Below are 57,671 nucleotides of genomic sequence, written 5' to 3'. Positions count from 1 at the left end.
AATTTCAACAGATCGTCCTACAGGCTCAGCCATAACTGCCGTTCCGTTATGAGAAACAACCGATTCCTCGCTGTAGCGGTTATCAATTAGCGGCTTGAACACCTGTACTTTTTGCTTGGCATATGTTGCTCTTCTTACACGGCGGATCAATTCTTCTGATTTCCCAGAGAACATGCTTCCGCAAATTAATTCGATCCAGCCATTTTGTTTCATCACATACATGGCTCGCTCCCCCTTTCGCAACAATCTTCCCCTTAGTATGTACGGATTTCATTCTTACAAATAAAACGTTCTTTTCAGGAGCTGCTAACTCCTTTTAAAGCTTAAAATAAAGTTTCTAAGCGTATAAAAAACCCGGCCCATCAACGGACAGTTACCGAGTTTCCAATCATTTCTCTATAAAGAAAAAAAGGGCAAGAAAGACTCCTGCCCTTTTACTTGCAACAAATTACTTAAGGTTGTATTTCTTCTTGAAGCGGTCAACACGTCCACCAACATCAGAGAACTTCTGACGTCCAGTGTAGAACGGGTGAGTGTCAGAACTTACATCCACTTTGATTACTGGATATTCGTTACCGTCTTCCCATTTCATCGTCTCGTTTGAATGCAACGTAGAACCAGAAAGGAAGCTAAATCCGCTTTGAGCGTCAACAAAGATAACCTTCTTATAATTCGGATGAATTCCTTGTTTCATGTCAATTTCACTCCTTCTGCCCTGTTTCCTATGCGGAAGCAGAGTTAAATAAACACATAAAAACAGTATAACAGGGACAAATCCCATTTGCAACCATACTTTTTCGTTAGTTTGTTACGGTTTTAACGCGCTTTGGAGCGCCTTTTTTCTCCGATTCAAAAAGCTCGAAAAACTCTTCGTTGTTTTCCGTTTTTCGCATGCGTTTCATGAATTTATCTACAAAATCGAACGAGTCATCCATCGTCTTACGGATTGACCATAAGGCTTCAAGATGATCTTTTGCGATAAGCATCTCTTCTTTTCTCGTACCGGAACGGCGAATGTCGATCGCAGGGAAAATACGGCGCTCAGCCAGCTTGCGGTCTAAGTGAAGCTCCATGTTTCCTGTTCCTTTGAACTCCTCGTAAATCACGTCATCCATACGTGAACCTGTATCAACAAGTGCTGTTGCTAAAATCGTTAAGCTGCCGCCTTCTTCGATGTTACGGGCAGCACCAAAGAATCTCTTCGGACGATGGAAAGCAGCAGGATCAATACCACCTGATAGGGTACGGCCGCTTGGCGGAATAACCAAGTTGTACGCACGCGCCAGACGTGTAATGCTATCAAGAAGAATAACAACGTCTTTTTTGTGCTCCACCAGTCTCATCGCACGTTCTAAAACAAGCTCTGCTACTTTAATGTGGTTTTCAGGCACTTCGTCAAACGTTGAACTTACAACGTCACCTTTTACAGAACGCTCGATATCGGTTACTTCCTCAGGACGCTCATCGATAAGCAATACGATCAATTCGGCTTGAGGATTATTAGTCGTCACGCTGTGCGCGATCTCTTTCAGCAAGCTTGTCTTACCCGCTTTAGGAGGAGCGACGATCAATCCACGCTGACCAAAACCAACAGGCGCCATCATATCAATGATACGCGTTGAAATGTTGTTGCTCGTTGCCTCCATAACCATTTTCTTTTCAGGATAGAGGGCTGTTAATGCAGGAAAATGCACTCTTTCCTTAGCCGTCTCAGGATCCTCTCCGTTAACCGCATTAACTTGTAAAAGTCCGTAATAACGCTCGTTTTCCTTTGGAGGACGAACCTTACCTGATACTTTATCTCCGTTTCTGAGATCAAATCTGCGAATCTGAGACGCAGATATGTAGATATCCTGTGAGCTCGGAGAATAGTTGATCGGACGTAAGAAGCCGAATCCTTCGTTCGGGATGATCTCCAATACACCTTCCATGAATGAATAACCATCAAGTTCTGCTTGTGCTTTTAAAATAGAAAACATCAATTCCCGCTTTGTCAGTTTTCCGTAATATTGAATATTAAATTGTTTTGCAAGCTCATAAAGCTCTCTTAATTTTTTTGTTTCTAATGTAGCTAAATCAATCCCCATAGTGACACCACGCTTTTCTTATTTTACTATTTACTTTTTTTACTAAAATTTTGGGATTTATATATGTTGGTTTGGTTTTGGTTATTGGAAGGAGTTCCTTGAAAGTTAAGGGTTTAGTGGGTTGAAGAAATTTTTATTCTAAATGAATCATACTTCTTATTTTAACCACAAAAATGCTCTTTAATCAAGTCAGGACAACTTGCCGGCCACTGCCATAACGTGAATTTACATTACAATCCTGGTTTTTGCAACTTTACTTTATGCTCAACCCTTGTACCTTTGAATGTGGTTAATTTCCGTTCCAGATGCTCGCTTTCCGAGGGGCGTGCGGTGAGCCCCCTGCCACTCTGTGCCTTAGGGGTCTCACCTGTCCCGCTCGTCCCTCAGGAGTCTCGCATCTTGCACTCCAATTAACTTGCTCTATGACGACAATACAAAACCAAGTTCAATCTTTTGGGAAGAACCTAACGGAAAGACCGGACGCAATGTCCGGCCTTCTTATCCCATTATGGTTTGATTACAAGGTCTGGTTTTTTCTTTAGGCTGTGTCGGCCGTCGATGAAACGGACTGTGCCTGATTTTGCACGCATAACGACAGATTGCGTCGTTCCCGTAGATCCGTCGAAGCGAACGCCTTTTAACAGCTCACCATCTGTAACACCTGTAGCTGCAAAGATCGCATCGTCCCCTTTTACGAGGTCGTCCATGTACAATACGCGGTTTACGTCTTCGATTCCCATGCGTTTACAGCGTTCTAATTCTTCGTCGTTTTGAGGAAGAAGTTTTCCTTGAAGCTCTCCGCCAAGACACTTTAAGGCAACAGCTGCGATAACGCCTTCAGGTGCTCCGCCTGATCCGAATAAAATATCCACACCTGTATCATCGAATGCTGTATTGATCGCAGCGGCAACATCACCGTCAGAGATCAGTTTAATTCTCGCACCCGCTTCACGGATATCCTGGATGATCTGCTGATGACGAGGACGGTCTAAAATTACCGCAACTAGGTCTTCAATATTTTTATTTTTCGCTTCTGCTACTGCTTTTAAATTATCGATAACTGGAGCGTTGATGTCGACTTTCCCTACGCTCTCACGTCCTACTGCAATCTTGTCCATATACATGTCAGGTGCGTGAAGCAGGTTTCCATGGTCAGCGATCGCCAGAACTGCAAGTGCGTTCCACGTCCCAGATGCCACGATGTTCGTTCCCTCAAGCGGGTCAACCGCAACATCTACGCGAGGACCATAGCCTGTCCCAAGCTTTTCACCGATATAAAGCATAGGAGCTTCGTCCATTTCTCCTTCACCGATAACAACGGTACCTTTCATAGGAACCGTGTCAAAAACGTTTCTCATGGCAGTTGTTGCTGCTTCATCTGCCTCGTCTTTCTTGCCTCGTCCCATCCAGCGTGCTGATGCAAGAGCTGCCGCTTCTGTTACACGAACAAGCTCCATTGATAAACTTCTCTCCATAATGTGGTTCCCTCCCCATACTTAAAACGCTTACATATTTATCCTTAAGAAAAATCACCGGTTGGGGTGATTTCTCTTTTTACACTTATGAGTTCTTCATTTCTTCCATTTCTTCTACATCCATATTTTCACGCCACACTTTAGCTCCAAGTCCTTTTAACTTTTCAACTAAAGATTCATAGCCACGGTCAATATGCTCAAGGCCCGAGATTTCCGTTACACCTTCAGCCATTAGACCTGCTACAACAAGCGCTGCACCTGCACGAAGGTCAGAAGCTTTAACTTTTGCCCCTTCAAGCTTTGCTGGCCCATTTATTATAGCAGAACGGCCTTCAACTTTCACATTCGCTCCCATGCGGCGAAGTTCATCTATATGTTTAAAGCGTGCACTGTAGATCGTATCCGTTACAATGCTCGTTCCTTCTGAGCTTGTTAAAAGCGAAGTGAACGGCTGCTGAAGATCTGTCGGGAACCCTGGATATACGAGCGTTTTGATATCAACACTCTTCAATGGGTCTTTCCCGCGGTAAACTAAAACCTGATCGTCTTTCGTTTCGATGAAGACACCCATTTCTCTTAGCTTGGCAATCAATGATTCTAAATGCAGAGGAATGACATTATCCAATAAAACCTGCTGGCCCATTGAAGCAGCTAAGATCATGTACGTTCCGGCTTCAATACGGTCAGGAATAATAGAATGACGGCATCCATGCATTTTTTCGACACCATCGATACGAATTACGTCCGTACCTGCCCCTTTGATCTTCGCTCCCATGCTTGTTAAGAGAGTAGCTACATCGATGATTTCAGGTTCTTTCGCTGCATTCTCAATAATCGTCTGCCCTTTTGCTCTTACTGCTGCAAGCATGATATTGATCGTTGCTCCAACACTTACAACATCCAGGTAGATACGTGCTCCAACAAGCTCGTCTGCGCGAAGGTAGATCGCACCTTGCTCGTTCGTCACTTTTGCACCAAGCGCTTCAAAGCCTTTAATGTGCTGGTCGATCGGACGCGGTCCAAGGTTGCATCCGCCAGGCAAACCGATTACAGCTTTTTTAAAACGCCCAAGCATCGCACCCATCAAGTAGTAGGAAGCGCGAAGCTTTTTTACCTTTCCGCTCGGAAGAGGCATCGCAATCATGTTTTCAGGGTTAACCGTAAGCGACTGATTTTCGTCCAGGTAAGCTTCTCCCCCGATTTCCTCTAACAAATCACGCAGAATACGGACATCTGATATGTTAGGCAAACCTTCAATGGTAACGGTAGATTCTGCTAGTATCGTAGCGGGGATCAAGGCCACCGCACTATTTTTTGCTCCGCTTATTTGGACCGTTCCTTCTAGAGGATAGCCCCCTTCAATCATCAGTTTTTCCATGGTAAACTCCTTTCAGTAAGAGTCACAAAGACAGTCGTAATTGTGAGTATATTACCAGTTTCGTTAATTTTATTATTTACCAAAATTTTCTTTTGATGTATTAAAATTGTGCTCGGCTTTGTTGCTTTTGAAGGTGGTTGATTTCCGCTCCAGGTACTCGCTTTCCGCGGGGCGGGCGGTGAGCCTCCTGCCGCTTTGCGCCGTTAGGAGTCTCACCTGTCCCACTCGTCCCGCAGGAGTCTCGCACCTTGCACTTCAATCAACTTGTCAAAGTTGAACGAACACAATACATTGAAAGCAAAAACTTTTATAAAGAAAGAAAACCAAATTACTTTCTGTTCGCTGCATCCCAATCAGCTAGGAACTTTTCAATACCTTGATCTGTTAATGGGTGCTTTACAAGGCCTTTGATAACGTTCGGTGGAATCGTTGCAATATGAGCTCCGCGCAATGCTGCTTCTGTTACGTGAACAGGATGGCGGATCGATGCTGCAATGATTTCAGTCGGGATCTCATGAATCGCAAAAATTTGTGCTACTTGTGAGATAAGCTCCAATCCATCTTGACCGATATCATCTAAACGGCCTAAGAATGGCGATACATAGGTTGCACCAGCACGTGCAGCTAATAATGCTTGGTTTGCATTAAAAATAAGCGTTACGTTCGTTTTGATATTTTCATCAGAAAAAGTTTTAACAGCTTTTAGTCCATCAAGCGTCATTGGTACTTTTACTGTAATGTTCGGCGCGATCTTAGCTAATTCGCTGCCTTCTTCTACCATTTCTTCATAAGAAGTTCCGATCACCTCAGCACTAACAGAACCCGGTACAAGACTTGTGATCTCCTTCAAACGCTCATGGAAATCAACGCCTTTTTCTTTCGCTACTAAAGACGGGTTTGTTGTTACTCCAGATAAAATGCCCAGGTCATAGGCTTCCTTAATATCGTCAATGTTTGCTGTATCAATAAAGAATTTCAAAACAATCACTCCTGTTTTTTAGGTTTCTCGTTCATTTATATTCTTTTATAACACACACTTCTTCATACACGTTAGTAGTGCGCTTACATTTTTCTTTTTAAATAAGTACACTTTATTGACGGATTTACCATGTCCCAAGTTACACACTATTATAGTGTAAATGAAACCGCCTATGATGTATAGGCGGTTTCAAAGAAAGGTTCATATTAGTATTTTTTGACCAGAAAATTACGCTTTGTTGGAAGAACCGAACTCACGCATTTTTCCTGCTACTGTTGATTGAATCGCATCGCGAGCTGCAGTCAAGTATTTACGTGGATCGTACTTGTCCGGGTTAGCTCCGATATATTCTTTAACAGCTTTATGTGAAGCAATTTGGTTTTCAGTGTTTACGTTGATTTTAGCAGTTCCTAAAGAGATCGCTTTTTGGATATCTTTTGTCGGAATACCAGTACCACCGTGAAGAACTAGAGGTACACCCGTTAGTTCCATAACTTCTTTCATGCGGTCGAATCCAAGGTTAGGCTCACCTTTGTAAGGTCCGTGAACAGAACCAAGTGCAGGTGCAAAACAGTCAACTCCTGTTTCACGAACAAGCTGATCACATTCAGATGGAACAGCGTATGCAGCTTCAGCATCGTCAACGATTAGATCATCTTCTTGTCCACCGATACGGCCAAGTTCTGCCTCAACAGAAACACCGTGGATGTGAGCAAGCTCAACCACTTTTTTCGTTAACTCAATGTTTTCTTCTAAAGGATGATGAGAGCCATCGATCATGACAGATGTGAAACCTGCATGAATAGCTTCAGCACACTTCTCAAAGCTTGAACCATGGTCTAAGTGGATCGCTACAGGAACAGTTACTCTGTACTCTTCCATAAGTGCTTTTACCATAGCAACAGTTAGCTTAAATCCACCCATATAACGAGCAGCACCTTCAGATACACCAAGAATTACTGGTGAATTCTCTTCTTGTGCAGCTTTAAGTATAGCTTGAGTGAACTCAAGGTTGTTCAAGTTGAATTGACCAACTGCATAATTTTCCGCTTTTGCTTTTTCAAGCATTTCCTTCATTGAAACTAAAGGCATGTTACATGTCCTCCTTTGGATATTGGCACGAGCAGACCAACTACGTTTTTGTATTGTATATTGCTGAAATGTACAAACAGCAAAAAGAAGCCATTATAGTTTACCTTTCATGGCGTCTTGCTAAACATTTCATAATGCTCATTTCCATTCTAGTATAGCATACCAATATCGCCCGGAAACCGCAACACATCAACGTTTTCGGGGTGTAAACGCTACCATCGGCGACACGTCAGGCTTTTAAAGATTTTTCTTAGGAAGGTGTATTTAATGGAAGTTCTTTCCTGACCGCAGCACGGATCTCATCGATGTCGAACGGTTTTGCAAAATGAGTAATGGCTCCCAGTTTCATGGCTTCATGAATCATGTCCAGTTCACCGTAAGCAGTCATGATAATAACTTGGATCGTTTCGTCATGCTTCTTCACACGGCGAAGAATCTCCAGGCCATCCATTCCTGGAATTTTCATATCTAAAATAACAAGATCAGGGCGGTCCTTCTCCACAATAGACAGAGCTTGTACACCATTAGCAGCCTGATACGTCTTGTAACCTTCTTTTTGAAAGATTTCATTTAAAAGAATTCGAATGCCATATTGATCGTCTACAATTAAAATTTTCCCGCTCATTATTGCTCACCTCATCTGAGTTCATTTGCAAATCAACTTATCAGTATCTATTTCTATATATCCAAAGAATTTCCTGCTGTCCATCCATGAAATGTCATGTTAAATTCAGTATACTAAACGAAAGAACTATTTTGCGATAAATTGATATTCGTGCAAAAGGAGTACATTTGATGCTTAAAATATTTTCAACTCAAGTTTCCGGATTATTAAAAGCGATATCCGATAAAGAAGAGCAATCTGTCGAGGAGGCATCCCGCCTGCTGGCCCATTCCGTTTTGTCTGAGGGAACAGTTTATTTTAAGGGATTCGGCGAAATGGGAGCAGTCGTAAGCGAGGCGCTTTTTGGTGAGAATAAATTCCGGCGCGGTGCAGAGTTTACGAATGAGAATATCGACGGACTGCTGCCAGTTGATAGTGTTGTGGTGACTTCTCGATTTATAGATGACGAAGAAGCAGTGGCTTTTTGTGAAAAATTAAAACAAAGTGCTGATTGCCATGTTATTTTGATGGGTGGTCGCAGAAAAGAAGCTGAGAGTGAAGGTGGATCAGTCGCTGCCGCAGATATCGTGATCGATACAAAGGCGGTTCGCGGTCTAGTCCCGCTCGACGATGGCTCCCGTATCGGATTTCCGTCCGGATTAACAGCATTATTCGCTTATTACGCACTCTTTTTAACGACAGAAGAAATTTTAGAAGAATATGACGATGAATAAGATGAAGCCTGGCTGTGTGCCAGGCTTTTTTATATATAAAAAAACAGAAACTCGCCGTAAAAAAAACATCACCGAACAATTTTTTGTTTTAACCGTACAAAAATCAGCGGTAACCGTACATTTTTTCCCCCTAACCGCACAAAAAACCGGCAGCCTCCTCAACAAAAAGGGAAACTACCGGCTAAACGCCTGTCTATTTAGTTCTTCAACTGTGTAACCGCACCGATAAAGTCGCGGAATAGTGCTTGTGGTCTTGTTGGTCTTGATGTGAATTCCGGGTGGAACTGAGACGCAACAAACCAAGGGTGATCCGCTAGCTCGATGATCTCAACAAGTCTTCCGTCAGGAGATGTTCCTGAGAAGATGAATCCTGCCTTCTCCATTTGCTCGCGGTATTCATTGTTGAACTCGTAGCGGTGACGGTGTCTTTCATAAACAACCTCGTCATTATAAGCATCGAACGCTTTCGTATCCTCTTTAATTTTACAAGGGTACAGTCCAAGACGAAGGGTTCCGCCTAGATCTTCGATGTCCTTTTGTTCAGGAAGCAAATCGATTACTGGGAACGGTGTTTCAGGCATAAGTTCTGCAGAATGAGCGCCTTCAAGTCCTAAAACGTTGCGTGCAAATTCAACAGACGCAAGCTGCATGCCCAAGCAGATTCCTAAGAAAGGAACTTTGTTCTCACGCGAAAATTGAGTAGCTAAAATCTTTCCTTCTACCCCTCTGTCGCCGAATCCGCCAGGTACTAAAATACCGTCAGCATCTTTTAAAAGGTCGTTAACGTTTTCAGCTGTAACCATCTCAGAGTTGATCCAGTCGATGTCGATATCTGTGTCGAAATGGTAACCTGCGTGGCGCATCGCCTCAACAACTGAAATATACGCATCTTGAAGTGCTACATATTTTCCAACTAATGCGATCTTCACTTTTCCTTTAAGGTTCGTTACTCGGTTGATCAGTTCTTTCCACTCAGCCATATCTGGTTCGTGTGTTTCAAGCTTCAGATGCTTGCAAACAAGCTCGTCCATCTTTTGCTCTTGAAGATCGATCGGCACCTGGTAAAGAGTATCAGCGTCTCTTGCCTCGATTACCGCTTTAGGGTCGATGTCACAGAACAATCCGATCTTATCTTTCATCTCTTGAGGAACTGGCATCTCTGTACGAACCACGATAATGTTCGGCTGAATACCAAGACTGCGAAGCTCTTTTACACTGTGCTGTGTCGGTTTCGTCTTCAGCTCGCCCGCTGCACGGATGTATGGAATAAGTGTACAGTGGATGTACATGACGTTTTCAGAACCTACATCACTTTTAATCTGGCGAATCGCTTCTAAGAACGGCAAGCTCTCGATGTCCCCTACTGTTCCGCCGATTTCCGTAATGACTACATCTGCGTTCGTTTCACGGCCAGCACGGAAAACACGTTCCTTGATCTCGTTTGTGATGTGAGGAATAACCTGAACCGTTCCACCTAGATACTCACCGCGACGCTCTTTGCGAAGAACCGTAGAATAAATTTTCCCTGTTGTAACAGAGCTGTATTTGTTTAGGTTGATGTCAATAAAACGCTCATAGTGACCTAAGTCCAAATCCGTTTCAGCGCCATCGTCTGTTACGAAAACTTCACCATGCTGATAAGGACTCATCGTTCCAGGGTCCACATTAATGTACGGATCGAATTTTTGAGTCGTAACTTTCACTCCGCGATTTTTTAATAATCGGCCTAATGAAGCCGCCGTAATCCCTTTTCCTAATGAAGAAACAACCCCGCCTGTAACAAAAATATATTTTGCCATGATTCAATCCCCCTAAATTTTCTAAAATAAGTATGTGCTTTAAACCGTTTTTCTACTATCGGGAGTGGCTCGTATTTTTGTACAAGCACCATCCAATCCGTGTAAAAAATAAAAAGCAAAAGACACTTCCCCTATGGTTAGGGGGCACTTTTGCTTTGAGTTCATATATAATTAGTCTTTTATATAAAAAGATACAGGAATAGCCCAAAAAGAATATTACCGGACTCCACAGCTCATGTCAAGATGCTTTAAAGGAATCATTTCGCAGGAAAAAATGAAACAAATTGCTGCACCAGACTAGCTAATCCAGAATTTCTGCCCATATATCCACGAATTTTGGCGGTGAATCCAAAAATTTTATACGTGAATCCAAAAGTTTCGGTCTTTAATCCACGAGTTTTACCTCTCAATCCACATTTCTGCTCTTTAGAAAAAAAGAAAAAACCAGCACCCTCTCAGGCACCGGTTCTCAAGACTTAAAGATCTTCCTCTTCCTCTTCATCGAGGTCTTCATCTTCTTCATCTTCATCGTCGAAGTCTTCATCATCTTCGTCAAATTCTAATTCTTCGTCATCATCATCGTCATCGTCATCATCTGCAAGATCGTCGTCTTCTTCAACGAACTCACCTTCTACTTCTAACTCATCGAAATCTTCATCATCGAAGTCCTCTTCAAAGTCATAGTCATCCTCAGATGCTTTTTTACGTTTTGTTGGTTTGTTGGTAGCACCTAGTTCTTCCTCAGAGCTCTCAACTGGGTACCATGTTTTTAATCCCCATTTATTATCGCCTAATGAAACGAAGCGTCCATCGATATTCATATCTGTGTAAAAATACGCAATTCGGTTTTCAACTGCAGTTTTAGACAACCCTTTAATTTCAGCGATCTGCTTAACTAAATCGTAGAATTGAACAGGCTGCTTCTCATTCTGCAAAATTTCAAATGCGATTTCGACCATAGACATTTCAACGACTTGTTCTTTCGTATACGTGTTCAACATAGCCACATCGGCACTTCCTTTCCTTCTCCACACTCATTTATATCAACACATTGTGCTCAATCTCTAGAAGAATCATACTCTTCATTATAAACAAATCCTATACGGATATGCCAGTGGTAATCTCGCTTTTTTCAAATTTATTGAGTTATCTCATTTTTTCAATCGGAACATTAAAGAAAATCATAAAAAATAGAACGATGAAAACGGAAAGAAGCCAAGCAAGCAACGGACGTTTAAAATGAATCCTTAACAAAGTGAACATTATTACATTGAATAAGACGGACCAATAGATACTCCATCCATTATGATAGGAGAAGAGCTCAAATCTTGCTAAGATCCACTCGACAGAAATAAAAATAGCTACCCATCGTAAAATATATACCATTTTTTTAAATAGGTTATTTTCAGGAAAACGCGGCAGAAAAACAAGAACAGTGACAGGAAAAACAACAAATGAGTGAACCATCTCAATCATTGTATGATTTGGAAGCAATGCTTCTTCATAAAGCCACATGGGATGATTGTATGTAAGGATATTGTATAAAAAATTTCCTATGATCATAAAAAGGATCGTTGAGTAATACTTCTCCCAATTCCTCCAGTCTCCCCATTTCCACCCAATGATTAACATGATTCCTGCAATAAAAAAGTTCATTTGTTGTTGTCACCTCAATTTCTTTCCATTCGTCCTTTTGTTCTGCTATTAAATGATTCCTTACTATTTTCAACATAATTCACAAAAAAATTACTGATACTAGTAAGAACTTTCCGCTCAAGAGGTTTTGCATCTATGATCTTAAGTATTTTTATCCTTTTAAATTTAATGGTATTTATCTTCTTTTTCATTTTTGGCAAGAAAGAATTGCATATTCTTGAGGTCACGGCTTACTTCTTTTTTGCTGGTATTCCCGTGCAGAATCTTTCTGCCCTTTTATGTTTAGATCTAGAATGGATTACTATTTCAAGTTCTCAAAGTTTAGAATGGGCTGAAGTTATCAACCGGTCTGTGCTTATTCCCATCCTTGTGGTTTGGTTTCTTAGTCTTTTCATTCACACCTTTTCATCCTATAAAAAATTGGGCTATCTACTCTTTTTCACCTGTCTGTTAACCGGTATTGAATACTTGAGTGAATCGTTAGGATTACTAAATCATGCTCATTGGCAATTTTGGTGGTCGTTCGCTTTAAACGCATGTCTGCTTTTCATTGCTATACCATTCATGTTTTTTTTTAGATCTCACTTCTATAAAGGAATTAAAAAATATGTTTAACTTCAGTTGGAACGAATGGTTCGTTATCCTTACCACTTTTATAAGCATTGTATTGTTCCTTCCATTTTCAAGAAGGTTTCCACTAGTAGTGACTATTTTGATATGGGTATATACCGTCATTTTTATAGAGACTCTGGATTATATCATGGGTGCTAGACCGTTTAATCTGTATGATTTCCTGGACTCATCTAAATATGAACCTATTCTTGTTTTTTATCACTTTGTTGTATATCCCATATGCTCCTATACTTTTTTATATTTTTATGACACCTATCAACTAAGAGGCTGGAAACTTGTTCAATACTTAGCAGTTTGGACTGGCATATCTGTCTTTTACGAATGGCTGTGTTTGATAAATGGTGTATTGACCTATAGAGATTGGAACTTGCTATACTCCATTCCTACATACCCTTTGGCAAGTTTGCTTTTGATCGGTGTATTTCGTTTCATCAAATCCAACCTTCCTCCTGAAATAAAAAGTCAAATGGTGATAAAGAATCAAATGAAATAATGACCCTGCCAATTACACAGCAGGGTCCAAACGATTATCTTTACAACTCCAAGCCATCTACAACACCGATCTCCGAAATCATCACATCAACTTTTACATTCACTTTCATATTTTTGTATTGCTGATTCCATCTCTTTTCATCCCAGTGCCTCGTACGGCTTCTTGCTTGTTCACCAAATGCTAACGGATCTATATTCTTTCTTTGAAACTTTTTGATGAGCATTTCTGCTTCTTTCTTCACCTTATTTTCCATCAATTTTTCTGCCTTTTCTGCCGTTTTTGAGGATACTCCCTCCCCTGTATATTCACGGATAAAACCTTTTATCTTTAAATGGAGGGTAACTTCTGGAGCTTTGTGTATATGTGTGACATCAAACTCTTTTCTTGTACTTATACCTTGGATCGAAAAGTATTCGGTCTTCCCCTTTTCCTTTGTCTTCAGCTTATACCCCGCCATTTTTATATTTTCAAACAGCGATTTAAATACGAACATATTTCGAAAAGGGATGGAGTCGACCATCTTCGTTCCTTTAAACAGAGCAAGTCCTTTTATATTAATGTCATCATCCTTCAGTTCTATGAGAGGCAAAACCGGATCCATTCCTTTTGTATAATAAGAAGATAAAAAAAGATGCAGGTTTGAAGTAGGTATCAAACCACGCTCCATATTGTGGCTCAGCTGTTTTTGAATATAACTGCCTGTGTCAAACTCCTCGAACGTTTCTTGAAGCATTTCTTTCACTTCACCATCTACAACCGTTAATAACAGCCTTGAACCGACGCTTGGATCCCGATGAAACGTATCAATATAATCTTGGATCCCTGCTTCCGCCACTTTTTTACTATAGAGAGCAACTTCTAACTTACCGTTCACTACCGGCTTGTGTGATTTATGGTTCACATTACTTAAAGCTTCCTTACTTAGATTGCCTATCGTTGAAACCGTCTTGTTCGATATCGTCTTATCAGGCTTTATCAGAGGCATTACTGCCGTTGCTTCAATCTTGTTCTTGCCTTTAGAGTCAAAGCCTACTGCGGTAGCCACTTCCAGCTCATCGATGATCTCTTTCTCAATTCTTCCGAAATACGAGACAATAATACAAACTAGCAAAGTTAAGATTATCTTTTTCTTCATGTTTTTTTCCTCACTTTATTTATGAAAGAAAAACAGACAAACAGGAATGGGATATACCCATATATAAAATAAAGGCCTATTTTTGAAACCCGGCTGTTTAACAGGTCGATCGATGCCCGGTCTCTGAGCAGCGTGTTAGCAATTAAAGTAATCGTCAAAATAGCGATGAGCACCTTTTTTTGCTTCACATTGAACAGCCGCTTTGCTGTCCGGCTTGCTGCCCAAAATGCTAAACAAAGGTTAGGTAAGATAACGACGACCCATGAGGCGATGCCGATATATTCAAACCGCTCAACAAAGGGAAACTTGATGATTTTCCACATTGTTAAAGTTGCCCATATCGTTCTTTTTAAGTGTTCAGGTGTAAAGTATACAAGGGTGATTAACATTAAATACAGATATAGGATGACTGTAAAAAGATTGCCGTAATGTGCCCATTTTTGCGAGGTTTCAGGTTTTTTAATAAAAGGATAGTACACTAAAAGAAGTTCGAAACCTAAATAACTCAAGGTCATTGTTTTAAAAGAAGAAAGGGTTTCTTTTATGGAATGATCGAATACGGGAAGCAGATTCCTGAAATTTGCAAATTCAAGCGGTGCCAAAAAAGTAAATATCAGATAAAAAGGAATTACAACTCCGAGGAAACAAGCACCCACTACTGTACGGAAACCTCCTGCGATGATGTAATAAATGGCAATTAAATATACGAGCGAGAACGTCCACGTTTTCATTAGGGGAAACATCCACACTTGCAAGACCTCTATAAAAGTACGAAGGATCGTAATTCCTAGCGCAATTAAATACAGCATAAAAAGGAAAGATAACAAACCACCTATCCACTTTCCGAAAACATTTTCATGAATGGAAATGATATCGCCTTGCTCTTTATTCAGCATTTTGTACATGATCCAAATCACAATGTGAATGGTTGCACCTGCTATCAAAACGGTAATCCAGGAATCTTGTTCCGTATAAATCGCCACGTAACGCTGGAATCCAAGTACCCCAACCCCAATTTGCATGCTATGAACAATGAAAAAGACTAATGATGGATTGATCAGGTATTGATCTTTAACAGGTACTTTCATAAATAGTCTTCTCCTTGTCAAAATTTATTCATCGATATCCTTGTTTTCATCCGCTTTTCGTTTAGAAAACATGACAGTGTCAGGCGATTGTAATTCAATCGGCCTTTTTTCCTGCATCTTGAAAGGAAGACGGACAAAAGCGTCCTTCAAGTCTTCCAAACGCGGGGGATAGATGGGTTCTAAATACGGTCTGCCAAACGACGTTAAACGCAAAATATGTCCCATTAAAAAGATAAATGCTATGCCTATACCGATAAGCCCCCAAAGTTCCGCAAGCAGCAGAAAAGGAAAACGAATTAAACGAATGGCGTTACCCATTTTGTAAACGGGAGTTGTAAAAGATGCCAAAGCTGCCAAAGCTACGATGATAAGGAGCACGTTACTCGTTAATCCCGCTTCAACCGACGCGGTACCGATAACGATCCCCCCTACGATACCGATTGTCTGACCTACCTTTGTAGGCAGCCTTGCTCCCGCCTCACGTAAGAGTTCAATCGTAAGTTCCAATATTAACGCCTCTAAAAATGGAGGCAGCGGTATTAAACTCCTTGATGAAACAAGTGTTGCCATTAGATCTTTTGGTATTAATTCATAATGATAATTCAGTACTGCCACATATACCGGTGTTACTAAGATAGAAAATGATACGGCGAATAAACGGATAACTCTTAAAACAGAAGCCAACTGCCAATTGATAAAATAATCTTCCAAAGCAGAAAAGAACTTAACCAACGTAGTCGGACCAATCAGAGCATGCGGTGACCCATCTACTAAAATGACGATGCTTCCTTCTGCCAAAACACCCGCTACCCGGTCCGGACGTTCTGTGTCGATCAGCTGCGGAAACGGAGAATTATCATTATCGGAAATCATTTGAGCAATATAAGAACTATCCAATATCTGATGGTACTTTAAATCTCCCACTCTCTGCAGAGCCGTGTTGATGTTTTCTTCATTTGCGATTCCAGATATATATAAAACAGCCACCCTTGTACAGGAAAGGGTACCTACTGTAAATTCTTTAATCTCTAGCTGGGGGATCGGAAGCCTTTTTCTAACTAGATTTAGATTCGTTGTTAACGACTCAACAAATGATTCTTTTGGACCAACAACACTGAATTCTTCTTCAGGTATCGTTACTTCCCGCGCTTTATTCATCTCTGCTTTAACGAGTAATCCCTGATTGTCATCTTCTTTTAAACGGATGAGCAATGACCCTGTCAGCATCATTTTCTGAATGGTCTCAAGGTCATTCGTGATCATGACATTCTCAATCGGCAGAGCCGCTTTAATGTCATCCAGTTTTTTAGTGGATAATTTATTTAAGAAAGGCAGGATATCTCGATGTATAATCTCTGCGTCTATTAGTGAACCGAAGTATGAAATCCAAAAAGGTACTGGAGATTGGGGATTATGAAAGTCTATAAAATCACCAGACTACTTGAAATGCTGAATAATTTTGAAAAGAGAATGCTCTTCCTTTTTTGTTTCTTTCCTAAACCAGTTCATGATGCACTCCCCTCTCTAGTAAATTTCCTCATGCTGTTATTCGTTTTATCTTTTACTAAAATACAAGTGATTATTTAGTGAAACTAAAAAAGACCGAGCTCTAGGAACTCAGTCAATGGATGCCTCTCTATAATCACGCTTCAACCAAAAATAAACACAAACGTTTAAACAGTAAATAAGAAAATAAGAAATAAAAGAGTGAAAATATGTCCATTCATTATGAACAAAAATATGAAACTGATTGGAAAACCACTCTAAAGCTACTGTAAGGAGTGATGCCAACAATAAATAATGAACGGATGGGAGACCTTTGTTTTTCCACGTATCGAAATAATACAAAAACATATACCCGGAGAGAGGGTAGATAAACAAATAGATAATAAAATCAAATATTTCAAAATCAGGAATGTCCATAATATCGTACAAATCATAGGGAGGACCTGCTAGTATATGATCAAGACTTGCAGCCAAAAAGAAATTCAATGTAAAAATAACAAAAATCTGTGATAACGAAAATTTTCTTTTTAAGCAGAATGTCCAAATGATCAAGAAGATACAAACCGCAATGATAAAGTATTCATTCCTATCAAAAACTTCAGGGAACCTCACTTTAGACCGCCTCTTTTCTTAGCAATAATCTAAAGAAAGTCCAATAGGCAAAAGATAATAACCAAATAATGAACCACTCTAAAATGGAAAAATAAATAGTCCATTGTCTAAAATGTATGAGACCGATTGAATCATGATAAAACTGTAATTCGACCATCAGCACAAACCAGAAACTTGTAGAAAGCACTTTAAAAATGGGACGGAAATTTTTCGAAGAATATAGAAAAAGCAGCCACAAGGTTAAACCCGGAATAATAAATAACCGATTTAAAGTTAAAATCCAAAAGGGTAATTGGGCATGACTGACCTCAATCCATTTCTGATTAAGATCGATAATATTAGAACAAATAAATAAAAGAGAAGAAGTGAAGAGCCAATTCATCCCGGTCTCGTAAGGATGCAACACTTTACGTGTGAAAAAAGAGGAAAAAATAAGTATGACACTAAGCATGATTGAAATGATCAAGTACGCAAACATACTTACGGCACCCCTTCTCTCTAGATTAATCTTTACACCCGTTAGTATAGGAATTTACGAATAAATCATTCTTCCTAAATAAAGAGACCCAAAAGACATGAAATACGTCTCATGGGTCTGCTCTGTTATTTTTACATATTTCTTCTATACTTACCGCCAACTTCATACAGAGCACTTGTGATCTGCCCAAGACTCGCAAACTTCACGGTATTCATCAGCTCTTCAAAGATATTTCCGCCATTAAGCGCAACCGTCTTCAAACGAGCTAAAGCTTCACCCGCATGATCTTTGCTAGCTTCCTGGAAAGCGGCTAGATTTGTGATCTGCTGTTCTTTTTCATCCTTAGTCGCACGTGCCAGCTGCATGTTGAACTCTTCTTCAGATGGCGGATTCGGATTCAAGTACGTGTTCACTCCTATAATAGGAAGTGATCCATCATGCTTTTTCATCTCATAATACATAGACTCTTCCTGAATCTTTCCGCGCTGATACTGCGTTTCCATCGCACCAAGTACGCCACCCCTCGTATTCATACGCTCAAACTCTTGAAGAACCATCTCTTCTACGAGATCTGTTAATTCTTCAATGATGAACGATCCTTGAAGCGAGTTCTCATTGCGCGCAAGACCAAGTTCTTTCGTGATGATCATCTGGATCGCCATCGCGCGGCGAACAGATTCTTCTGTCGGTGTTGTGATCGCTTCATCATAAGAATTCGTGTGAAGCGAGTTACAGTTATCGTACAGCGCCATCAACGCCTGAAGCGTAGTGCGGATATCGTTAAAATCGATTTCCTGAGCGTGAAGTGAACGTCCAGAAGTCTGGATATGATACTTCAGCTTTTGGCTGCGCTCGTTCGCTTTATATTTATCACGCATTACCGTTGCCCAAATTCTTCTCGCCACACGGCCGATTACGCTGTATTCCGGATCAAGTCCGTTCGAGAAGAAGAACGATAGATTCGGTGCGAATGCGTTAATATCCATACCGCGGCTCAAGTAATATTCTACATACGTAAAGCCGTTTGCCAGTGTAAACGCAAGCTGTGTGATCGGGTTCGCACCAGCTTCAGCGATATGATAGCCAGAGATCGAAACCGAATAATAGTTGCGCACTTGATGGTCGATAAAGTACTGCTGAATGTCACCCATCATACGAAGAGCAAATTCAGTCGAGAAGATACATGTGTTTTGTCCTTGATCTTCTTTTAAAATATCAGCTTGAACCGTTCCGCGGACAGAGGCAAGCGTCTTCGCTTTAATTTCAGCGTATTCCGCTTCATTCGGCTGACGCCCATTCTCATCAGCAAAAACATTTACTTGCTGAGCAATCGCTGTGTTCATGAACATCGCAAGGATGATCGGTGCTGGACCGTTAATCGTCATCGATACAGATGTAGAAGGTGCGATCAAATCAAAACCGTCATACAGTTTTTTCATATCATCGAGTGTACAGATGCTTACTCCGCTCTCCCCGACTTTTCCGTAGATGTCAGGACGGTAATCCGGGTCTTCACCATATAACGTTACAGAGTCGAAAGCCGTACTTAAGCGTTTTGCATCATCGTCTTTAGACAAGTAATGGAATCGGCGGTTCGTTCTTTCTGGTGTTCCTTCCCCAGCGAACTGGCGCTTCGGATCTTCTCCTTTTCGTTTAAAAGGAAAAACGCCAGCTGTATAAGGGAACGATCCAGGAACGTTCTCTTTCATGATCCACTTTACGATATCTCCCCAGTCCTCAAACTTCGGAAGAGCCACTTTTGGGATATCAAGACCTGACAAACTTTTCGTCGTCAGTTCTGTCACGATCTCTTTGTCGCGGATCTTCGTTACGAACTCTTTCTTGCTGTACATTTCTTTAAGCTCTGGCCACTGTTTCAGCATTTTTGAAGTTGCCGGTAAAATCTGCTCTTCCACTTTTTCAAGGGCTTTGTTTAAGCCTGCTTCAACTTCAGCACCCGCTGCGTCATACTCTTTTACCGTTTCAAGTGTCCCTTTGATCTGGAACGACTTACGCGCAAGCTTTGCCTGTTCGTTCACCGTTTCATGGTATTTACGGACAGTCTGTGCGATCTCGTTCAAATATTGAGCACGCTCGCCTGGAATGATCACGTTCTTTTTCGCTGTCATCGCTTCTGCTGCCGGCTGAATGCCCCAATCCACACCAGACTTCCCTTCGATCACTTTCATTAAATGGTAGAACAATACGTTTGTGCCAGCATCGTTGAACTGGCTCGCGATTGTTCCGTAAACCGGCATCTCATCTAGGTCCTTATCAAACCAGTTACGAGATCGCTGATATTGCTTCTTCACATCACGCAAAGCATCCTCAGAACCTTTACGTTCGAATTTATTGATCGCGATGATATCTGCGTAATCGATCATATCGATTTTTTCAAGCTGTGATGGCGCACCGAATTCGCTTGTCATCACATATAAAGAGGCATCCGAGATCTCAGAGATCCCTGCGTCCCCTTGCCCGATACCGCTCGTTTCAACAACGATCAAGTCATAGCCCGCGGCTTTTGTTACCGCGATCGCGTCTTTGATCGCATCGGAAAGCTCAGAGCGAGAACCACGCGTAGCCAAAGATCTCATATAAACGCGAGGATGATAGATCGCGTTCATGCGGATTCTGTCACCTAAAAGTGCTCCGCCCGTCTTTTGTTTCGTTGGGTCAATTGAGATAATAGCGATCGTTTTATCTTCACACTCGTTTAAGAAACGGCGCACAAGTTCATCTGTAAGCGAGCTTTTCCCCGCTCCCCCTGTACCTGTGATTCCTAAAACAGGGACTTGCTTCTGCAGATCTTTTAATGCTGAAAGAGTCTGTTCTGCTGTAGCCGCGATCTCTTCAGGTGCTTGGTTCGCATTTTCAGCTAAAGTAATCAGACGGGAAACAGAACGAACGTCTTTTTCTTTTACCTTTTCGATCTCATCCGTTAGCGAAGTAACCGTTGGAAAATCACACTCTTCTACCATAAAATTGATCATACCCTGCAAACCTAGCAATCTTCCGTCTTCTGGCGAGAAGATGCGTGTTACTCCATAAGTATGAAGCTCCTTGATCTCAGGCGGGATAATAACGCCTCCGCCTCCGCCAAACACTTTTATATGGTCAGCTCCGCGTTCTTTTAACAGGTCGATCATGTATTTAAAATATTCCACGTGTCCGCCTTGATAGGAAGAGATCGCGATCCCTTGAACGTCCTCCTGTATAGCGGCACTCACCACTTCATCTACAGAACGGTTATGTCCAAGATGGATCACTTCACATCCGTTCGACTGGATGATCCTTCTCATGATGTTGATTGAAGCATCATGTCCGTCAAAAAGACTGGAAGCGGTTACAAATCGAACTGGATTTTTCGGCCGGTAAATATCAGTTTGAGCCATCATTTTCATCCTTTCTTACGCTCCTTTAATGCCATGAAGCAGCTGTTGGAGCTGTAATTTTGTGTATTCTTCAAGGGTATACATCTTTTGAAGCGCCCATCGTCTGAACGTCCACATCTGCCCGATGATCACAATGTTATGGGCAGCCGCCTGGATCTCTTTTTCATTAAGATCAAGTTCGCCCTTCCGCACAGACTGCGATAAAAGAGTTTCAAAGATCGCTGTCATCTCAAGCTCTTTTTTCAGTACATAGGGCAATGCTTCATCAGATAATGACTTAGCTTCCTGGTACATAACAAGCACTTCATCCTGCATATCGTCCATCACTTTAAAATAAGCCGTGATCGCCTTCTCGACACCTTTTATTCCGCTGTCTGCCGAATCGATATCCTGCTGCAGTCTCAGTTTAACGCCATCATAGATGCTGTCGCAGACAAGGTACAAAATATCTTCTTTAGACCGGATATATTCGTAGAGTGTGCCGATGCTGAAACCTGAAGCTTTTGCGATTTCACGGGTCGTGGTGCGGTGAAAGCCATTTTTCTTAAATAAAGACACCGCAGCTTTTACCATCTCTTCGCGTCGCCTTTGAATGAGTTTTTCATCTTTAACGAGCGACGGCACTTCCTTCTTACCCAAATGGCCTCCCTCATTTCTCACTCATTTTCTCCTATTTGTCTGCCGGCTGATTTCGCTGCAGCAGGATTTGCTCTGCGGCTGTGTAAGGGTCTGTGTTGCCTTGCTCTAAATCGGCAAGCCAGGAGAATCCACTTTCTTTTTCATCTTTCCATACTTGCTGAAAAATCTCGTGCTGAACAACTTCCATCACTTCGCGTTTCAGGTTGGCAAGCTTTCGAACGCTTCCCTCACCGCTCTCTTTTAAATACGCTTTGTGAGCAAGAAGTGAATCCCACAGCTCTTCTAACCCTTTGTTTTCAGTAGAAATCGTCTGAACAACAGGCGGCCGGTAAGGGCTGTCGTGTTTGACAAGATCGAGCATCGCTTCGATCTCTGCCAAGAGCTTTGGAACGCCTGGCATATCCGCTTTGTTGACCACAAACAAGTCTGCGATCTCCATGATTCCTGCTTTAAACACCTGCACAACGTCACCGCTCCCAGGATTCAGAACAACTGCGACAGAGTCAGCGAGTTTCATAATATCGAGCTCAGACTGCCCGACTCCTACTGTTTCTATTAAAATCACATCAAAACCATAAGCATCCATGAGCCTTACTGTTTCCTTTGTAGAACGGGAAAGTCCGCCTAAGCTTCCTCGGGTTCCCATGCTTCGGATGAACACACCCGGATCGGTAAAATGGTCCGCCATCCGTACACGGTCTCCGAGTATGGATCCTCCGCTAAAAGGACTTGTCGGATCCACTGCAACAACCGCTACCGTCAAACCTTTGTTTCGCAGAAAGGAAATAAGGCGGTTAACGAGTGAGCTTTTTCCGGCACCGGGTGAACCAGTGACGCCGATCCAGTGCGCGCCTTTTTGCATCGGGTAGATGCTCTTTAAGAGCTCTAGTTTATCGGCTCCGCTGTTCTCGGCAAGTGTGATGGCTTTTGCAAGTGCCCGTTCCTCTTTTTGCTGGATGCGCTTGGCTAATGGATGCATGGTTTCCTCCTAAAGTGATTTAAAAAAAATTATGGAAGTAGTTGATTTCCGATCCAGGTGCTCCCTTTCCGCGGGGCGGGCGGTGAGCCTCCTTGCGTTCTGCGCCTTTAGAAGTCTCACCTGTCCCACTCGTCCCGCAGGAGTCTCGCACCTTCCTCTCCAATCAACTGCAAAGGTGTTTTTAAAACCTATTTGTAAGCAAAACTCTGTTAAAAAGAAAACCTATTCGTGGATGAACAGCCCAAGGGCTCGGCAGGAAGCTTTTCTAAACAGAGTGTCGCAAATTTCCTAACTCTTAATCTTTTAAAAGCATCTTCGAAATAACGAGACGCTGGATTTCTTGTGTTCCTTCGTAAATTTGTGTGATTTTCGCGTCTCTCATATAGCGCTCAACCGGGTATTCTTTCGTGTACCCGTATCCGCCGAATACTTGAACTGCGTCTGTTGTTACTTCCATTGCAATGTCTCCAGCGAAAAGCTTAGACATCGCTGATTCTTTTCCGTATGGCAGACCTTCTGATTCTCTCCATGCTGCCTGATAGGTTAAGAGTCTTGCTGCTTCTACTTTTGTTGCCATGTCAGCTAGTTTAAATCCGATTCCTTGGTTCACACCGATCGGCTTACCAAACTGCTTGCGTTCTTTTGCGTAATTAACGGATGCGTCAAGTGCACCTTGCGCGATCCCAACGGCTTGAGCAGCGATACCGTTGCGTCCGCCATCAAGCGTCATCATCGCGATCTTAAAGCCTTCGCCCTCTTTTCCAAGAAGGTTTTCAGCTGGCACGCGGCAATCTTCGAAAATGATCTCTAATGTTGGAGATGAACGGATACCGAGTTTCTTTTCTTTTTTACCAAAAGAAAATCCTGGTGTCCCTTTTTCTACGATAAATGCGGAAACACCTCTTGTTCCTGCATCAATATCTGTGCGAGCAAACACGACATAGATCTCTGCGTCGCCAGCGTTCGTGATAAAGATTTTAGAACCGTTGATGATGTAGTGATCGCCGTCTTTTTTCGCAGTCGTTTTCATGTTTCCTGCATCAGATCCAGAACCTGGCTCCGTTAAGCCGTAAGCACCGATCTTCTTTCCTTCTGCCATCGGACGAAGGAACTTTTGCTTTTGCTCTTCTGAACCGAACTTGAAAATCGGCCAGCCAGCAAGGGACGTATGTGCAGAAAGGGTTACACCCACAGACGCACAAACGCGCGAAAGTTCTTCAACTGCGATTACGTAGCCAAGATAGTCTCCGCCAATTCCGCCGTACTCTTCCGGCCAAGGAATACCGCAAAGTCCTAATTCTCCCATCTGATCAAAAATCTCACGGTCGAAACGCTCTTCTTCATCACGCTCAGCCGCTGTCGGTTCTACTTCGTTCTTCGCGAAGTCACGCACCATCTTACGGATCATTTCATGTTCTTCAGATAATAAAAATTGCATCTCTTTTTCTCTCCCTCTTACCCTAGTAGGTGTTTGCTGAGTACCATACGCTGAATTTCACTTGTTCCTTCGTAGATCTGACACACCTTCGCATCACGGAACAGTCTTTCAACCGGATATTCTTTCGTGTAGCCGTATCCGCCATATACTTGCACAGCTTCAATCGCTGATTTCATCGCTGTTTCTGAAGCGAATAGTTTTGCCATCGACGCTTCTTTTCCGCAAGACATATTGTTTGTCTTTAGATCTGCCGCACGATACGTTAACAATTTTGCCGCTTCCACTTCTGTTGCCATGTCCGCCAGCTTGAACCCAAGACCTTGATTCGCCCCGATTGGCTTCCCGAACTGTTTTCTCTCTTTTGCATAGTTCGTTGCATATTCTAAGGCAGCTTCTGCTATACCCAAGGATTGTGCAGCGATACCGATCCTGCCCACATCCAGGTTGCTCATCGCAATCTTAAAGCCTTCCCCTTCATTGCCAAGCAGATTTTCAGCAGGAACACGCGCATCCTCGAAAACGATCTCGCACGTGTTTGATCCGTTCAACCCCATTTTTTTCTCTTTCTTTCCTACTGAAAACCCTGGCGTATCTTTATCTACGATGAAGGCCGAGATCCCGTAGCTGCCTCTGTCAGGTTCAGTTGAAGCAAACACGATATATACATCCGCTTCGCCTGCATTCGTAATAAAAATCTTCGAGCCGTTCAAGATGTAATGATCATCTTTTTTAACCGCTCTCGTCTTTAAGCTTGCTGCATCAGAACCTGAACTTGGTTCTGTTAGTCCGAACGCCCCAAGGTACTCTCCACTCGCTAACTTAGGAATGTATTTCTTCTTTTGTTCTTCATTCCCGAAATAAAGAATCGGATTCGTTCCGACACTTGTATGAACAGATAAAATAACACCGATCGTCGCGCTCACTTTTGATAATTCGTTGATCGCGATGATGTATGATGTAAAATCCATCCCTGCTCCGCCGTACTCTTCAGGGATCGGAATACCCATCAGCCCAAGCTCCGCCATCTTCTTTATAAGATGACGCGGAAACTCTTCCGTCTCTTCCATATGTTCAATGGCCGGTGCTATCTCTTTTTGTGCAAAATCCCGTACCATCTTCTGCATCATCTTTTGTTCTTCCGTAAACACGAGGTTCATGGTCTCTCCCCATTTCCTTATTGAAATGCTGAAATGACCGTTTAGCCCCGACAAGCACTTAACTCTTGACTGAAGACACGCTTTTTGTGCCACAAGGAAAGAGAAAAGTGACCTCGAGGGGCTGGTCATTGAAGCTGGATCTTGAATCTATCTTGGCACAGATGCCTGAAGCATTTCTGTCGATCTGTCTTTCTCACAAAGACAAAACAGCATTTTGTCTTTGTTTGGGGTCAGACCCCTACCCCCACCCCTATGCGTAGGTGTAGAAGCCTTTGCCTGTCTTCTTGCCTAACCATCCAGCTTTTACGTACTTTCTTAAGAGCGGGCACGGGCGGTATTTATCGTCGCCGAAGCCTTCATGCAGCGTTTCCATGATGTACAGGCATGTATCGAGTCCGATAAAGTCTGCTAGAGTTAACGGCCCCATCGGGTGGTTCATTCCGAGTTTCATAATCTCGTCAACCGCTTCCGGTGTAGCAACGCCTTCGTAGACCGCGAAGATCGCTTCGTTGATCATCGGCATTAGAATGCGATTCGAGATGAAGCCCGGGAAGTCGTTTACTTCTACTGGTACTTTTGAAAGTTTCTTGGATACCGCTTCGATCGTTTCGTAAACATCATCAGACGTTTGCAGTCCGCGGATGATTTCTACAAGTTTCATAACCGGCACGGGGTTCATGAAGTGCATGCCGATCACTTTTTCAGGACGGTCTGTAGCCGCTGCAATTTCTGTAATCGGAAGAGAAGATGTGTTTGACGCTAAGATCGCGTGGTCTGGTGCATACTGGTCCAGCATCTTGAACAGCTGTGTTTTCACATCCATGTTCTCAACAACCGCTTCGATTACGAGGTCTGCTTTTGAAGCATTTTCTAAAGATACAGATGAAGTTACACGTGAAAGTATTGTTTCTTTTTCACTTTCCTCCATGCGCCCTTTTTCAACTTGGCGATTTAAGTTCTTCTGAATATTTCCTAATCCCTTTTCTACAAATTCATCCTTAATATCATGTAAAATCACGTCGTAGCCTGCCATGGCACAAACTTGTGCGATCCCTGATCCCATCTGTCCTGCGCCAATCACCATAATTTGATTTATGCTCACTTACTCTTCCTCCTTTTATCCTTTTACTTCTACTAAGATCGCGTCACCTTGACCGCCGCCTGAACAGATCGAAGCGATTCCTAGTCCGCCGCCGCGTCTTTTTAATTCGTGTATCAATGTAAGTACGATTCGTGTTCCGCTTGCTCCGATCGGATGGCCGAGTGCTACTGCGCCGCCGTTCACGTTTACTTTTTCAAGATCTAATCCAGCAAGCTCTGCACTCGTTAAAGCGACAGCTGCGAATGCTTCATTGATTTCAAAAAGGTCGATTTCATCTAACGTTTTTCCTGTTTTCTTTAAAAGCTCTGTAATGACAAGCCCTGGCGTTTTCGGGAAATCCTTCGCTTCTACCGCGATCGCTGTGTGACCTAAGATCGTCGCCATCACTTCTTTGCCTTCTTTCGCAGCGCGCTCTTCACTCATCACAACGACTGCTGCCGCACCGTCATTTACACCTGGTGCATTTCCTGCCGTAATCGTTCCATCTTGTGAAAAAACAGGTCTTAATTTTGCGAGAGACTCAACCGAAGTATCCTTTCGCGGCGATTCATCTTCTGAAACGATGATCGGATCACCTTTACGCTGAGGAACTTCAACAGGAACGATCTCTTCAGCAAACACATTGTTATCTGCCGCTTTAACAGCAAGGCTGTGACTTCTGTATGCCCACTCGTCTTGGCGCTCACGCGAGATCTCCATCTCGTTCGCTACATCATTTCCGTAGATCCCCATATGAACGCCAGTAAATGTACACGTCAAACCGTCATGCACCATAAGATCTTTTACAGAGCTGTCACCCATACGAAGACCCCAGCGTGCTTTCGGTAAAATATAAGGAGCATTGCTCATCGATTCCATTCCGCCTGCTACGATCACTTCTTCATCGCCTGCACGGATGATCTGATCTGCCATCGTAATCGAACGAAGACCTGAAGCACACACCTTGTTGATCGTCTCGGTCTTTGTTTCCCACGGCAGTCCTGCTTTTTGTGCAGCCTGACGAGAAGGAATCTGGCCTTGCCCGCCTTGAAGAACACACCCTAAAATCACTTCATCAACCGATTCAGGAGAAACACCTCCGCGCTGAAGCGCTTCTTTAATAGCGATTCCACCTAAGTCCGAAGCAGTCAAAGAGCTTAACCCGCCGCCGAATTTCCCAACTGGAGTACGTGCTCCGCTGACGATTACTGATCTAGTCATACAAAAACCTCCCGTATTCATTGGTTATTTAGTAAACGCTTTCAAAAGAGTCTTTTAAAAATCTTGGACTTGCCGAGCGAACGCTCAGTCACCTAAAAATCAAGCATGAAGCTGCCGGCACAAAACCAGGCAGCTCATACATATAAAATTCAATTACTGAAGAACTTCTTGTTTTTGCGTACCAAACATAGATTTCTCCAAGATCTCAACAACATCTAACGTTTGAACTTGATCTTCCACTTCCTTCGCTTTCGTCCCATCACTCAACATCGTTAAGCAGTAAGGACATCCGCTTCCGATCATGGTTGGATTCACAGCTAGAGCCTGCTCTGTACGAGCGACGTTCACACGCGAGCCTGCTTTTTCTTCCATCCACATCATTCCGCCACCAGCTCCACAGCACATACCGTTTTGACGGTTGCGGTCCATCTCAACGACCTTAACACCCGGAATGGCTTTTAAAATATCGCGAGGTGGTTCGTATACTTCGTTATAGCGGCCAAGGTAACATGAATCGTGATACGTGATCGTTTCATTCACTTCATACTTCGGCTTTATTCTTCCTTCCTTGATCCATTCCGCCAGAAGCTCCGTATGGTGATAAACTTCTGCCTTCAGACCAAACTCAGGATACTCATTTTTGAAAGTGTTATAAGCATGCGGGTCAATTGTAATGATCTTCTTCACATCATGCTTTTCAAACAATGCGATATTGGCGTTCGCCATCTCCTGGAACATGAACTCGTTACCAAGACGGCGTGCCGTATCACCAGAGTTCTTCTCTTTGTTTCCGAGGATCGCATATGTGATGCCCGCTTCGTTCATGATCTTTGCAAGTGAAAGAGCAATCTTCTGTGAACGGTTGTCATAAGCACCCATCGAACTTACCCAGAACAGGTACTCGAACTCTTCCCCTGCTTTTTCTTTCTCTTTTACAGTTGGAACGGCGATATCTTCTTTCAGTTCACGCCAGTTCTCACGCTCTTTTTTCGAGATTCCCCAAGGGTTTCCTTGCTTCTCGATATTCTTGATCGCACGCTGCGCTTCAGGATCCATCTTTCCTTCCGTCAATACAAGATATCGGCGCATATCGATGATCTTATCAACGTGCTCATTCATTACCGGACATTGATCTTCACAGTTTCGGCAAGTCGTACATGCCCAGATTTCTTCTTCTGTCATGACTTCGCCGATCATTTCAACGTCATAAGAAAGGGCAGATGAACCGTCAGTAGTTGCAGCTGTTTCCTGTGCACCTTGACCTCTCGCTTCAAATGCGATCTGGTTGCCTTTTGTGTTCGAGAACGCAAATGCTGGCATCCAAGGTGTGCGGGAAGTAACAGCAGCTCCCTTTTCAGTTAAGTGGTCGCGCAATTTCACGATCATGTCCATCGGTGAAAGCATCTTTCCTGTGCCTGTCGCCGGACAAACATTTGTACAGCGTCCGCACTCTACACAGGCATAAAGGTCAACAAGCTGCTTCTGGTTGAAGTCTTCGATCTTGTTAACACCGAAAACTTCCTGTGTCTCATCTTCAAAATTGATCGATGATAACTTTCCTACTTTATCTTTACGTCCAAGCCACACGTTAAGCGGCCCAGCGATTAAATGTGCGTGCTTTGATTGAGGAACATACACTAAGAATGTTAATAAGAACAACAAATGAATCCACCAAGAAATGAAGAAAACAACGGCAGCTCCGGTTTTTCCTAAAAAGCCAAGAACCATCGCAAGTCCTGATGCAATAGGCGCTGTCCATTCGTACGGAAGGTCGTGCCAAATAATTTCGGCTGCGTTTCCGAGTAAAACAGAAAGCATCAAACCGCCGATGAACAATAGAACAAGACCTGATTTAAAACCACGCTTTAAGCGGACAAGCTTTTCAACATATCTTCTATAGAAAGCCCAAACGACCGCAACCAAAATCATCGTTGTTACGATTTCCTGGAAGAACGTAAACCCAGGATAAAGCGGACCTAAAGGCAGATGGGAGCCAGGCGCGAGCCCTTTCCATATAAAATCGATCGCTCCAAACTGGACTAGGATAAATCCATAAAAGAACATAACGTGAATCATACCGCTTTTTTTATCTTTTAAAAGCTTCTTTTGTCCGAAGACATTGACTAGAACTGCTTTAATTCTTTCTTGTACCGTATGATCAAACTCTACTTTTTTACCAAGCTTTATAAACTCATACCTTGTTTTAACCACATAGGCAAATAAAAATAATGCGTAAGCGGTTACAAAAAGAAACGCAATCCAGTTTGCAATCATTAAGCCGTCCATCACTTTCTCTCCCTTCCAATGCTGCTATTCCCTATTTCTTTCTCTTTTAACTATTCTAATAAAAATTAATTTTCTGACATCATTATATCATAAAAAATAAATGAATGAGCATTCAGTCGGATTTAATTGTAAAATTTTTTAGTGCTTTTATTTATGCAGGGCATACTAATACGAAAGTTTGCAGAAGGAGGAGAAATTTTAGATGTGGATCGTTCTTTTACTAGCAATCCTGTGCATTTTGGCATGGATTGATTTTTATTTTGGCCATAAGAAACAAGTCAGTCTGGAATTGCCTCCAACAACGGCAAAAGGAGAAATGCAGTTTTTATCAACAGGCTATCATTTTTTTGATGCACTTTTTGAAGATATAAAGAATGCAGCTACATATATTCACATTCAATTCTATATTCTGCGTGATGACGAACTCGGGCAGGAGCTTTGTTCTCTTTTAATTCAACAAGCACAGAAAGGTGTCGAAGTACGGCTGCTGCTCGATCTTCTCGGCAGTCACGGTGTTAAGAAGGAAACCATCCAATCGCTAAAAAAAGCCGGCATTCATTTTCAATACAGCAACAAACCCGGATTTCCTTATTTTCTGTATCGGGTCAACCACCGAAATCACCGGAAAGTAGCCATTATTGATGGAAAGATCGGATATGCTGGCGGATATAATGTCGGCAACGAGTATATCGGAAAAGATACAAAACTCGGGGATTGGCGTGATTACCACATGCGCTTAAAGGGGTCTGTTGTTGGCGCACTTCAGCAATCATTTAATCACGATTGGAATGTGGCGTCTGGCGAGGATTTAAAAGTATCCGCAGCCGCCGATCAGGTCGATTCCTCCCAAAAAGATTTTATGCTCGTTCATTCTAATGGAAATGCAGTCTACCGATTCTTTTATGAAAAGATTCAGCGTTCGAAAAAAAGCATCTTAATTGGTTCACCTTACTTCATTCCGGGTAAAAAGATGAACAAGGCACTACTCAGAGCTTTAAAAAGAGGTGTCAAACTCACTTTGATCGTTCCGATGAATCCTGATCACGCACTCGTTCAAGAAGCATCCTACATTTACTTAAAACCGCTGTTGGAAGCAGGCGCAGAGATCTATCAGTTTCACGAAGGGTTCTATCACTCAAAAGTGCTGATGTTTGATGAACAGATCTGCGATATCGGAACGGCGAATTTTGACTTCCGCAGTTTCTTTTTTAACGATGAAATCAACTGCATATTCACCGACAAAAATTATATCCAAGAAGTAAAAAAAGTGATCGAATCGGATCTGGCACGCTCTGAAAAACTGACGCTTACACGTCTTAAAAAGATCAGAACGCTTAAAGTCCGCCTAAAGGAAGCAGCCGGGTTCATTATTTCTCCGTTTTTGTAAGATAATTTATCTTTAAAAGTTTGTTTAAGATGTTTTTATGAAGTTTCTTCGTCGACAAGTTGATTGGAATGGAAGGAGCGAGACTCCTCGAAAATGAATATCAATTTTCTTCGTGCGATGTATCGCTGTCGTAGCCTTCCTTGTCCTGCGGGATCTGCGGGACAGGTGAGACCAATCAATGTTGCCAAGCGACGAGTGGGCTCACCGCACGCCCCGCGGAAAGGGAGCTCCTGAAATGTAGATCAACTACTTCCAACATCAGTGAAAAAACTTAAAGGGGGCCAAAAATGCTTACATCCTTTGGTTTTGTTTCGACGGCTCTCAACTTGTATGAGGCCTCGCCAGCTAAAACGATGACATTTGCTACATACCAAAAAAGAGACAAGAAGGAAAGGGAAGCCCAGCTCCTTGCCATCACTAAAAATAATTTGGAGCGTACATTGCGGGTTCTCCATTATTGCATCGCGCACGAGTTGCCACTATACCGTATGTCCTCGTCTATCGTTCCACTCGCTACACATCCGGAAGCTGCGTGGGATTATTTAAAAAAGACCAAACAGGAATGCAAAGAGATCGAGAAACTCGTGAAGAAGTATAATCTTAGGACGAGCATGCATCCGAATCAATACACGCTTTTTACAAGCCCTCGCCCTGAAGTCACCGTAAATGCCGTGAAGGATATGCAATATCATTATGATCTTTTAAAAGGAATGGGAATTGAGGACCGGAGCTACATCAATATTCATGTCGGCGGCGCTTATGGAGATAAAGAAACGGCGCTAGAAAGGTTTTATGAAAATATTAAAATGCTGCCACCAGACGTTAAAAAACGCATGACGCTAGAGAACGACGATAAGACGTTCACGACCAAAGAAACATTGGAAGTGTGTGAAAAAGAAGGGGTTCCGCTCATGTTTGATTACCATCATTACAAAGCCAATCCCGGTGACACGCCTTTAGAAGAGCTGCTGCCCCGTTTTGTTCAGACTTGGAAAAATACAGGACGGCCGCCGAAAGTGCACCTCTCTTCGCCTAAAGATGAGAAAGCTTACAGGAGCCACCATGACTTTGTCAGCCTGGATTATGTGCTGCCTTTTTTTAAGATGGTGTCAGAGTTTACGGGTGAACTCGATGTCATGATCGAAGCCAAACAAAAAGACCGCGCTGCCCTTCAGCTTATAAGCGAGCTTGAAAAGGTACGCGGTTTTAAAAGAATGAGCGGTGGAACGATTCTTATGTGAGACTGGATACAAAGCGTCTGATCTCTGCATTAAAGCTTTCAAAATGTTTAATCGGAAGCTGATGCAGAGCTTTTGCCAGCATGACGAACTGGGCACGCTGATGAACGTTTCTCTGATACAGATTTCGGTAATAATGCATATACTCCGCCTGGTCTCCATAAAGAAAAAGAAGCGGAAACTGCCATTCTTTTATCTTTTCTGTACAGTTAAACGACATGCTTTCCTTATAAAAGCGCACCCACGTCGGTCGGTCAGTCTGTTTATGATAAAAGAACATCTCTTTCTTTTCATGTTCGGTGTTGGAATGTGTATTTACAAGAATCTGATTTAAAAGGGCTGGTGTACTCTTTGCCAGCCTAATTCCTGTTTGAAACTGTTTTTTCAGTGTAAACGTGGATACTTCCGAAAATCCTCCGCTTAAAATAAGTCCTTTTGTTCGTTCAGGATATTTAACCGCGAAAGCTTGAGCAATCGATCCTCCTGAAGAGTAGCCGCAAATAACGGCTTGATCGATCAGCAGGTGATCCAGAAGATTTGCCACGTCTTCAGCGAGATCATAAATCGTAAAAGTGTTTGGATCTTTAGCGGTCGAACGGCCATGTCCCCTTATGTCTGGATAAATGGTTTGGCAGACTAACGAAAGGCTTTTTTGGTAGGCAAATACGAGATGACTCATGCCTGGGGGGTGCAAAAATACGACAGGTGTTCCTTCCCCCAGCTTTTCATAATAGATTTGAAACTCTGTTGTCAGTCCTGCTAATGCCATAATGCCCTCACTTTAAAAAAGTAGCAGCTACCCATCCGTACAGCTGGAACCCTAAATAGATGCCGACAATCCCCATAATTCCCGGAAGAGCAGGAGGTGCGGGAATCGGCAATTTGAACATCGCAAACACAAACCCTACAATTACACCCGTAATAATCGATAAAAGAATTAACTTCATCTATATGTACCCCCTAATCGAATCGAGTTTACCAAATCTATCTCTTAATAATATGGCTCGATGTGCAAACAATATCCCTTATTCAGCATGCTATTATTTTTTTGACAGTTCATAATGTTTTTTGATGATTCGCATTTGGCCGCGGTGGCTTAGTTCATCTTCAAAAACATGAAACCATTTAAAGTAGTTGTTTGAAATTTCATCCTCCCACCAAGGAGTGGTTTCATAAAGCCATGAATCTGGAAGTTGCCTAAAGAGTTCTAGCGTTTTTTCACGCGTTTTCGCCATGTCTTCTAGATAAAATTCGGCTGGATTGCCTGAAATGATCGTAGCCGCTTCCCCCAAATCCAATGCTGGTTGAAGTGTATCTGCATATCGTTCAATTTCTTCATCCGGCAAGTCTTTCCCATCTGTCGTTAAATACTGATAAATTTTCTCCACTGCCACTATGTGTGCAAGCAGCATTCCGATCGAGTTTCCTGTTCCGTTGATTCTAAAATCGAGCGCTTCAACAGATAGATCCTGAACACCTCTTATCGTTGTTTCTCGTGTGTAGTTCATCATACTGATCAAAGTTGAAAAATCCTTAGAGTACCCTTCAATTTCCCCGATTACAAACGGACTTTTGCTGGATGTTGTCAAATTTATTTCCCCCTCGTTTGAAAACTGCTCTAATAGAATTCAAGAAAAGAAGAGCATTTCCTTTTTAAGGTCTTAAGAGGGAACTGAACTCTCAGGGGGGCATAAATCACAACGAGCGCTCGTAAATCCTAATAACCGCTCGTAAATCTCAATAACCGCTCGTAAATCTCAATAATCGCTCGTAAATCTCAATAACCGCTCGTAAATCTCAATAACCGCTCGTAAATCTCAATAATCGCTCGTAAATCCTAATAACCGCTCGTAAATCTCAATAACCGCTCGTAAATCCTAATAACCGCTCGTAAATCCTAATAACCGCTCTCGTAAATCCTAATAACCGCTCTCGTAAATCAAAAATACACTTTAATAAAAGAAAAAACCTGCCGGCAGACAGGTTTTTCAATAGTATTACATACGCTCTGGAGCTTCTACTCCGACGATGTTCAACGCATTTTCGATTGTTACTTGTGTAGCTTTCATTAAAGCAAAACGCGCTTCTGATTTTGGTTTATTTTCAGCATCAAGTACACGCTCTGCGTTATAGAAACTATGGAGAGCAGATGCCAGCTCGAATACATAGTTCGTCACGCGGTGCGTTAGAAGTTTTTCAGAAGCTTCATTAATAACCGCAGGGAATTCTCCGATTTTCTTCAGAAGTTCAAACTCTTTTTCGGAATCGATCTGTGATAGATCTACGTCTCCATCATAAGAAAGACCCATTTCTTCCCCTTGGCGAAGCATGCTGCAAACACGGGCATGTGCGTATTGCACGTAGAACACTGGATTTTCATTTGATTTGGAGACCGCTAAGTCCATATCAAAATCAAGATGCGTATCGTTTGAACGCATCGCGAAGAAATAACGAGTAGCGTCGATGCCTACTTCTTCCATCAATTCACGAAGTGTAACAGCTTTCCCTGTACGCTTACTCATACGAACTTTTTCTCCATTTTGAAAAAGAGAAACAAGCTGGATGATCATTACGTCAAGCTGTTCTTTTTCGTAGCCTAAAGCTTGGATCGCCGCTTTCATACGAGGAATATAACCATGGTGGTCAGCTCCCCAGATGTTGATAAGCTTTTCAAATCCACGCTCAAACTTATCATTATGATAAGCGATATCTGGTGTTAAATACGTGTAAGAGCCGTCATTCTTGATCAGTACACGGTTTTTGTCATCACCGTAATCTGTCGTACGGAACCAAGTTGCGCCTTCTTCCTCGTAAACAACATCTTTTGCTTTTAACTTCTCAAGCGCAGCATCGATTTTTCCGTTTTTGTAAAGAGACGTTTCTGAGAACCACACATCAAAATCCACGCGGAATTCAGCTAAATCTTCTTTCAGTTTTTCAAGTTCACGCTTAAGGCCATATTCTCGGAAAAAGCTTACACGTTCAGCTTCATCTTTATCCAGCCAAGAATCACCGTACTCTGCAGCAAGATCTTTTCCGAACTCAATAATATCCGCACCGTGATAGCCATCTTCAGGCATTTCTTTATCCTTGCCAAGCGCCTGGAAGTAGCGGGCTTCGATTGAAGTTGCCAGGTTGTTGATCTGGTTTCCGGCATCATTGATATAAAATTCACGGGAAACCTCATAGCCAGCATAATCAAGGATATTACAGATCGTGTCACCTACTGCCGCTCCACGTGCATGACCTAAGTGAAGTGTTCCTGTCGGGTTCGCAGATACGAACTCAACCTGAACCTTCTTGCCACCGCCAATTTCAGTGCGCCCATAATCCTTGCCTGCTTTTAAGACAGTCGGCACAAGCTCCGTTAAATAAGAATTGTCCATATAGAAATTGATGAATCCAGGACCTGCGATCTCTACCTTTGAGATCGACGCGCGTGTTTTATCAAAATTCGCAACAAGCTCGTCCGCGATCATGCGAGGTGCTTTTTTCGCAATACGCGCAAGCTGCATCGCCATGTTCGTCGCGAAATCTCCGTGTGCTTTATCTTTTGGTACTTCAAGAACCACTTCCGGCAGCTCTTCTTTTTTAGCGAGTCCTGCTTTCACTGCTGCTGCTTCAATCTCTTCTTTTAACAGGTGCTTGACCTGGTCAAGGATATTCATGCTTTTGCCTCCTGAAAATTAATCTTGATCCGATGTGTTCCTGTATGTTCACCCTGCAGAACCAGTTCATACGCGAGCTTAAGATCGCCTGTTTGATTTTGCTGGTTCCACCGGAAATTCATTTCGTGTGTGGTGGTTTCCATCCAAAGCTGGCCATAAGGGCTGTCGTACATCCCTTTCGTTGTTTGGCCGATTAAATATTTCTGTTTCATAGATACACTGCCTGAGCGGATGATCAGAATTCCAGCGTGTGTGATTTTAATAACATTATTGACAGAACCCGCACCTTCTATCTCTTCCTTATATTGAAGATAAGTCACGTCGCCTCTCTTATAGAGCTTTCCGTCTGTCTCGGTGTAATGCTTTTCTTTTTCACCGCTAAAATGGACTTCTGAACTTATTGCAAGCGCAACAGACAATTCCGTATCTTGATCCATGCGAACAACACTTCCTTTTTTGGTGTAACCTTGCCTTTAACTTACCTATTATAAAAGATTTCACTGCTCCCATTCAACCTTATGGGTGTACTTTAAGAAAATCATTTCATTTTTTAGGTAAATTTATCCCTAAAAAATAAAATTGAGCGTTTGTTTTGGCATGAGAATTATTTGCAGGTATGATGACAACGAGAAGTAGAATTTAGATTTGAAGGAGGATGAAGATGAAAAACGAAAGAATTTTACTAGTGAACCGTCCAAAGGGAACTCCGGAAAAAAGTGACTTCCGCTTTGAAGAAACAGCAATTCCAGAACTTGAAAATGATCAAGTATTAGTGAAAACAATCTATCTTTCTGTAGATCCATATATGAGAGGACGCATGAACGATACAAAATCGTATGTGCCTCCTTTTGAATTAAACGAAGTCATCTCAGGCGGTGTTGTTGGCCAGGTGATTCAATCCCGTTCAGGTGAGCTGGCTGAAGGCGATTTTGTGATCGGCAACCTCGGCTGGCAAAAATACAACGCTGTAAGTGACGCTTCAGTAAGAAAGCTCGATCCTTCTATTGCCCCGCTTACCGCCAATCTCGGTGTACTGGGCATGACCGGCCTAACCGCATACTTCGGTCTCCTTGATATCGGCAATCCGCAAGAAGGTGAAACGGTTGTTGTCAGCGGTGCAGCTGGAGCAGTCGGAACAATCGTCGGACAGATCGCTAAAATCAAAGGTGCGCGAGTTGTTGGAATCGCTGGTTCTGAAGAGAAAGTTAGCTATTTAAAAGAGGAGCTCGGCTTCGATGAGGCGATCAACTATAAAACAGATGATGTTTATAAAGCGCTGAAGACCGCATGTCCTGATGGTGTGGATGTGTATTTTGACAACGTTGGTGGCGAGATCTCTGATCATGTTCTTCGTCAGATCAATAAAGGTGCGCGCATCGCCATCTGCGGACAGATCGCTCTTTATAATCTAGAAAAAATGGACGTAGGCCCACGCATCCAAAGTCAGCTTCTGATCAACAGCGCGCTAATGAAAGGATTCATCGTGAGCGATTATGCCGCTCATTTTGAAGAAGGTGCCGTTCAGCTCGCTAAATGGTTAAAAGAAGGCAAACTTTCATACAGTGAGAACATTGTTGAAGGCTTCGAGAACACAATAGATGCCTTTTTAGGACTGTTTTCTGGCGAAAACACAGGAAAACAGCTTGTAAAAGTAGCTGAGCCAGAAAATCTATAAGTGATCGTTATGATGAGGGCTGTTTTCAACCTGAAAGAAGGTTGAAATAGCCTTTTTTATATGGCCGCAGGCAGTGAATCCAAAAGTTTGGAGTGTGAATCCAAAAATTCCGGCTCTCAATCCACAATAAACGTACCTCAATCCAAAAGTTTTTGAGGTTTATCCACAAGTCGACACTCGTCGACATTTTTCGCCACCCGTACCGCCGCAACTAAAAAAGACCACACTCCAAAAAGTGCAGTCCACCTTAACCCTTATTTAAACAGGCAATATCATACTTACCGTCGTTCCTTTACCTTCTTCACTATGAAACTTAAGCTCGCCTTTATGCTCTTTCATAATTTTTGAACTTACCATCAAGCCTAGGCCGGTTCCTTTTTCTTTAGTTGTGTAAAAAGGTTCTCCGAGTCTTGCTAGCCGGTCTGCCGGTATTCCGCACCCTTGATCTTTTATGGTCAAATGGATGCGATCATCTATCATTTTTCCTTCAATAGAGATGAGTCCACCCTTATCCATCGAGTCCATTGCATTTTTCACCACATTGATCAATACTTGCTTCAGTTCATTTTCCTCTGCGGTAATCAGCGGTAATTTTTCGCATAAATCACTTTGAATCTCAACATTTTGAACAAGGGCCTCTGGCTGAAGCAATGTTTCTACAAACTCAACGAGCTCCCGAAGCGATGTTTTTTTGTAAGACTTCGCTTGAGGTTTTGCCAGTAATAACAACTGCCCCATGATCTGATCGATGCGGTTCAGTTCTTTGTGCATGATGCTGTAATAGTTCGCAGCATCGAGCTGTTCGGACTCCTGAAAAAGCTGAATGAACCCTTTTAAAGAAGTTAGAGGATTTCTGATCTCGTGTGCTACTGATGCAGCAAGCTGGCCGACGATCGAGAGTTTATCGGATTGACGGAGCATTTCTTCAGACTTTTTACGTTCCGAGATATCACGGGTAACCCCAATGATCTCTACCACTTTTCCCGTATTATCCGCAATGCTTTTACAAGAGGTCTCGAGCCAGACGAAATGTCCTTCCTTATGCTGCAGTCTGAATTGAACCGTAGCCGTGCATGGACCTTCCATCAATTGTTCATGGCTATTCCGAGCCGCATCTTCATCATCGGGATGTAGAATCCAATAGCCAGTTTTCCCAATCAGCTCTTCAGCCTTTCTTCCAAGAAGCGTCTCACAAGCAGGAGAAACATACGTATATGTGCCGTCCATCGTATGGGTAGTAATCATATCCATCGCGTTTTCAGCGAGCAGTCTGTATCTCGCTTCACTCTCTTCAAGCAATACACGGGATTCAATCTTTTCCGTTACTTCCCTGCCAAAAACGAGCAGGTTTTTTCGCGAGCCATCCGGATTGAACACGGGAATTTTATAAACATCAAAAAAGCGCGTGCTTCCGTCTCTTGCTGGCACAAATTCTTCACAGCGGACAATTTCCTTCGCCTGCCAGACTTGTTCATCTGTTTCAATGCAATATTGAAAAACATCTCGGAAGAAAGGCTTGATCTCTGCAAGATCTGCATCTGTTTTCCCTGTAAAATCAAATCCGGGCAGTTCGAAAAGCTTGCCAACAAATTCGTTTGCAAACAAGAAGCGTCCGTTTCCATCTTTTATCCCGATAAAATCCGGAACGATGTTCATCAATGTTTTTAATAAAGGCTCTTGGCAGGAGTGAACGATCGCAGGCTGCTCTTTCAATATAAAATACCGGTAGAAGTCTCCCTTAACAGGCAGCAATCCTTCACTGATCTTCACACTTATAAAACCTTTTGCCGTTAAGAGGGTTCCATCTTCTCCATCTTTATGACGTAAGATGATTTCATCAATAGACTTCCCTTTTAAAAAAGCTGCGTCTTCAGTCAGTTCTAAAAAATGCTGATTCACTGCAGCAATATTCATGCTAGGTGCAACAAGCACAACTGCTTCAGACAGCTGGTCTATAAAATCCTGTACATATTTCATATCTCTTGTAATCGCTTCCATTCCGATCATCCCTCCTTTTCGCCGTCATTTATCTTAATTTAACTATAGCAAAAAAGACTAAAATGTATAACAAATTTCGACAATTTCCGATATTTTCATAAGAAAAGTCATTCAAAACACTTATATTTCTTTAAGTTCCCATTGATTTACTTTTATTCTTTCTATATATTTATGGAATGTAGGAGGTCAGACCTCTTTTTTGCTTAATTAAATTTAAAAAGTAATGAGGGAATTTTATGGGTGCTATCGGATTATTATTTTCTGGTGCAGCATTGTTTTTGAACAGTTTAATGCTGCTCGGTAAAGCTGAAGAAAAAAGTGTAGCGTTTTTTAATATATTAGTTGGACTCTTGCAGGTCATTACACCGATCTATCTAATCATCACATCTGACCAATCGAACTGGTCGATGTTTAACAATGGAGCTGTCTTTTTATTTGGCTTCACTTATCTTTATTTAGGTGCAACGATCTTGAAAGGCTACGATTGGAGCGGCCTTGGCTGGTACTCTCTATGGGTTGCGATGATGGCGCTCGTATATGCAGTTGTTTTTTACATTCAGGAAAACGATGTGCTTAATGCACTTATTTGGGTGATGTGGGCTTTTTTATGGTTCTTGTTCTATTTATCATCTGCCCTAAAAAAACCATATGAAGCTTACATCGGAAGAGTCGCTTTTGTTCAGTCTTGGGTAACATTGACACTTCCAGCGCTATTCATGCTGCTGGATATGTGGCAGATCGCAAAGCTTCAGCAAATGTGGATCTACGTTTGCTTAGCATCATTTTTATATTTTTCAGTGGAAGCTATAGTTTTCTTTAGAGGCAGAAAGCAGACAGCTTCAGGAAGTAGTACAATAATAGAGTTGAAGGCTATCCCGTTTTATATGGGATAGCCTTTTTTGTTTGGAGACTGTACCTATTTCATCAAAACAAAAGGATGCAGCCCTCAAAATGGAGTTGCATCCTTTTTTCTCTTTAAAAAGATTATTATTTCACCCAGCCAAGCAGGATTTCACGAAGGAATTTGCTTGCTGCGATCGGTGTTTGTTCTGACGGATCGTAGATTGGCGCTACTTCTACTAAATCAGCTCCAATGATGTTGATGTCTGCTTTTGCGATCAACTGAATCGCTTCAAGAAGTTCTTTAGACGTGATTCCGCCTGCTTCTGCCGTTCCTGTTCCAGGTGCTGCAGAAGGGTCAAGCACATCGATATCGATTGTCACATAAACGTTGCGTCCTTTTAATGTCGGAAGTACTTCTTTTAAAGGCTCGGCTACATCGAACTTGTACATATGCATGCCGCTTGTTTTAGCGAATTCGAACTCTTCGCGCATGCCTGAACGGATTCCGAAAGAATACACGTTTTCTGCTCCGATAAGATCGCACACTTTGCGGATCGGAGTTGAGTGAGATAGCACTTCCCCTTCATACTGCTCGCGAAGGTCAGCATGTGCATCGATATGGATTACGACATAGTCATCATATTTTTGCTTTAATGCTTTAAATACTGGCCATGTTACAAGGTGTTCCCCACCCATACCAAGCGGGAACTTGTTGTCAGCCAAAAGTGTAGAAACATACTCTTCAATCATGTCGAGTGAACGCTGAGGATTTCCGAACGGCAACGGAATATCTCCTGCATCAAAATAGTTCACTTCTTCAAGATGCCTGTCCATGTATGGGCTGTACTCTTCCAGCCCAAGTGAAGCCTCTCGGATTCTAGCAGGACCAAAACGGCTGCCTGGGCGGAACGAAACCGTCCAATCCATCGGCATCCCGTAAAGTACAGCATCTGCTGTTTTATAATCAGGTTTGCTTAAAATAAACACATTTCCAGAATAAGCTTCATCAAAACGCATAGGTTTTACACTCCTTTTATGTAAAATACGGGGAGCTCGCAACCAAGCTCCCCTCAATTTTTATTTCAATAGGTCACTTACGAACTTCGGCAATGCAAATGCAGCAGTGTGAAGCTGTGGTGTCCAATATTTTGTTTCAATATCGTGGAAACGCTCAGCTGGTACTTCCAACGGATCGTGTTTCTTTGAACCGATCGTGAACGTCCAAAGTCCGCTTGGGTAAGTCGGGATGTTTGCTGTGTAAAGACGAGTGATCGGGAAGATCTCGCTAACGTCACTGAAAACTTGAGAGATCAACTCAGGTGTGAACCAAGGGTTGTCTGTTTGCGCAACGAAAATTCCGTCTTCTTTAAGGGCTTTAGAGATTCCTTCATAGAACCCTTTTTCAAAAAGCTTAGCAGCTGGTCCAACAGGCTCAGTAGAGTCGACCATGATTACGTCATACTCGTTTTCGCTTGTTGCGATGTGCATGAAGCCGTCGTCCACTTTTACTTCAACACGCGGGTTCTCTAAGTCACCAGCGATTTCAGGCAAGTACTTTTTAGAGTACTCGATTACTTTTCCATCGATCTCAACAAGCACTGCTTTTTCAACAGATGGGTGCTTCAGAACTTCACGGATTACTCCGCCGTCTCCGCCGCCAACTACTAAAACATGTTTAGGGTTTGGATGCGTGAAAAGAGGTACGTGCGCTACCATCTCGTGGTAAACGAACTCGTCTTTTTGTGTGGTCATAACCATGCCATCAAGGATCAGCATGTTTCCGAATTCTTCTGTTTCTACCATATCAAGCTTTTGAAATTCTGTTTGCTCAGATACGTATGTTTTGTTAATCTTCATCGTAATTCCGAAGTTTTCTGTTTGTTTTTCAGTAAACCAAATACTCATGTTGGTCTCACTCCTAATATATATTTGAAATGCCAGGCATCGTTGTTTCGTTCTTTTACAAACAAAATGATTATAGCATTCCAGGACCTAAGATTCCAAATCATTTTTTTAGAGAAATGAACACCGAGAAATGAAGTCATTTAATAACACGCTCACACTCAATGATTCCCTATTCTGCTTCAACTAAAAATAGTACATTCACCCTGTTTCTTTCGGCTGACTTTTTGCCTGCCATTAAGTGGTATAATGAAGATAGCGTTCAGAAGGACAGACGGCCGGCGCATTCCCTTTTTTTAAACTGAAGCTGGACATCTCGCTGTATTTGCAGCTTACAGTTAAGGGGGGTGATGCCTCTGACGATCTTTGAGGCGTTGATGTTTGCGGTCGCTTTTAGCTCGCTTATCGTTACTGTCCTTACGTCTAAAAATAAATAGGCCTCTGTCACACGTGTAAAGGCACCCGGGTTTTCGTTTAGAAGATCCGGCCACGCTTTTCCGGCTCGTGTGTCCCTTCTGGCGCCATTCGTCCGTGTATTTTGCACGGGCGTTTTTTTATTGAAAGTGGTTGATTTCCGCTCCAGTTGCTCGCTTTCCGCGGGGCGACCGGTGAGCCCCTTGCCGCTTTGCGCCTTTAAGGGTCATATTCGGTAGGAGTGGGTGTGCTCCTGCGTCTACAAGAAAATCCTGTCGAAGCCAGCTTCCTCGTCGCATGCCTTGCGAGAAGTAATTTCAAGTAGTTGGCACGCACCTTCCTCTCCAATCAACTTTTCAACGAAGTTAATTGAAATTCCAAAAACAAAAATCTTTTGAATATAGGATCCCTGATTATAACCCTGCCCTCTCCTTATTGTAGTAATGCTTCCGACATGCTCACTAACTAACTTGTATAAATTACCATTCACAAAAACGTCAAAAATTATCGAAAAATGTCGAAACGTGTATTAAACTGATTTTTGAGAATTATTTAAAAATTTTTCAGGGAGGATTTCTATGAACATTGCTAATGAGTTTATTGGTTTTATGAACAACTTGTTATGGACGTATGTCATTATCGGAGGATTACTTGGGCTTGGCGTCTATTTCTCCGTAAAAACGAAATTCGTTCAGCTTCGCATGATCAAGGAAATGTTTCGTATTCTCACAGACAAAGCGATGGTTACAACAGAGGGTAAAAAAGGAGTTTCCTCTTTCCAGTCCTTCTGTATCGGAGCCGCTACACGTATCGGTACAGGTAACTTAGCCGGTGTCGCAATCGCTATCGCGATCGGTGGTCCCGGAGCTATCTTTTGGATGTGGGTGGTTGCTCTCTTTGGAGGAGCGACAAGCTTTATTGAAAGTACGCTCGCACAAGTTTACAAGATCAAGGATAATGAAGGTTTTAGAGGCGGACCTGCTTATTACATGCAAAAAGCGTTAAACGCCCGCTGGCTTGGCATCATCTTTGCTTTCTTTATCGCATTGGCATTTGGATTAATCTTTAACGCAGTTCAATCTAATACGATCTCTCTAGCGTTTGAATCTGCATTTGGAACAAACCGTACTGTTATTGGACTAGCTTTAGTCGGACTTACAGCACTCGTTATTTTTGGCGGAGTTAAACGTATCGCTAAAGTATCGGAAGTTATCGTACCGATCATGGCAGGGTTCTATATCATCTTAGGTTTATATGTAATGGCTACGAACATTACGCAAGTACCTGCAGTGTTTGCATTAATATTCAAGAGTGCTTTTGGTCTAGAACAAGCAGTCGGCGGCGGAATCGGCGCTGCCCTCATGAATGGTGTAAAACGCGGATTATTCTCTAACGAAGCCGGAATGGGGAGTGCACCTAACGCAGCGGCAACAGCTGTAGTCAGCCACCCGGCAAAACAAGGATTAATTCAAACACTTGGTGTATTTGTTGATACGTTGCTTGTATGTAGTGCAACTGGCTTCATCATCCTTATGGGAGACGCTTATGGCAAAACAGATCTTACTGGGATCGAACTGCTTCAAGCATCACTTGAATCCCATGTTGGGGGCTGGGCTGGTATCTTTATTGCGATCTCGATCTTTCTATTTGCCTACAGCTCCATTATCGGAAGTTACTATTATGGAGAAACAAATATCGAATTTATTAAAAAGAGCAAGACAAATATCTTCATCTATCGTATTGCTGTGCTTGGTATGGTCATGTTCGGCGCGTTAGCAAGCCTCCAGATCGTTTGGGATCTTGCAGACTTGTCGATGGCATTCATGGCAACGATCAACCTTGTCGCACTTGCGCTGTTAGGAAAACTTGCCTTTAAAGTATTGCGGCATTATCTCGAACAGCGAAAACGAGGAAAAGACCCGGTATTCTATGCAGACAGCATCCCTGAACTAGGTGAACTTGAAGCATGGGAAAAGGCACCGGATAAAGAAGAACAGCGAGTTTCATAATGTATGTATGAAAAAAGCAGCCAGAACGGTCTTTCCGTTTTGGCTGCTTCACTTTTTCAATTAAAATGAGAAACACTTGAACTGACTTTTACGATCGACTCAATAATCGTCTTCCAGTCTTCTTTATGAATTTCATGCCCTGTTCCTTCCAGCTTTACTAATTCTGAATGGGAAATGGCTTTTGATAAAGCTAGACCATGTTCAAAAGGCAGGGCTGGATCATTTGTACCGTGAATGATTGTCACTGGCACTCGTAGTTCTGTCATCCGATCCAAGTATTCTTCACCGCCGCCTAGCAAAACATAATTAAAACGGCTCTGAATCTGTTTTGCACGGCTATATTCTCTCTCGGCAAGCAGATACATTCTTTCTTTTTCAAAAGGTTTCGAACCTGAAAGTGTATTCCATCCTTCTGCCAAGTAAGCAATGGAAGCTTCCCGATCTGACCAATCGATCGAAGCACTTTTGGAATGGTAATCTAATATACTTTGATCCATCTGTGGCAGACTTGCCTGTTCTTTACCGAAAACACTAGAAGCAATGATGCAGAGGCTAAGCACACGATCCGGGTGTCTGACAGCCATGATCTGCCCAATCATCCCTCCCAAAGACATACCAGTGATATGAACTTTTTCAATTGAATAAGCATCCAAAACACCAATAGCATCATCTGCCAAGTCAGTGATCGAATAATTGGATGTACCAGGCTGGTAAACGGTTGATTCCCCTAAATCACGATGATCATACCGAATGACGAACCTGCCCTGTTCAGCAAGACGCTCACAGAACTCTTCATCCCACCAATCAAGAGATGACATCGCCCCCATTATTAATAATACAGCGGGATCCTTTGGATTTCCGAAGCTTTCTGTATAGATTTCCACTTGATTTACATGTACCAATTGCTGTTTCATAATTTTTATCCTCCGTGATTTTATTTTCTTATCGCTTTTTGTAAAGCGCAGATCACTAATCTCTCAACGGAGTTTTTGGCCTGCACTTTTAAATTATCTAAGTCTGATCCATTTGATAATCATGGCGTGTCGGCCTCCTTTTCATGTTTTGCGTATGAGATTACGCACACGTTCATTCTATCATGGTTACACGAATTTAAATTCCATTTATTAGAAATCACTACAATAATCCTAGAAAAAAAAAGGGCTCATTAAGAGTCCCTTTTTCGGAAAACCATATTTCTAAAGCCGTCCCAACAGCTGTTTCGTCCGTTCTTTCGCGTTTGCCATCACTTTTTCTTCGTCTATCGTTTTAAGCTCGCGGCCTCGCATCACGATTTCTCCATCGATGATCACCGTATCAACATCTTGTCCAGTCGCTGCATACACGAGGAGGTTTGCCGTTTCATGACCAGGCGTGAGATGCAGTTTGTTCATATCCATCAAGATCAAATCTCCTTTTTTCCCAACCGATAATGATCCTGTTTCCTCACCTATCCCTAAAATGTCTGCTCCGTTTTGTGTCGCCATCGTTAAAACATCATGTGCACTTAACACGGCGGCATCCTCATATTTCAGTTTTTGGAACCAGCTCGCTGCTTTCATTTCAAAAAATAGGTCAAGCGAACTTGCGCTAGCCGGCCCATCTGTTCCAAGGCCCACCTTAATTCCAGAGTCAAGCAGTCTCTTAACATCACTTATGCCGCACCCCAGTTTCGCATTACTGACCGGATTATGAATGATTCCACCTTGAACAGACTCCAGGATCTTATAGTCATCATCATTAAAATGAACACCGTGCGCAAGCAGAACCGGCCGTTCAAAAACACCTGCCTGCTGCAAATATTGAACAGGTCTCATTTTGTATTTTTCTAAAATCATGCGCTCTTCATCTTTAGTCTCTGCAAGATGAATATGGAGAGGCACGTCCTTCTCTTTAGAAAGACCCGCTGCTGCTTTCAAAAAGTCTGGCGGGCACATATACGGGGAATGCGGAGCGATCATCGTTGTCACTCTGCCATTGCCTTTTCCGTGCCAACGGTCAACGACGTCAGTTGCTTCCCGTAATCGCCCTTCATAATTGTCATCCATCGCGATAAGCCCGCGTGCAATGACTGCCCGGATCCCGGATTCCACAGCCGCTTCAGCTACTTGATCCATTCCGATATACATGTCAGCATATGCCGTCGTACCGCTCTTGATCATCTCCGCCATGGATAAAAGAGCTCCCCAGTATCGGTCTTCGTCGTTCATCTTCATTTCAAGAGGCAGCATCTTTTCGTTCAGCCATGTCATAAGTGGCACATCATCACTATAGCAGCGCAACAATGACATCGGCGTATGCTGATGCCCATTTACTAGTCCCGGCAGGGCGAGCATGCCTTTTCCGTCCATTTTTTCGATAGATTCTTCATATGTAAAGTTTCCTATATTCTCAATCTTGTTGTTTTTAATAAGGATATCACCAGAATTAACGGTCCATTTGCCATCTTCAGCCACCGTCATATAACGAATGTTTTGTATCAGCATTTTCCGTACCTCCTTCATCTTCTGCCATTATAGCATTTATGAGGAGTTGATTTCCGTTCCAGGATGCTCGCTTTCCACGGGGCGGGCGGTGAGCCTCCTGGTACTTTGCACCGTTAGGAGTCTCACCTGTCCCACTTCATGGAAGTATTCTTGCTCCTGCGTCTACAAGTAAATGCTACCGATGTGAGCTTCCTCGTCGCATGCCTGGCGAGAAGCTTCTCAAGTGGTAGGCACGCACCTTCCACTCCAATCACTTTTTTCAAAAGGATGCTATCTAGAAAAGAACCCACGTTTAAGAGAAGTCTTTTTTTACCATACTAGATAAGAAAAAGTGGATTTCAAGGAGGGCGGATTATGAAGTTTTGGCAGATTTATAAAGAAGCTTCGAAGCAGCAAAAGATACGCTGGATCAAAAAATGGGGACTTATTGCCTCAGGAAGTCTTGTTCTGTCATTTATCGGACTTCTGCTGCTAGCAAAACTCATGGGTCCGCCTGCTCTTTTAGTTCCGCAAACGACGATCATGTATGCAGCCGATGGGTCAAAGATGGGAGAAATCAACAACGGAGGACAGAATCGCTACTGGCTGCCTCTCAAAAAAATCGATAAAGATGTTATAAACGCAACGATCTCTATTGAAGACAAGAGTTTCTATAAACATAATGGTTTTGATTTTAAGAGAATTGCCGGGGCTCTGCTAGCTGATATTAAAGCGGGCTCTAAAGTACAGGGAGCAAGCACGATCACCCAGCAATATGCCCGCAACCTCTTTTTAACGCATGACAAAACATGGCGCAGAAAATTCCAGGAAGCCTTTTATACACTTCGCCTTGAAATGAGTTATTCAAAGGATGAGATTTTAGAAGGTTATTTAAACACGATCTATTATGGACACGGCTCATATGGCATCCAGTCCGCTTCCCGTTATTATTTTGGAAAGAACGCTGAAGATCTGACGCTCGCTGAATCAAGCATGCTTGCAGGCATTCCGAAAGGCCCGAGCTATTATTCTCCTATTCTTCATGAGGAAAACGCAAAAAAGAGACAAGAGATCATCCTGACAAGCATGGCCGAAGACGGTTCTATCAAAAAAGGAAAGATAAAGGACGCCGTTTCGGAAAAGTTATCTTATGTTCAGGAAGAAGACGAAGAAGTTGCAACAGTTGCTCCCTATTTTCAGGATGCTGTTATGCGTACCCTTAAAAAGGAACTCAACATCAATACAAATTCGATCCAGTTCGGCGGACTGCGCATCTACACAACTCTCGATCCTCACATGCAGGAGGTCGCAGAGCACACGATTGAAAACCGGATTATCGATAACAGCCATATACAGACTGCCCTTGTGGCCATGGATCCGCGCAGCGGTGATGTGAAAGCATTAGTCGGCGGCCGTGATTTTGAAAAAAGTTCGTTCAACCGCGCCCTTCAGGCTAGAAGAGCACCAGGCTCAACCTTTAAACCGTTCCTTTATTACACAGCGCTGGAACACGGGTATACAGCCTCAACTCCTATCAAGTCTGAACCAACAACGTTTGCTATGGCTGATGGAGTTACGAACTACAAACCTAAGAATTTTAAAAACCGCTACGCGAACGATTTTATTACGATGGCACAAGCACTCGCTCTATCTGATAACATCTATGCGGTAAAAACAAACCTTTATTTAGGACCGGATAAACTTGTGAAAACAGCGAAAAAATTCGGCATAAAGAGCGAGCTTGCAGGCATTCCTTCCCTGGCACTCGGCTCAAAAGCAGTCGGTGTTTTAGAACTTACGAATGCTTATGGAGTTTTTGCAAACGGCGGAAAGAAAACGGATCCCGTTTTTATAACGAAAATCACCGATTCCAAAGGTGAAGTGCTCTATCAGCATAAATATGAAAGTGAACAAGTCATTGATGAAAACAAGGCATTTGTCATGACAGACCTTTTAGCAGGAACATTTGACGAAAAACTGAACGATTATACGAGTGTAACCGGATCAAGCATCAATCATTATCTGACGCGGCCGATGGCTGGGAAGTCTGGCTCCACACCAAACGACAGCTGGATGGTCGGGTATGCACCACAGCTCGTAACCGGGGTTTGGGTCGGATACGATAATAACGAAGAGCTGCATGATGTGAACGATACCGGATATTCAAAGCGGATCTGGGCGTACTTTATGGAAGGCGCATTGAAAAACAAACAGATTTTGTCCTTTGAGCAGCCAGAAGGAGTAACCGCGGTAACGATCAACCCGCAAAACGGAAAGCTCGCAACAGAAAGCTGCCCGGTCACACGCATCTCTTATTATGAAAAAGGAACAGAACCCGTAGAGTTTTGTGATGAACACGGAGTTTCTAAAGAAATAAAAGAAAAACTGGAGAAAAAAGAAGAGAAAAAAGGCCTTTTCAAGCGGATTTTTTCTTGGTAAGGTATCGGAACCCTGTCAGCTAGGCTTGCTGACAGGGTTTTTGCTGCACAAGTCGGTCCAGAGTGGTTCGAATGTTTCGATTGCGGGTTGAATCAAAAAGTTTTGGATGTGAATCCAAAACTTTCAGCCTTCAATCCAGAAATTCAGGCTATGAATCCACGAGTTTTTGCACTTTATCCGCAAGTCGACACTCGTCGACAATTTCCGACACGTGCTCACATCTTGTATCGCACACAAAAAAAAAGAACAAAATAAAATGCCCGAGACCTATACGGGGTCCCGGGCACTTTATTGTCCTAGAAACATTGTGTGTACAATGCTACCTATTAGTTTAATGGAAGTGCTTTCTTGTCACAAGTTTTTTAAAAAATGTTCAAAAAAGGTTCATAACTTTGCCATTTTTATTCCACTAAAGACTTGATTTCATCTCCAGAACGATTGAACATCTCTTCATCATGCTCTTTTAAGAAGTTTCCGAGCACTCGGCGAGCATTCACATCCATATCCTCGACGATGACTTTACCCTTCATGGATTTATCCATACGGTTCACATGTTCAGGCAAACTCTTATAACCTCTTCGTGCTTCAACATCTACTTGCATCTCACAAGCTGTTAAGCCGAAATAGTAAGGACCTTCTGGACCACGGTTGATCGTCACCCAAACAAGCCAATATAATCTTGGGTTTGGCGTATCTTCACGATTCGGAGTGAACTTAATGCGTTTTTCAACATCACTTCGAGCGTGCATAGCGCCCATATCGATATACGCTACAGCGTCTTCCACATCTACAATTACAGGGGTAACATGGTCTAGCGTTAAGCTTCCAACACCGTATCCCCCATGCCCGTCAGTAGAGTCACCTGAAATAATGGTGAACCCCATACCTTTTTTCTTTTTATCGCCGTCTTTGGCGTTATTGGAATTGAAAAAATCTTTCATGCTTCCAGCTCCTCTTAACATTCTTTGCTACCACGTATTGTATCACAAAAAAGAACAAAAACTCTTAGAAGAAACTTATCACAAATAGGTTGAATAATTACCTAAAAACGAATATTATATATCATGTACTTATAAATCGTTCGTATTTTGGAGGTCCAAACATATGCTTTCATCTTTTTTTAAGCTAAAAGAACTTGGAACAACCGTAAAAACTGAAATTATGGCGGGTATAACAACCTTTTTAACAATGGTTTATATCGTAATTGTGAACCCGATCATCCTGCATTCAGCTGGTGTTCCCTTTGATACAGTCTTTATGGCAACGATCATTGCCACCGTTGTCGGAACATTATGGATGGCACTGCTCGCTAACTATCCGATCGCCATTGCCCCAGGAATGGGTTTAAACGCGTATTTTGCATTCTCAGTAGTAGGAAACAATACAAATATTGATTATCGCATCGCATTTGGTGCTGTTTTTGTAGCGGGTATCCTATTTGTTATTTTATCACTGACACCGTTTCGCGAAAAATTAATTGAGTCGATCCCAGCCAACTTAAAGCACGGAATTACAGCTGGTATCGGACTTTTCATCGCTTTTATCGGTATGCGTTTAACAGGAATCATCGTTGCGCACCCTGAAAACTTAGTAGGTCTTGGCAACCTGCATTCGCCTACAGTATTGCTTGCACTAGGCGGACTTGCGATCACACTCATTTTAATGGCTCTTAACGTGAACGGTGCATTATTCTTCGGAATGATCATCACGGGTGCTATTGCTTACTTCACAGAACAGCTAAAGTTTGATGGATTTGTAGCAGCACCAAACTTACCAAAGGAACTATTCATTTTTGGCGATCCGATCACAGCATTCGGAGATGTGTTCCAATACGGATTATATGCTGTTGTATTTTCTTTCTTGCTTGTAACGATCTTTGATACAACGGGAACGATGGTAGGTGTTGCAGAACAAGCCGGTCTTATGAAAGGCAACAAGATGCCTCGTGCACGCCAGGCGCTTTTAGCAGATTCAGTTGCAACAACTGTCGGTGCAGCATTCGGAACTAGCCCAACAAGTGCTTACATTGAGTCTTCATCAGGTGTTGCGGCAGGAGGACGTTCAGGTCTAACATCCGTAGTCGTTGCCATACTATTTATCGCTGCTGCATTCTTCGCGCCGCTCGTAAGTGCGATTTCAGGTCTTGCGGCGATTACAGCTCCAACATTGATCATCGTGGGAAGCTTGATGCTCGGTTCACTAAGCAAGATCAATTGGAACGAGCTAGACGAAGCTTTCCCGGCATTCCTGATCATCTTAACAATGCCGCTAACTTCCAGCATTGCAACAGGAATCGCACTTGGATTCATTTCTTATCCAATTTTAAAAATCGTGAAAGGCAAATATAAAGAAGTACCTTTCTTAGTTTATTTGTTCGCTGTATTATTCTTCTATCAGCTTGCGTTTTTGCCTCACTAAACATAAAAGACCGGTCAGCTCTGATTTCGTTGAGCTGATACCGGTCTTTTTATTTGGCTGTTTTCTAAAAGATTTTTGGTTTTGAGTATCCACTTCATTGATTAGTTGATTGGAGTGTAAGGATGCGAGACTCCTACGGGATGAGTGGGACAGGTGAGACTCCTAAAAGCGCAGAGCGCTAGGAGGCTCACCGCACACCCCGTGGAAAGGGAGCGTCCTGGAGCGGAAATCAACTACTTTCAAGTGCATCTAAGTTTAGGAAAACACCTTATCATTTCTTCTCAAACACAACTGCTACATCATGCTTCTCTTCTTCTGCAAAAAAGGTTTTCGACACTCGGTACGTTCCGGCTTCTTGATCCTTTAGTTCAATAAGCTGCTCGTAGTTTGCTCCTGCTTTTACCATGATCATCTGCTCGGTAAACATTTGATCTGGATTGACCTTGTTCCATTTTCCGTCTTCCCACTTCTCAAGAGCAAAAGCTACTCCTGTTCCGACTTCTTTATCTGAACTGTTTTTCAGCGTTAATTTTGCTTCTTCACTTCCATCTTCAAGCTTAACTTCTGCCTTCACACCCGCTTCTTCTTTAGGCATATCATTCTCCGCCTGAGGTGCTCCGCTCTTTTTGTCCTCCTCCGGGGCTGGCTTACTGCCGCAAGCGGCAAGGAGAACGAGCAGGCATGCCATAAAAATAAGCTTCATGTTTTTCATCACTAAGCCCTCCTTTTTCCTATTAGTCGCTATCAGAATCAGAAAGTTTCATATAAACTGTCGTTTACAGTCATAAAGAGGTGGATATGCTGTTAATAAAGGGGTGCTAGCATGAATATTTTGCTTGTTTCAACTGTTTTAGTTTTGATGTCCTTAGCCCTTGGAATCGGTTATTACGGCACTCGTTTATACGAAAAAAGCATTTTACTAGGTTTTATAACTACACTTCTTGGGTTAATCATTCCGTTTTCTTTATTTATTGGTTTCATCTATTTTTATGGATTGTACCATAATGGTTATCCTCTTCAGTTTAAATGGTAAATAAAAAACCTGTCCTTAGGCTAAAAACAGCCCTCAAACAGGTTTATTTCTATTGCACCCGATTTTTTAAATTTGAAATATAAGCAAAAGCTTCATCCATTTCTTCTTCCGTATACTTCTGCTTCGCTTTTACCGTCTGAACCTTCTCTTTGATCTCATCTTCATCAAACTTATCAAAATACATGATCGTTGAAACGAGTTCCAAGAAACGGGACGGTTGTTCATTCATCGATCGGACGCAATCACCCAGCAATTCGATCTCAGCTCCATAAGTAGATAGAAGCTTCTGTCCTTCTTCGTTCACAGCATATCGGTATTGAGAATAGCCGCTTACCTTTTCCTTCACTTCATGTATGTATCCCATGTTGCATAGCTCTTCAATCTTAAGCGTCAGTTCTTCAGAATATGGTCCATAAAAATGAAACTGGTACTTTTCTTGAAAAGGAAAGTTTAGCTTTTTCGCGATGTATACCATTTTTTGAAGCTTCTTTCGGCCAATCACTTCCCCGGCTTCCTGAATCAGAGTGACAACTTTTAAATGATCCTCAAACACAGTACGTTCCCCCTAACATCCTTTTTCGTTCTATTTATGTAAAATCTCTTTTATCTTCGTTTTCAGTGACTCATCCTTAATGCCCTCGATCAAATCCATCGGAAAATACAGTTTATGATCGGTGCGACGCTTTCCTGATATCGCTTCAACCACATCTGATTCTCTGGATAGCTCCCGAATTTCTCCGTTTGGTTTCAATAGATTGATCGGGAGACGCTCTTCTTTTTCACCAGGACGATAAAAATCGTACGGAAGATCAGAAGATGAATCTACGACAAGATAATATTTCGGGTTGATCCCCGCTTCCTGAAAATAGGCAGACAATAAATGACCGTCTGTAAATGAAACCATTTCCGTATACTTAAATAATTTTCTGTCGATAAAACGGATACAAAGATCACTTAAAATCGGATCCTCTTCATCCATCCAGCCTTGAAAATAATAATGAATGACACCCTCGTCGAGTGATATATAATCCTCTAGCGACACATTGCCTTCAAATAGAGTCTTAAAATGAGACAGCTCTCTTTTAAATGTATACCCTGTTTCATAAAGCTCCTTCGCCCGATGAAGAATTTTACTTAAAATCACTTCTGCACTGCGCGTAACAGGATGAAAATAAACCTGCCAGTACATCTGATAACGGCTCATGATATAGTCCTCTACCGCATGCATGCCGCTGGATTTAATGACAACGCCATCCTCAGTCGGCCGCATCACGCGAAGAATTCTTTCGATATCAAAGTTTCCGTAGCTGACCCCAGTGAAGTACGCATCACGCAGCAAGTAATCCATTCTGTCCGCATCAATCTGACTCGAGATCAGGCTGACGATCAGCTTATCAGGATGTGTTTTCGCGATTACTTCTGCAACCTGCTTCGGAAAATCTTCACCCATTTGCAAAAGGACGCTATTCACTTCTGTATTCCCTAAAATGATGTCCCGGCTGAACTCTTCATGGTCCACCCCGAACACTTTTTCAAACGAATGAGAGAACGGACCGTGTCCCACATCATGCAAAAGCGCTGCGGATAGAACGAGAAGACGCTGCTCCGGATCCCACGTTTGTTTTTCTTGAAAAATATCTATGATTCGCCTTGTAATCTCGTAAACACCAAGAGAATGACTAAAACGGCTATGTTCAGCACCGTGAAAGGTTAAATATGTCGTACCCAGCTGCCTGATTCTTCGCAGTCTTTGAAACTCGCGTGTGCCGATCAGCCGCCAGATCAGTTCATCACGAACGTGAATATAGCGGTGTACCGGGTCTTTAAACACTTTTTCTTCGTGCAGCTTTCCTAATGGTTTCGCCATTGAATTTTTCCCTGCTCCTTCTGCCAGCATTTATAGGTAAGAGTTCTCTTAAAAAAGAAAAATCCCTTCCTCAATAATCATGTTGAGAAGGTATTTTCTGAAAGGAATCTGTGATTTATTTAATAGAATATACCCTATTGTATCGTGTTACTAACTTTCAAAACAACCACTATTTTTTTCTATATCGCTCTCATTTATATCGGCAAAAGGTGCTATAAATCCACCATTTTCTTCCCCTTTCAATATGAGTTATACTAGATAAAGCTTATAACGGAAATGATAGTTTTATATAGCTGTTTTGAAAACGCTGAAGTATTAGTATATATTGATTTACGCTCCAGGATGCTCGCTTTCCGAGGGGTGTGCGGTGAGCCTCCTAGCGCTCTGCGCCTTCAGGAGTCTCACCTGTCCCACTCATCCCTCCGGAGTCTCGCACCTTTCACTCCAATCAACTAGTCAAAGAAGCGTACTCAACTTTTTATATAGATCGCAGGAGGAACAATTCATGGATCAAGAACGAAGATTAAAAAATGGACAGGCATGGAGCAACTCTTCATATCAGGCGTGGGTCAACCGTTTTGGCGCGCCTGAAAAAGCAGTGTCCCGCATATTGAAAGATCCCAAAAGACGGCTTCAGCCACTCGATCAATATGTTGGAGATGTGTCCGGCAAAAAAATCGTCAACCTTTTAGGATCACACGGCAGTAAAGCAGTCGCTTTGTCTTTGCTTGGGGCGGATGCTACAGTTGTCGATATTTCAGAATCAAACGCTGCATATGCTCGCGAACTGGCTGAAGCGGCCGACGTAAACATTCGCTATGTAGTTGAAGATATTTTAAATCTGCCAGAGTCAGAATTAACAGCTGATTATGACATGGCCTTCATGGAAAACGGCATTCTGCATTATTTTACCGACTTGAACGCCTATTTTGAGGTAGTCGCAGGCTTATTAAAGCCGGGCGGAAAACTGATTTTGCAAGACTTCCATCCTGTTTCTACAAAACTGATAGAATCTCAAGGTAAAAGCCAAGCTGTAAGAAAGCACAAAGTCACTGGTGATTACTTTAGTGAAGAGCTTGTAACGATGGATGTTGCTTACTCCAAATTCCTGCCTGAACTGCAATATGCAACGTCTGAAGAACGAGCTCCATTCCAAGTTCAGATCCGACAATGGACGCTTGGAGAAATCGTTACGGCAATTGGAAGCCAGAGCCTATGGATCAAACAGCTCGTTGAAGAGCCACACCCAGACGAACTGGACCGAGGCATTCCAAAATCATTCATTATCGTTGCGGAGAAACTGTAATGACGAATCATCTGTTAGAGCAGCCTGCCTGGCGACTGATCGACCAGTCAACGCTCGGACCAGGATTTGATGCGAGACAATCTTTTGCGACCGACGATACGCTGTGCACATCGATCGGAAGCGAAAACTCTCCTGCCACGGCACGCACATGGGTCCATCACAATACGATCGTTCTCGGCATTCAGGATACACGCCTTCCCTATCTAAAGGACGGGATCGAGCATTTGGAGGCTCTCGGTTATCGGGTGATCGTACGGAATTCTGGCGGTCTTGCCGTTGTTCTGGATGAAGGTGTATTGAACATCTCCCTCATTCTCCCTGAAAAAGAAGGGACGATCGACATCAACCAAGGCTATGACACGATGACTGCATTAGTGGAACAGCTGCTAGAACCTTATGGAGCGTCATTTGATGCCTATGAGATCGTCGGCTCTTATTGCCCGGGAAGCTATGATCTAAGCATCGGCGGAAAAAAATTCGCCGGCATTTCTCAGCGGCGTATGCGCGGCGGTGTTGCGGTGCAGATCTACCTTTGTGTGGACGGCAGCGGTTCAGAGCGTGCATCTATAATCGGCGAGTTTTACAAGCGTGGCTTAAGAGGCGAAAAAACAAAATTTCAATACCCTGAGATCCGGCCGGAAGTTATGGCAAGTCTAGCGGATTTGCTTGGCCGTCCTTTGACGGTAGCTGATATCCATGCTCGTCTTTTAAACGTGCTTCATAAAAACAGCGAGCTTTTTTACAGCGGCCAGCTATCATCTGAAGAAAGCGAGCTGCTTCCAGGAAATATACAGAGAATGTGGGATCGAAATGAGAAGGCACTGTCACTATGAGTGGCAGTGTCTTTTCCAAGCGGACACAAACATTTTTTGTACGGTAGAGAAGAAAAATTGTTCGGTCGGCCGACCTTTTTGTTCGGTTAGCGTTGTTTTATGTTCGGTTACCTGCAATTTTTGTTCGGTCGCCTATTTATTTGTTTTTTCCACAAAGAATTTGCAGAAAAAATCCTGTACTCCATAAGAAAAAGCCAGCTCAAGCCGAGCTGGCTTTCCTAATTATTTTACATC

Annotated in this window: 52 protein-coding genes (2 of these 52 running past the window's edge); 14 read left to right on the top strand and 38 right to left on the bottom strand. The window is 42.6% G+C overall.

Features of this window, described 5'->3' with window-relative positions; all coding sequences use genetic code 11:
- The 8 genes from EV282_RS01160 to EV282_RS01125 form a co-directional block, all read right to left on the bottom strand.
- Nucleotides 1-222: the beginning of a thymidine kinase gene (locus EV282_RS01160; RefSeq protein WP_130293051.1), read on the bottom strand. Its footprint begins 405 nt before the window's first position; 222 of the gene's 627 nt are visible here — the first part of the coding sequence; its start codon is at nucleotides 220-222; the stop codon falls past the left edge of the window.
- Nucleotides 223-448: 226 nt separating this feature from the next.
- Nucleotides 449-694 carry a type B 50S ribosomal protein L31 gene (locus tag EV282_RS01155; protein ID WP_066293975.1) on the bottom strand — a complete coding sequence of 82 codons (246 nt, stop codon included), beginning with the start codon at nucleotides 692-694 and terminating at the stop codon, nucleotides 449-451.
- A gap of 106 nt (nucleotides 695-800) precedes the next feature.
- Entirely contained in the window at nucleotides 801-2,087 is a 1,287-nt protein-coding gene (gene rho, locus EV282_RS01150; RefSeq protein ID WP_130293050.1) for a transcription termination factor Rho, read from the bottom strand.
- Nucleotides 2,088-2,593: 506 nt separating this feature from the next.
- Entirely contained in the window at nucleotides 2,594-3,562 is a 969-nt protein-coding gene (gene glpX, locus EV282_RS01145; protein ID WP_066293980.1) for a class II fructose-bisphosphatase, read from the bottom strand.
- A gap of 85 nt (nucleotides 3,563-3,647) precedes the next feature.
- Nucleotides 3,648-4,940, bottom strand: coding sequence for a UDP-N-acetylglucosamine 1-carboxyvinyltransferase (locus EV282_RS01140; protein ID WP_077360661.1), 1,293 nt, complete (start codon nucleotides 4,938-4,940; stop codon nucleotides 3,648-3,650).
- A 328-nt stretch (nucleotides 4,941-5,268) separates the two neighbouring features.
- Nucleotides 5,269-5,919, bottom strand: coding sequence for a fructose-6-phosphate aldolase (fsa, locus tag EV282_RS01135; protein ID WP_130293048.1), 651 nt, complete (start codon nucleotides 5,917-5,919; stop codon nucleotides 5,269-5,271).
- Nucleotides 5,920-6,147: 228 nt separating this feature from the next.
- Nucleotides 6,148-7,011 (bottom strand): class II fructose-1,6-bisphosphate aldolase, encoded by an 864-nt coding sequence (gene fba, locus EV282_RS01130; protein WP_130293047.1) that lies wholly within the window; start codon nucleotides 7,009-7,011, stop codon nucleotides 6,148-6,150.
- Between the two features lie 250 nt (nucleotides 7,012-7,261).
- A complete protein-coding gene (locus tag EV282_RS01125; RefSeq protein WP_171978822.1) occupies nucleotides 7,262-7,639 on the bottom strand; it encodes a response regulator in 378 nt (125 codons plus the stop codon).
- Nucleotides 7,640-7,806: 167 nt separating this feature from the next.
- Here EV282_RS01125 and EV282_RS01120 point away from each other — a divergent pair, with 167 nt between their 5' ends.
- Nucleotides 7,807-8,349, top strand: a complete 543-nt coding sequence (locus EV282_RS01120) for a DUF2529 family protein (protein WP_130293045.1) — start codon at nucleotides 7,807-7,809, stop codon at nucleotides 8,347-8,349.
- Entirely contained in the window at nucleotides 8,342-8,566 is a 225-nt protein-coding gene (locus EV282_RS01115) for a hypothetical protein (RefSeq protein ID WP_130293044.1), read from the top strand. Before EV282_RS01120 ends, EV282_RS01115 begins: the two co-directional genes overlap by 8 nt.
- Here EV282_RS01115 and EV282_RS01110 read toward each other — a convergent pair.
- The 3 genes from EV282_RS01110 to EV282_RS01100 all read right to left on the bottom strand — a co-directional run bounded on the left by EV282_RS01110 (nucleotide 8,547) and on the right by EV282_RS01100 (nucleotide 11,804).
- Entirely contained in the window at nucleotides 8,547-10,148 is a 1,602-nt protein-coding gene (locus EV282_RS01110; RefSeq protein ID WP_130293042.1) for a CTP synthase, read from the bottom strand. The two genes, EV282_RS01115 and EV282_RS01110, sit on opposite strands and share 20 nt — an antisense overlap.
- 476 nt (nucleotides 10,149-10,624) lie before the next feature.
- The gene (gene rpoE / locus EV282_RS01105; protein WP_130296863.1) at nucleotides 10,625-11,149 is read right to left on the bottom strand and encodes a DNA-directed RNA polymerase subunit delta; all 525 of its coding nucleotides are present in this window, start codon (nucleotides 11,147-11,149) and stop codon (nucleotides 10,625-10,627) included.
- Between the two features lie 145 nt (nucleotides 11,150-11,294).
- Complete coding sequence (locus tag EV282_RS01100) at nucleotides 11,295-11,804, bottom strand: CBO0543 family protein (protein ID WP_130293041.1); 510 nt, start codon at nucleotides 11,802-11,804, stop codon at nucleotides 11,295-11,297.
- A gap of 135 nt (nucleotides 11,805-11,939) precedes the next feature.
- On the opposite strand from EV282_RS01100, the gene EV282_RS01095 reads away from it, so the two are divergent.
- A complete protein-coding gene (locus tag EV282_RS01095) occupies nucleotides 11,940-12,419 on the top strand; it encodes a hypothetical protein (protein WP_130293039.1) in 480 nt (159 codons plus the stop codon).
- The gene (locus EV282_RS01090; protein WP_130293038.1) at nucleotides 12,412-12,930 is read left to right on the top strand and encodes a hypothetical protein; all 519 of its coding nucleotides are present in this window, start codon (nucleotides 12,412-12,414) and stop codon (nucleotides 12,928-12,930) included. The genes EV282_RS01095 and EV282_RS01090 overlap by 8 nt, the downstream gene beginning before the upstream one ends.
- A 40-nt stretch (nucleotides 12,931-12,970) precedes the next feature.
- Here the strand turns inward: EV282_RS01090 and EV282_RS01085 are convergent, their stop codons facing one another.
- The 12 genes from EV282_RS01085 to EV282_RS01030 all read right to left on the bottom strand — a co-directional run bounded on the left by EV282_RS01085 (nucleotide 12,971) and on the right by EV282_RS01030 (nucleotide 29,945).
- Nucleotides 12,971-14,065 (bottom strand): Ger(x)C family spore germination protein, encoded by a 1,095-nt coding sequence (locus EV282_RS01085; RefSeq protein ID WP_130293036.1) that lies wholly within the window; start codon nucleotides 14,063-14,065, stop codon nucleotides 12,971-12,973.
- On the bottom strand, nucleotides 14,062-15,153 hold the full coding sequence (locus EV282_RS01080) for a GerAB/ArcD/ProY family transporter (protein WP_130293035.1): 1,092 nt from the start codon (nucleotides 15,151-15,153) through the stop codon (nucleotides 14,062-14,064). Before EV282_RS01080 ends, EV282_RS01085 begins: the two co-directional genes overlap by 4 nt.
- A gap of 24 nt (nucleotides 15,154-15,177) precedes the next feature.
- Nucleotides 15,178-16,578, bottom strand: a complete 1,401-nt coding sequence (locus EV282_RS01075; protein ID WP_130293033.1) for a spore germination protein — start codon at nucleotides 16,576-16,578, stop codon at nucleotides 15,178-15,180.
- 192 nt (nucleotides 16,579-16,770) lie between these two features.
- A complete protein-coding gene (locus EV282_RS01070) occupies nucleotides 16,771-17,271 on the bottom strand; it encodes a CBO0543 family protein (RefSeq protein ID WP_130293031.1) in 501 nt (166 codons plus the stop codon).
- A 609-nt stretch (nucleotides 17,272-17,880) separates the two neighbouring features.
- The gene (icmF, locus tag EV282_RS01065) at nucleotides 17,881-21,144 is read right to left on the bottom strand and encodes a fused isobutyryl-CoA mutase/GTPase IcmF (protein ID WP_130293029.1); all 3,264 of its coding nucleotides are present in this window, start codon (nucleotides 21,142-21,144) and stop codon (nucleotides 17,881-17,883) included.
- A gap of 15 nt (nucleotides 21,145-21,159) precedes the next feature.
- Complete coding sequence (locus EV282_RS01060; RefSeq protein WP_130296862.1) at nucleotides 21,160-21,783, bottom strand: TetR/AcrR family transcriptional regulator; 624 nt, start codon at nucleotides 21,781-21,783, stop codon at nucleotides 21,160-21,162.
- A 31-nt stretch (nucleotides 21,784-21,814) separates the two neighbouring features.
- Entirely contained in the window at nucleotides 21,815-22,762 is a 948-nt protein-coding gene (meaB, locus tag EV282_RS01055) for a methylmalonyl Co-A mutase-associated GTPase MeaB (protein WP_130293027.1), read from the bottom strand.
- A gap of 295 nt (nucleotides 22,763-23,057) precedes the next feature.
- Entirely contained in the window at nucleotides 23,058-24,200 is a 1,143-nt protein-coding gene (locus EV282_RS01050) for an acyl-CoA dehydrogenase (RefSeq protein ID WP_077360688.1), read from the bottom strand.
- 17 nt (nucleotides 24,201-24,217) lie between these two features.
- Nucleotides 24,218-25,357: an acyl-CoA dehydrogenase gene (locus tag EV282_RS01045; protein WP_130293025.1), complete on the bottom strand. Its 1,140-nt coding sequence runs from the start codon at nucleotides 25,355-25,357 to the stop codon at nucleotides 24,218-24,220.
- Between the two features lie 250 nt (nucleotides 25,358-25,607).
- Nucleotides 25,608-26,459, bottom strand: coding sequence for a 3-hydroxybutyryl-CoA dehydrogenase (locus EV282_RS01040; protein ID WP_130293023.1), 852 nt, complete (start codon nucleotides 26,457-26,459; stop codon nucleotides 25,608-25,610).
- A 15-nt stretch (nucleotides 26,460-26,474) separates the two neighbouring features.
- On the bottom strand, nucleotides 26,475-27,659 hold the full coding sequence (locus EV282_RS01035) for an acetyl-CoA C-acetyltransferase (protein ID WP_130293021.1): 1,185 nt from the start codon (nucleotides 27,657-27,659) through the stop codon (nucleotides 26,475-26,477).
- 153 nt (nucleotides 27,660-27,812) lie between these two features.
- Nucleotides 27,813-29,945, bottom strand: a complete 2,133-nt coding sequence (locus EV282_RS01030) for a heterodisulfide reductase-related iron-sulfur binding cluster (RefSeq protein ID WP_130293019.1) — start codon at nucleotides 29,943-29,945, stop codon at nucleotides 27,813-27,815.
- Between the two features lie 202 nt (nucleotides 29,946-30,147).
- Here EV282_RS01030 and cls point away from each other — a divergent pair, with 202 nt between their 5' ends.
- Nucleotides 30,148-31,332 (top strand): cardiolipin synthase, encoded by a 1,185-nt coding sequence (cls, locus tag EV282_RS01025; protein ID WP_130293017.1) that lies wholly within the window; start codon nucleotides 30,148-30,150, stop codon nucleotides 31,330-31,332.
- Between the two features lie 287 nt (nucleotides 31,333-31,619).
- A complete protein-coding gene (uvsE, locus tag EV282_RS01020) occupies nucleotides 31,620-32,573 on the top strand; it encodes a UV DNA damage repair endonuclease UvsE (protein ID WP_130293015.1) in 954 nt (317 codons plus the stop codon).
- Here the strand turns inward: uvsE and EV282_RS01015 are convergent.
- From EV282_RS01015 to EV282_RS00995, 5 genes are all read right to left on the bottom strand, one after another.
- Complete coding sequence (locus EV282_RS01015; protein ID WP_130293013.1) at nucleotides 32,566-33,339, bottom strand: alpha/beta fold hydrolase; 774 nt, start codon at nucleotides 33,337-33,339, stop codon at nucleotides 32,566-32,568. The two genes, uvsE and EV282_RS01015, sit on opposite strands and share 8 nt — an antisense overlap.
- 7 nt (nucleotides 33,340-33,346) lie before the next feature.
- Nucleotides 33,347-33,517 carry a XapX domain-containing protein gene (locus EV282_RS01010; RefSeq protein ID WP_130293011.1) on the bottom strand — a complete coding sequence of 57 codons (171 nt, stop codon included), beginning with the start codon at nucleotides 33,515-33,517 and terminating at the stop codon, nucleotides 33,347-33,349.
- Between the two features lie 93 nt (nucleotides 33,518-33,610).
- Nucleotides 33,611-34,081, bottom strand: coding sequence for a DinB family protein (locus EV282_RS01005; RefSeq protein ID WP_130296861.1), 471 nt, complete (start codon nucleotides 34,079-34,081; stop codon nucleotides 33,611-33,613).
- A 486-nt stretch (nucleotides 34,082-34,567) separates the two neighbouring features.
- The gene (argS, locus tag EV282_RS01000) at nucleotides 34,568-36,238 is read right to left on the bottom strand and encodes an arginine--tRNA ligase (RefSeq protein WP_130293009.1); all 1,671 of its coding nucleotides are present in this window, start codon (nucleotides 36,236-36,238) and stop codon (nucleotides 34,568-34,570) included.
- Nucleotides 36,235-36,675, bottom strand: coding sequence for a DUF1934 domain-containing protein (locus tag EV282_RS00995; protein WP_066294028.1), 441 nt, complete (start codon nucleotides 36,673-36,675; stop codon nucleotides 36,235-36,237). Before EV282_RS00995 ends, argS begins: the two co-directional genes overlap by 4 nt.
- Nucleotides 36,676-36,893: 218 nt before the next feature.
- Between EV282_RS00995 and EV282_RS00990 the strand changes: the two genes are divergently transcribed.
- Nucleotides 36,894-37,913 carry an NADP-dependent oxidoreductase gene (locus tag EV282_RS00990; protein ID WP_130293007.1) on the top strand — a complete coding sequence of 340 codons (1,020 nt, stop codon included), beginning with the start codon at nucleotides 36,894-36,896 and terminating at the stop codon, nucleotides 37,911-37,913.
- A 258-nt stretch (nucleotides 37,914-38,171) separates the two neighbouring features.
- Here the strand turns inward: EV282_RS00990 and EV282_RS00985 are convergent, their stop codons facing one another.
- Nucleotides 38,172-39,911, bottom strand: coding sequence for a PAS domain-containing sensor histidine kinase (locus tag EV282_RS00985; protein WP_165389311.1), 1,740 nt, complete (start codon nucleotides 39,909-39,911; stop codon nucleotides 38,172-38,174).
- Nucleotides 39,912-40,147: 236 nt separating this feature from the next.
- Between EV282_RS00985 and EV282_RS00980 the strand changes: the two genes are divergently transcribed.
- The gene (locus tag EV282_RS00980; protein ID WP_130293003.1) at nucleotides 40,148-40,804 is read left to right on the top strand and encodes an AmiS/UreI family transporter; all 657 of its coding nucleotides are present in this window, start codon (nucleotides 40,148-40,150) and stop codon (nucleotides 40,802-40,804) included.
- A 94-nt stretch (nucleotides 40,805-40,898) separates the two neighbouring features.
- On the opposite strand, the gene speB is transcribed toward EV282_RS00980, so the two are convergent.
- Nucleotides 40,899-41,771: an agmatinase gene (speB, locus tag EV282_RS00975; RefSeq protein ID WP_130293001.1), complete on the bottom strand. Its 873-nt coding sequence runs from the start codon at nucleotides 41,769-41,771 to the stop codon at nucleotides 40,899-40,901.
- Nucleotides 41,772-41,831: 60 nt separating this feature from the next.
- Nucleotides 41,832-42,659, bottom strand: a complete 828-nt coding sequence (speE, locus tag EV282_RS00970) for a polyamine aminopropyltransferase (protein WP_077360718.1) — start codon at nucleotides 42,657-42,659, stop codon at nucleotides 41,832-41,834.
- Between the two features lie 989 nt (nucleotides 42,660-43,648).
- On the opposite strand from speE, the gene EV282_RS00965 reads away from it, so the two are divergent.
- Nucleotides 43,649-45,079: an alanine/glycine:cation symporter family protein gene (locus EV282_RS00965; protein WP_130292999.1), complete on the top strand. Its 1,431-nt coding sequence runs from the start codon at nucleotides 43,649-43,651 to the stop codon at nucleotides 45,077-45,079.
- Between the two features lie 56 nt (nucleotides 45,080-45,135).
- Here the strand turns inward: EV282_RS00965 and EV282_RS00960 are convergent, their stop codons facing one another.
- Both EV282_RS00960 and EV282_RS00955 read right to left on the bottom strand, forming a co-directional pair.
- A complete protein-coding gene (locus EV282_RS00960; RefSeq protein ID WP_130292997.1) occupies nucleotides 45,136-45,993 on the bottom strand; it encodes an alpha/beta fold hydrolase in 858 nt (285 codons plus the stop codon).
- A gap of 282 nt (nucleotides 45,994-46,275) precedes the next feature.
- Nucleotides 46,276-47,562, bottom strand: a complete 1,287-nt coding sequence (locus tag EV282_RS00955; protein WP_130292995.1) for an amidohydrolase — start codon at nucleotides 47,560-47,562, stop codon at nucleotides 46,276-46,278.
- Between the two features lie 354 nt (nucleotides 47,563-47,916).
- Between EV282_RS00955 and EV282_RS00950 the strand changes: the two genes are divergently transcribed.
- Nucleotides 47,917-49,980 carry a transglycosylase domain-containing protein gene (locus EV282_RS00950; RefSeq protein WP_130292993.1) on the top strand — a complete coding sequence of 688 codons (2,064 nt, stop codon included), beginning with the start codon at nucleotides 47,917-47,919 and terminating at the stop codon, nucleotides 49,978-49,980.
- A 401-nt stretch (nucleotides 49,981-50,381) separates the two neighbouring features.
- Here the strand turns inward: EV282_RS00950 and EV282_RS00945 are convergent, their stop codons facing one another.
- Nucleotides 50,382-50,921, bottom strand: coding sequence for a YwhD family protein (locus EV282_RS00945; RefSeq protein WP_130292991.1), 540 nt, complete (start codon nucleotides 50,919-50,921; stop codon nucleotides 50,382-50,384).
- 163 nt (nucleotides 50,922-51,084) lie between these two features.
- Here EV282_RS00945 and EV282_RS00940 point away from each other — a divergent pair, with 163 nt between their 5' ends.
- Complete coding sequence (locus EV282_RS00940) at nucleotides 51,085-52,398, top strand: NCS2 family permease (protein WP_130292989.1); 1,314 nt, start codon at nucleotides 51,085-51,087, stop codon at nucleotides 52,396-52,398.
- A 271-nt stretch (nucleotides 52,399-52,669) separates the two neighbouring features.
- Here the strand turns inward: EV282_RS00940 and EV282_RS00935 are convergent, their stop codons facing one another.
- Nucleotides 52,670-53,110 carry an immunoglobulin-like domain-containing protein gene (locus EV282_RS00935; protein ID WP_130292987.1) on the bottom strand — a complete coding sequence of 147 codons (441 nt, stop codon included), beginning with the start codon at nucleotides 53,108-53,110 and terminating at the stop codon, nucleotides 52,670-52,672.
- Between the two features lie 111 nt (nucleotides 53,111-53,221).
- On the opposite strand from EV282_RS00935, the gene EV282_RS00930 reads away from it, so the two are divergent.
- Entirely contained in the window at nucleotides 53,222-53,431 is a 210-nt protein-coding gene (locus tag EV282_RS00930; protein WP_130292985.1) for a hypothetical protein, read from the top strand.
- A gap of 49 nt (nucleotides 53,432-53,480) precedes the next feature.
- Here EV282_RS00930 and EV282_RS00925 read toward each other — a convergent pair whose 3' ends face one another.
- Together EV282_RS00925 and EV282_RS00920 are read right to left on the bottom strand one after the other, a co-directional pair.
- Entirely contained in the window at nucleotides 53,481-53,984 is a 504-nt protein-coding gene (locus EV282_RS00925; protein ID WP_130292983.1) for a YwgA family protein, read from the bottom strand.
- Between the two features lie 30 nt (nucleotides 53,985-54,014).
- Nucleotides 54,015-55,298 (bottom strand): HD domain-containing protein, encoded by a 1,284-nt coding sequence (locus EV282_RS00920; protein ID WP_130292981.1) that lies wholly within the window; start codon nucleotides 55,296-55,298, stop codon nucleotides 54,015-54,017.
- A 505-nt stretch (nucleotides 55,299-55,803) separates the two neighbouring features.
- Here EV282_RS00920 and EV282_RS00915 point away from each other — a divergent pair.
- A complete protein-coding gene (locus EV282_RS00915; protein WP_130292979.1) occupies nucleotides 55,804-56,604 on the top strand; it encodes a class I SAM-dependent methyltransferase in 801 nt (266 codons plus the stop codon).
- Nucleotides 56,604-57,437, top strand: a complete 834-nt coding sequence (locus EV282_RS00910) for a lipoate--protein ligase family protein (RefSeq protein ID WP_130292977.1) — start codon at nucleotides 56,604-56,606, stop codon at nucleotides 57,435-57,437. The genes EV282_RS00915 and EV282_RS00910 overlap by 1 nt, the downstream gene beginning before the upstream one ends.
- 222 nt (nucleotides 57,438-57,659) lie before the next feature.
- On the opposite strand, the gene pta is transcribed toward EV282_RS00910, so the two are convergent.
- A protein-coding gene (pta, locus tag EV282_RS00905; protein WP_130292975.1) for a phosphate acetyltransferase crosses the window boundary here: on the bottom strand, nucleotides 57,660-57,671 show its 3' end. Its footprint extends 969 nt past the window's final position; only the last 12 of its 981 coding nucleotides appear in the window; the start codon falls outside the window, past its right edge — the gene reads right to left on this strand; its stop codon occupies nucleotides 57,660-57,662.

This window comes from Fictibacillus sp. BK138 (assembly GCF_004216955.1).
In the GTDB taxonomy this organism is placed as follows: domain Bacteria; phylum Bacillota; class Bacilli; order Bacillales; family Fictibacillaceae; genus Fictibacillus.
Note: the sequence above shows the minus strand (reverse complement) of the source record. Positions and strands in the feature narration are given on the sequence as shown.

Coding starts and splice junctions, on each gene's coding strand:
- EV282_RS01155 (WP_066293975.1), bottom strand. CDS start 694: ATGAAACAAGGAATTCATCCGAATTATAAGAAGGTTATCTTTGTTGAC.
- rho (WP_130293050.1), bottom strand. CDS start 2,087: ATGGGGATTGATTTAGCTACATTAGAAACAAAAAAATTAAGAGAGCTT.
- glpX (WP_066293980.1), bottom strand. CDS start 3,562: ATGGAGAGAAGTTTATCAATGGAGCTTGTTCGTGTAACAGAAGCGGCA.
- EV282_RS01140 (WP_077360661.1), bottom strand. CDS start 4,940: ATGGAAAAACTGATGATTGAAGGGGGCTATCCTCTAGAAGGAACGGTC.
- fba (WP_130293047.1), bottom strand. CDS start 7,011: ATGCCTTTAGTTTCAATGAAGGAAATGCTTGAAAAAGCAAAAGCGGAA.
- EV282_RS01120 (WP_130293045.1), top strand. CDS start 7,807: ATGCTTAAAATATTTTCAACTCAAGTTTCCGGATTATTAAAAGCGATA.
- EV282_RS01115 (WP_130293044.1), top strand. CDS start 8,342: ATGAATAAGATGAAGCCTGGCTGTGTGCCAGGCTTTTTTATATATAAA.
- EV282_RS01110 (WP_130293042.1), bottom strand. CDS start 10,148: ATGGCAAAATATATTTTTGTTACAGGCGGGGTTGTTTCTTCATTAGGA.
- rpoE (WP_130296863.1), bottom strand. CDS start 11,149: ATGTTGAACACGTATACGAAAGAACAAGTCGTTGAAATGTCTATGGTC.
- EV282_RS01100 (WP_130293041.1), bottom strand. CDS start 11,804: ATGAACTTTTTTATTGCAGGAATCATGTTAATCATTGGGTGGAAATGG.
- EV282_RS01095 (WP_130293039.1), top strand. CDS start 11,940: ATGATCTTAAGTATTTTTATCCTTTTAAATTTAATGGTATTTATCTTC.
- EV282_RS01090 (WP_130293038.1), top strand. CDS start 12,412: ATGTTTAACTTCAGTTGGAACGAATGGTTCGTTATCCTTACCACTTTT.
- EV282_RS01085 (WP_130293036.1), bottom strand. CDS start 14,065: ATGAAGAAAAAGATAATCTTAACTTTGCTAGTTTGTATTATTGTCTCG.
- EV282_RS01080 (WP_130293035.1), bottom strand. CDS start 15,153: ATGAAAGTACCTGTTAAAGATCAATACCTGATCAATCCATCATTAGTC.
- icmF (WP_130293029.1), bottom strand. CDS start 21,144: ATGGCTCAAACTGATATTTACCGGCCGAAAAATCCAGTTCGATTTGTA.
- meaB (WP_130293027.1), bottom strand. CDS start 22,762: ATGCATCCATTAGCCAAGCGCATCCAGCAAAAAGAGGAACGGGCACTT.
- EV282_RS01050 (WP_077360688.1), bottom strand. CDS start 24,200: ATGCAATTTTTATTATCTGAAGAACATGAAATGATCCGTAAGATGGTG.
- EV282_RS01045 (WP_130293025.1), bottom strand. CDS start 25,357: ATGAACCTCGTGTTTACGGAAGAACAAAAGATGATGCAGAAGATGGTA.
- EV282_RS01035 (WP_130293021.1), bottom strand. CDS start 27,659: ATGACTAGATCAGTAATCGTCAGCGGAGCACGTACTCCAGTTGGGAAA.
- EV282_RS01030 (WP_130293019.1), bottom strand. CDS start 29,945: ATGGACGGCTTAATGATTGCAAACTGGATTGCGTTTCTTTTTGTAACC.
- cls (WP_130293017.1), top strand. CDS start 30,148: ATGTGGATCGTTCTTTTACTAGCAATCCTGTGCATTTTGGCATGGATT.
- uvsE (WP_130293015.1), top strand. CDS start 31,620: ATGCTTACATCCTTTGGTTTTGTTTCGACGGCTCTCAACTTGTATGAG.
- EV282_RS01015 (WP_130293013.1), bottom strand. CDS start 33,339: ATGGCATTAGCAGGACTGACAACAGAGTTTCAAATCTATTATGAAAAG.
- EV282_RS01010 (WP_130293011.1), bottom strand. CDS start 33,517: ATGAAGTTAATTCTTTTATCGATTATTACGGGTGTAATTGTAGGGTTT.
- EV282_RS01005 (WP_130296861.1), bottom strand. CDS start 34,081: ATGATGAACTACACACGAGAAACAACGATAAGAGGTGTTCAGGATCTA.
- argS (WP_130293009.1), bottom strand. CDS start 36,238: ATGAATATCCTTGACCAGGTCAAGCACCTGTTAAAAGAAGAGATTGAA.
- EV282_RS00995 (WP_066294028.1), bottom strand. CDS start 36,675: ATGGATCAAGATACGGAATTGTCTGTTGCGCTTGCAATAAGTTCAGAA.
- EV282_RS00990 (WP_130293007.1), top strand. CDS start 36,894: ATGAAGATGAAAAACGAAAGAATTTTACTAGTGAACCGTCCAAAGGGA.
- EV282_RS00985 (WP_165389311.1), bottom strand. CDS start 39,911: ATGGAAGCGATTACAAGAGATATGAAATATGTACAGGATTTTATAGAC.
- EV282_RS00980 (WP_130293003.1), top strand. CDS start 40,148: ATGGGTGCTATCGGATTATTATTTTCTGGTGCAGCATTGTTTTTGAAC.
- speB (WP_130293001.1), bottom strand. CDS start 41,771: ATGCGTTTTGATGAAGCTTATTCTGGAAATGTGTTTATTTTAAGCAAA.
- speE (WP_077360718.1), bottom strand. CDS start 42,659: ATGAGTATTTGGTTTACTGAAAAACAAACAGAAAACTTCGGAATTACG.
- EV282_RS00965 (WP_130292999.1), top strand. CDS start 43,649: ATGAACATTGCTAATGAGTTTATTGGTTTTATGAACAACTTGTTATGG.
- EV282_RS00960 (WP_130292997.1), bottom strand. CDS start 45,993: ATGAAACAGCAATTGGTACATGTAAATCAAGTGGAAATCTATACAGAA.
- EV282_RS00955 (WP_130292995.1), bottom strand. CDS start 47,562: ATGCTGATACAAAACATTCGTTATATGACGGTGGCTGAAGATGGCAAA.
- EV282_RS00950 (WP_130292993.1), top strand. CDS start 47,917: ATGAAGTTTTGGCAGATTTATAAAGAAGCTTCGAAGCAGCAAAAGATA.
- EV282_RS00945 (WP_130292991.1), bottom strand. CDS start 50,921: ATGAAAGATTTTTTCAATTCCAATAACGCCAAAGACGGCGATAAAAAG.
- EV282_RS00940 (WP_130292989.1), top strand. CDS start 51,085: ATGCTTTCATCTTTTTTTAAGCTAAAAGAACTTGGAACAACCGTAAAA.
- EV282_RS00935 (WP_130292987.1), bottom strand. CDS start 53,110: ATGAAAAACATGAAGCTTATTTTTATGGCATGCCTGCTCGTTCTCCTT.
- EV282_RS00930 (WP_130292985.1), top strand. CDS start 53,222: ATGAATATTTTGCTTGTTTCAACTGTTTTAGTTTTGATGTCCTTAGCC.
- EV282_RS00920 (WP_130292981.1), bottom strand. CDS start 55,298: ATGGCGAAACCATTAGGAAAGCTGCACGAAGAAAAAGTGTTTAAAGAC.
- EV282_RS00915 (WP_130292979.1), top strand. CDS start 55,804: ATGGATCAAGAACGAAGATTAAAAAATGGACAGGCATGGAGCAACTCT.
- EV282_RS00910 (WP_130292977.1), top strand. CDS start 56,604: ATGACGAATCATCTGTTAGAGCAGCCTGCCTGGCGACTGATCGACCAG.